Origin of the sequence: Alistipes sp. An116 (assembly GCF_002161005.1) — a bacterium.
Classification (GTDB): Bacteria; Bacteroidota; Bacteroidia; order Bacteroidales; family Rikenellaceae; genus Alistipes; species Alistipes megaguti.
On the sequence record NZ_NFLR01000003.1, the window covers coordinates 230685 to 278960 of the forward strand.

The following is a 48276-nucleotide window of genomic DNA, read 5'->3' on the forward strand; positions in this document are numbered from 1 at the left end:
GAAAGTGGCCCGCAACATCTCGAAGAATACGACGATCACCATCCCCGAGCACAACATCCCCGCTTTCAAGCCCGCAAAGAGCTTTGCAGCGAAGGTAAAATAAACGATAAACAAAGAACCTCTTAAAATTTAACCACTATGCCAAACGGAAAGAAGCATAAGCGTCACAAGATGGCTACCCACAAGCGCAAAAAACGTCTGCGCAAGAACCGTCACAAGAAAAAGTAGGGTAGCACCTTCGTGCTAACGAATAGATAAAGCTAAAGGGGCCCCCGGGTTCCTTTAGCTTTACCTATTTTTCGGAAATCCATCTTTTCGGGGCTTTGGCCCCTCCGGTTTGCGGTCATCCGACGCTGCGGCGTCACCGCCCCGTCCCCCGGTTCCTGCGGGAAAAAGCGGACTTTTCCATTGGAGTTCGCCGCCACTTCATCCCAAAATGCGGCTCTTGTACTAATTTCAGCCCAAACCGCCCCGGACGCCCGGACGCGGAATCAGATATAAATGAACAGAGAGTTAATCGTAAACGTCAACCCTACCGAGATCACCATCGCCCTGTGCGAGGACAAGGTGCTCGTCGAGCTCAACAAGGAGCAGTGTCAGACGGGCTTTGCCGTGGGAGACATTTACCTCGGGAAGGTGCGCAAGATCATGCCGGGTCTGAACGCGGCATTCGTCAACATAGGGCACGAAAAGGATGCTTTCATCCACTACCTTGATCTGGGAACGCAGTTCCCGTCGCTGCAGAAGCTGGTCAACTCGCAACAGCCCGGAAAGCGGGGCATGCGCGTCGAGACCATGAAGCTCGAACCGCCCATCGAGAAGACGGGCAAGATCGGCGACTACCTCCAGGTCGGACAGCAGATCATGGTCCAGGTGGCCAAGGAGGCCATTTCGACCAAGGGGCCGCGTCTGACGTCGGACATCTCGCTGGCGGGCCGCAACGTGGTGCTGGTTCCCTTCTCGTCGAAGGTCTACCTCTCGCAGAAGATCCGCTCGGCCGAGGAGAAGCGCCGTCTGAAGCGCATCGCCACGGAGGTGCTGCCGAAAAACTTCGGCGTCATCATCCGCACGGCGGCCATGGAGGCCAAGGACGAGGATGTTGCCCACGACATCCAGACCCAGATCGACCGCTGGCGCAAGACCTGCGGGGCGATCAAGCGCTGCGCGGCACAGGCTCCGGCCCAGCTGATGAACGAGATGAACCGCGCCAACACGATCATCCGCGACTCGCTGAACGGCTCCTTTTCGCAGATCGCCGTCAACGACGAGGCGATGTACAAGGAGATCCGCAACTACATCCATGAGATTGATCCCGAGAAGGAGAAGATCGTCAAACTCTACAAGGGGACGGTTCCGATCTTCGACAACTTCGACATCTCGAAACAGATCAAGTCGCTGTTTGCCAAGTACGTGTCGCTGAAGCGCGGCGCCTACCTCATCATCGAGCACACGGAGGCGATGAACGTCATCGACGTCAACTCGGGCAACCGCACCAAGGCCGAGGACAACCAGGAGCAGACGGCCATGGACGTGAACCTGGCCGCCGCCAAGGAGATTGCGCGCCAGCTGCGTCTGCGCGACCTGGGCGGTATCGTCATCATCGACTTCATCGACCTGCACAAGGCGCAGAACAAGCAGGCGTTGTTCGACGAGATGGTCAAGCTCATGGCGACGGACAAGGCCAAGCATACGGTGTTGCCGCTGACGAAGTTCGGACTGATGCAGATCACGCGCCAGCGGGTGCGTCCGGTGGCCGTGGAGAATGTCTCGGATGTCTGCCCGACGTGCAACGGTACGGGGCGGATCGAGCCGACGGTGCTGCTGGACAAGAAGATCGAGAACCAGATCTCGTTCCTCACGGAGGATCGCGGCCACAAGTTCATCAAGCTGGTTGTCAGCCCCTACGTGGCTTCGTACCTGCGCAAGGGCTTCTGGTCGCTGCGCCGCCGCTGGGAGTGGAAATACAAGGTGCGGCTGAAGATCGTCGAGGATCAGAGCACCGGCATCGTCGATGTCCATTACCATGACCGCAAGGACAACGATCTGATCGAGAAATAAGGCATGGCAACCCCTCGCGAGCAGTTGGCACAGTTCGCCGCCGGATCAAAAAAACTCGACGCCCTGTGCCGCGAATACCGGAAACGGAGCACCACCGTCCATCTCCAGGAGTTGGTCGGCGGGGCTCTGTCGTTTTATGCGGCAGCGGCCATAGCCCGCTGCGGCGGCGTGCATCTCTTCGTGGCCGAGGACCGCGATGTGGCCGCCTATCTGCTCAATGACTTCTACAACCTGCTCGACGAAGAGCGGGTCTGCTTCTTCCCGTCGTCGTACAAGCACTCGGCGGCCAACGGCGCCGAGGATGCCCAGGGGGTGGTGCAGCGCACGGCCACGATGAATGCCCTGCGGGCCTTCGGCGGCGCAAAGGGGGAGTATCTGGTGGTTTGCACCTATCCCGAGGCGCTGGCCGAACGGGTGGCCGATGCCGAGGTGCTGCAGCGCAAGACGATTGCGGTGCGGGTCGGAGCCCGGATTTCGATCGAGGTGCTCGAACAGGAGCTCGTCGACGGGGGCTTCACCCGCGTCGACTTTGTCTACGAACCGGGCCAGTATTCGCTGCGCGGCGGCATCGTCGACGTCTTCTCCTACTCGGAGAGCAAACCCTACCGTCTGGATTTCTTCGGCGACGAGGTCGACTCGATCCGGCGGTTCAACATCTCGAGCCAGCTGTCGGCCGACAAGCTCGACCGCGTGGAGATCATCCCTGACCTGAACAGCGGCGAGACGGCTGCGGCACGGGTTTCGCTGGCGCGTTTTGCGGGGGCCGATGCGGCGTGGTGGTTCTACGACGCGGATTTCGTGCTGCGCCGGGTGAACGACGTGCGGCGCAAGACGCTGGGCGATCTGGAAGAGCCCGGGCTGATCGACCAGCTGCTGACGAGCCGCAACGGCCTGCTGGAGGATCTGCAGCAGAACCGGCTGTTCGTCCTGCGCGACAATCTGCCCGAACGGCCCGTGACGTCGGGCGTGAAGTTCTCGACCTCGCCGCAGCCGAAGTTCAACAAGAACTTCGAGTTGCTGGCCGACGACATGATCCGCAACGCGCTGCGGGGTTACGAGACGTGGATTCTTTCGGAAAACCGGGCGCAGGTCGAACGCCTCGAGAACATCTTCCACCAGATCGGCCGCGGACAGGCCGTCGTGCGGTCGCTGGCCGTGACGCTGCACGAGGGTTTCGTGGACAACGATCTGAAACTCTGCCTCTATACCGACCACCAGATCTTCGACCGCTATCAGCGCTACCGGATCAACGGCGAGATCCGCCGTGACGAGCAGATGACCGTGGCGGAGCTGAACCAGCTGCGTCCGGGCGACTACGTGGTCCACATCGACCACGGCGTGGGTCGTTTCGACGGACTGGTGAAGATCAACGAGGGGGGCAAGACCCACGAGGCGATCAAGCTGGTCTACAAGGATGGCGACGTGCTGTTCGTCAACGTCCACTCGCTGCACCGCATCTCGCGCTACAAGTCGGGCGACGGCGAGCCGCCGAAGATCTACAAGCTGGGCACCGGCGCCTGGCAGAAGCTGAAGAATGCCACGAAGAAGGCTGTCAAGGACATTTCGCGCCAGCTGATCGCCCTCTACGCCAAGCGCAAGGCCTCGAAGGGCTTTGCCTTCTCGCCGGACAGCTACCTGCAGCATGAGCTGGAGGCTTCGTTCCGCTGGGAGGATACGCCCGACCAGCAGGCGGCCACCGAGGCCGTCAAGCGTGACATGGAGTCCGACCAGCCGATGGACCGGCTGGTGTGCGGTGACGTGGGCTTCGGCAAGACCGAGGTGGCCATCCGTGCGGCCTTCAAGGCGGCGTGCGACGGCAAGCAGGTGGCCGTGCTGGTGCCGACGACGATCCTGGCGCTGCAGCACTACCGCTCGTTCAGCGAGCGGCTGCGCGACTTCCCGGTGCGGGTCGAGTATCTCAACCGCACGAAATCCGCCAAGGAGGTCAGGCAGATCTGCGCCGATCTGGCCTCGGGGAAGATCGACATCCTGATCGGCACGCACAAGATGCTGGGCAAACAGGTCGTTTTCCACGATCTGGGGCTGCTGATCATCGACGAGGAGCAGAAGTTCGGCGTGGCGGCCAAGGAGAAACTCACGGAGATGAGCGTCTCGGTCGATACGCTGACGCTGACGGCGACGCCCATCCCGCGCACGCTGCAGTTCTCGCTCATGGGTTCGCGCGACCTGTCGGTCATCTCGACGCCGCCGCCCAACCGACAGCCGATCATCACCGAATCGCACGTCTTCTCGGAGGAGATCATCCGCGACGCCATCGAGACGGAGCTGGCGCGCGGCGGCCAGGTCTACTTCGTCCACAACCGCGTGGAGGATCTGCCGACGCTGCAGGGGATGATCACGCGCCTCTGCCCGAAGGCCCGCGTCGGGGTGGGACACGGCAAGATGCCGGCCGAACAGCTCGAGAAGCTCATCATGGACTTCATCTACGGGGAGTTCGACGTGCTGCTGTCGACGACCATCGTCGAGAACGGCATCGACATCCCGAACGCCAATACGATCATCGTCAACAACGCCCAGCACTTCGGACTGAGCGACCTGCACCAGCTGCGCGGCCGCGTGGGACGTTCGAACCAGAAGGCCTACTGCTACCTGCTCACCCCGCCGGACGAGCTGCTGACGCCTGATGCACGGCGCCGTCTGCGGGCCATCGAGGAGTTCTCGGACCTGGGTTCGGGCTTCAACATCGCCATGCAGGACCTTGACATCCGCGGTGCGGGCAACCTGCTGGGGGCCGAACAGAGCGGCTTCATCGCCGATATCGGCTTCGAAACCTACCAGAAGATCATGAACGAGGCGATTGCCGAACTGCGTGCCGAGGGACTCCAGATGCCCGATCTGGGCCAGGAGGAGCAGCAGGTCGTCGGCCGCATGAACTTCATCGACGACGCCCACATCGACATCGAGGTCGAGGCGTCGCTGCCGGACGACTACGTTTCGCAGCAGGCCGAGCGTCTGAAGCTCTATCGCGAGCTGGACTCGACGAAGGACGAAGCGGCGCTCGAGGCCTTCGAGAGCCGGCTGGTGGACCGCTTCGGACCGCTGCCGCGTGCCGCGCGTGAGCTGCTGAATGTCGTGCGGCTGCGCTGGGAGGCCATCCGCCTGGGCATGGAGCGTGTCAAGGTCAAGAACGGCCTGATGATCGTGCAGTTCGTGGGCGAAGAGAATTCACCTTATTATAAAAGCGAAACCTTCATGACGCTGCTGCAGCGGGTGACGCAGCATCCCGACCGTTTTGTGCTCAAGCAGCACAATAATCGGCTGGCGATGACCGTTAGGAATATCAAAGACGTGGAGGACGCATACAAAACCTTGCAAGAGCTTTGAATCTGCTTGTGGACATAGGCAATTCGCTGGTCAAGCTCGCCGCGTTCGACGGGGGACGGCTCATTGCCCAGACCAGTACGCGATACCTCCAGCCGTCGGTTTTCGAGGAGATCCTGCCGGGACACCGGGCCGAACGCGCCATCGTGGAGTCGACACGGGGCGATGCCGACGAAATCCTCTCACAGGTGCACGAACACGCGGATTACGTGCTGGAATTCACGCCTCAGACGCCGGTTCCGATCGCCAACGCCTACCGTACGCCCGAGACTCTGGGCCGCGACCGGCTGGCGGCCGCCGTGGGCGCCACGGTGCTCTATCCGGGTCGCAACGTGCTGATCGTCGACTTCGGGACGGCCGTAACGATCGACCTGGTGACGGCTGACGCCACCTTCCGCGGCGGGTGTATTTCGCCGGGCATGCGGACCCGTTTCAGGGCGCTGCACGACTATACGGCCAAGCTGCCCCTCTGTTCGGCGACCGGGAGCGAGGAGCTGCAGGGCCTCTCCACCGAGGAGGCCATCCGGCTGGGGGTGATGAACTCGCTGACCTTCGAAATCGAGGGCTATATGAGCCGGATGCGGGAAAAAATCGACGATTTGTGCGTAATTTTTACCGGAGGAGACGCGAAATACTTTGCGAAAAGAATTAAAAACACGATATTTGCAAATTGTAATCTGGTCTTTTGCGGATTGGATCGAATTTTAGAGTACAATGCCAGTGAAGAACACCTTGAGTAAGCTACTTGTCGCAGCAGCGGCGCTGTTCCCTGTTGCCGTCGCGGCCCAGACAAGCAGTATCAATGCCTTCTCGCCCTATACGATGTACGGAATCGGTGAGGTGAATACCCCCGGAACGCTCCCGATGCGGTCGATGGGCGGCGTGGGCGTGGCCATGCGTTCGACGGGTGTGGTGAATCTGCTCAATCCCGCGGGATTCAGCGCCGCCCCGCAGAAGACCTTCCTCTTCAACTTCGGTCTCGAGGGCCAGAACTACTACAATTCGCAGAAGGTCGCCGGCGAGGCCAAGAGTACGGTTTACAATACGTTCAATTTCCACGATATCGCCTTTCAGCTGCCGGTGGCCAAGCGGCTGGGCCTGGGCTTCAGCCTGACGCCCTACAGCTCGGTGGGCTACCGCACGAAATACTACCACGAGTACGACCCGACGGATCCCGTCTACGGCAACGTGGGCAACATCCAGTACAACTACCAGGGCGACGGCGACATCACGGAGGTGAAGGTCGGTCTGGGCTGGGAGGTCTTCAAGAACTTCTCGATCGGCGTGGCCGCCCAGTACTACTGGGGCTCGATCAACCGCTCGTTCGTGATGACCCCGACGGCCATCACCGGTGACGGGACCTACGTTTCGTCGGTGGGCAGCGACGTCTACAGCGTCTCGAGCATCAAGGGACAGGTGGGCGTACAGTGGAGCCCGATTCTGAACCAGAAGCGGATCCTGACCGTGGGTGCGGCGTTCGACTTCGGCGGCGACCTGAACCCGGAGGTGACCAAGAAGATCTACGTCGGCGACCTCTACAACACGACGGTCAAGGGCGATACGACGCATCTGAAGCTGGTGCTGCCGCATCAGTTGGCCGTGGGCCTCTATTACCAGACGGCCAAATGGGCCATGGGCGTGGATTACGTCTACCAGAACTGGGGCGGACGCAACACGGCTTCCGAAATGACGGGTATGAGCGGTACGGGCGAAAACCGTACGTCGTATCTGGTCGAGTATGTCAATACGAGTACGGTCAAACTGGGCGTGGAGTTTACGCCCAACCGGTATGATATTCGAAATTTCCTGCGGCGGTGGTCCTACCGTGCGGGCTTCCGCTACGGGACCTACAACCAGTCCTTCAACGGCGAACGCCTCGGACAGTGGGCCGTGACGGCGGGCTTCGGTATTCCGGTGAAGCTGTGGGCCGTATCGTCGGTCGATGTGGGGGTTGAGTACGGACGCCGCGCCTACAACGTCGCCGAACGGCTGGGGCTGGTCCGTCAGCAGTATTTCAAGATTGCGGTGGGCTTCACGCTCTTCGCCGGCCAGGAGAACGGCGAGTACTGGTTCATGCGGCCCAAGTACGATTAATCCCCGGACGAAGACTCCAAAAACGATAAAGGCAAACGACAATACAACAAAAAATTAATCTGACCAATGAAAAACGTAAAATTCCTGCTCACCGCTGCATGCTCGCTCTTCGCGTTCGCGGCGCTGGCTCAAGATTTCAGTGATCCGAAGTACGCGATCTGGGGTGATACGCCCGAGGAGCGTCAGCAGAACATTCTGAACAGCAACTTCCTCAAGGAGTCGTGCGACAACAAGGACTACAATGCCGCCGCCCACTATCTGAAAGAGCTGCTGGACAAGTGCCCGAAGGCCTCGGAGAATACCTTCGTGCGTGGAATTACGCTTTACAAGAACAAGATCAACCGCGCCAAATCGCTTGACGAGAAGAACATGTATGTCGACTCGCTGATGCTGATCTACGATCTGCGCAACAAGTATTTCGGCGACCATCCGAAGCGCGGTACGGCCTATATCCTCGACCGCAAGGCCCGTGAATATCTGACCTACAAGCCGAGCGACCGTGCCGGTATCCGCGAGGCCTTCCGCGAGGCCATTGCCGCCGGTGGCGACAACACCGATCCGGAGACTGTCGTGGCCTATTTCTCGAACCTCTGCGACGACTACAAGAATACGGACGAGGTGATGCCGGACGAGGTGCTTGCGGAGTACGAGCGTCTGGAGCCCTTCTTCGCAAAGCATCCCGAGGCTGCCGAGTACAAGGCGCAGTTCGATGCCGCGTTCGGACTGAGCGGTGCGGCCAGCTGCGAGAACCTCGAGAAGCTTTACCGGGCGAAGATCGAGGCTGCACCCGACGATGAGGCGCTGCTGGCCCAGGCCGTGGGGATGATGTCGCGGGCCAAGTGCGACGGCGACTTCTACTTCACGATCGCCGAGAAGTACTATCAGATGAAGCCCTCGTCGGAGACGGCCATGTTCCTGGCCCAGGCCTTCCAGAACAAGGGTGACTATGCCAAGGCCATGACCTACCTGAACGAGGCGCTGGCCGTCGAGCAGGATCCGGCCGAGCGTCAGAAGCTCCTCGTGCGCATCGCCCTGGTGGGTCTGGTTGCCAACGACATTTCGGAGGCCGCATCGGCCGCCCGTCAGGCCCGTGATCTGAATCCGGAGGACGGCGTGCCCTATTTCGTGCTGGCACAGTGCTATGCTTCGTCGGCAGCCGCCTGCGGCGGATTCGCCGGTCAGGCTACCTTCTGGGCCGCCTACGACACGATGGCCAAGGCCGTCGAGCTGCTGCCGAGCGACTCGGAGTACCTCGAGCATGCCAAGACCTCGCTTTCGGCATTCCGCAGCCGCTTCCCCAACTCGGAGGAGTGCTTCTTCAACGAGCTGCAGGAGGGTGCCCGCTATACGGTGACCTGCGGTACGGCAGCCGGCGTCACGACGACGGTCCGCACCCGCTAATTCCGCTCCGGGAGCACGAAACGCATTTCCATGAGGAAACGCATCATTCGATACGCACAGGTAGCACTCTCCGTGGTGGGGAGTGCTATCTTGCTATTCTCGTGTTCGGGAGAGACGCAGGATGCGAAGTCGTCGGCCGAAGAGGCGATGATGACCGAATACAGCGAGGATCTGTCGATCATCAATTCGCAGAACGGACGGCGTTCGTACCATTTCGTCACGCCGCTGCTGGAGGGTTATACGCTGGCGCGGGAGCCCTACCGGGAGTTCCGCAAGGGAATCAAGATCACGACCTACCAGGATGATTCGCTCTCGTCGGTCGATGCGGTGCTGACGGCCAACTATGCCATTTACTACCAGAATCGCGAACTGTGGGAGGCCAAGGGCAATGTCGTGGTGGAGAAGTCCGACGGCAAGACGCTCTATACGCAGCAGCTCTTCTGGAATGCGCGTACGGGGAAGATCTATTCGAACGTCGATTCGAAAATCGTGCAGAACAACGGTCGCGACGTCTTCATCGGCGAGGGATTCGAATCGGACGAGGAGTTTAAGGACTGGCGTTTCCGCAGGATGAAGGGACGCATGGAGGTGGAGATGAAGCAGCGTGCCGATTCGACATCGGCGGACTCTTCGGCGGTACGGCCTGCGGCGGAGCGGCCTGCGGCCGGGCGTCCGGCTCCGACTCCGGTGAAGCCCGTTCCGGAGTCGAACCCCGTCCCGTCGGCCAAACCGGCTCCGGCCGGCTCCGCAGTGGAGGCTCCGCGCCCCGTGCGAAACATCAAGGCCGAATGACTACACAGAAAAGTGGAAAGCTATGGTGCAATCGCTCATACTGATCGTGGTCATGCTGCTGCTGTCGGCCTTCTTCTCGGGGATGGAGATCGCCTTTACGAGCAAGAACCGGCTCAAGCTGGAGATCGACCGCAAGCAGAACCGGATGTTTGACCGCATAGCAGAGGTCTTCGCCCGCCATCCGGGGCAGTACATCACGACGATTCTGGTCGGCAACAACATTGCGCTGGTGGTCTATTCACTGGCCATGTCAATGCTCCTGCGGGAACTCTATGCGGCCTTCGGGTGGGAGGAGCTGGCCCGCGAGGGGTCGGTGGCCATTGATACGGCCGTTTCGACGCTGATCATCATCTTTTTTGCGGAGTTCCTGCCCAAGTCGGTTTTCCGCAACGACCCGAATTTCTACTATCGGGCACTGGCTCCGGTGATCTACTTCTTCTACATCGTGCTCTATCCCATAGCCCGTTTCACGACGCTTTTGTCGCATGGAATTCTGTGGCTTATGGGGCGACGGGTCGAGGAGAAGAACATAGCTCCGGGGTTTGACCGCGAGGATCTGGCCTCGCTGCTCGAGGCCGGGGGGCAGGAGACCCACACCGAACCCGATGCCGAACTGAAACTCTTCCAGAATGCGCTGGATTTTGCCGACCTGCGGGTACGGGACTGCATGGTGCCGCGCGTGGATGTCGAGGCTGTGGATATCGACGAGACGACGATCGACCAGCTGGCCGACCGTTTCATCGAGACGAAGTATTCGCGTATCTTCGTCTGGCGGAAGTCGATCGACAACATCATCGGATATGTCAATTCGAAGAGTCTTTTCACGCGTCCGGAACAGATCTCGGATGTGATGATGGAGGTCAATTTCGTGCCGGAGACCATGCCGTTGCAACTCGTGCTGGAGAATTTCATCAAGCACCGGACGAACATTGCCGTGGTGATTGACGAGTTCGGCGGTACGGCGGGCATCATCTCGCTGGAGGACGTGCTGGAGCAGATCTTCGGCGAGATCGAGGACGAACACGATGTGCCGGATCTGGTCGAGAAACAGGTCGGACCGGACGAATATGTCCTCTCGTGCCGTCTGGAGGTGAAGTATCTCAACGAACGCTACGGTCTGGGCATCGAGGAGAGCCGCGAATACGATACGCTGGCGGGTTTCATCATCTACAATTACGAGGGGATTCCGGCCGCCGGCGAGACGATCGTCGTCGACGGTCTCCAGGTTCGGATTCTCCGCACGACGCGTTCCCGTCTCGAACTGGCGCGGGTGAAAAAATTGTAACGCATACAGGCCTCTATTTGCGAATATTTTACTACCTTTGGCTGATCTAACGAAACAATACGAATAATTAACATTTATATGGCAAGTTTAAACACCTTACGTACCAAGTTCGGCGTCGTGCTTTCGATCATCATCGCATTCGCCCTCTTGGCCTTTATCCTCTCCCTGAAGACCGAAATGGGCTTCTCGGGCAATGATCCCCGTGTCGGCGTGATCGACGGCGAGAAGATCAACTATTCGGAGTATTACGACCAGTACGAGCAGATCAAGGCTCAGAACAACGTGCAGGAGAGCGACGAGCAGCAGTCGGCCATGCTGGCCAACGCCGTCTGGCAGTCGCTGATCGCCAAGTATGTCTACACGCCGGGTTTCGAGCGTCTGGGACTGCGTGTGACCGAGTCCGAGCGTATGGCCATGGCCAGCGGTCAGCAGCCTTCGCAGACCTTCTACAACGCCTTCACCGATCCGCGTACGGGACAGTACAGCGTAGATGCCATCAACCAGTTCCTGGCCCAGGCCGAGACCAATCCGCAGGCTGCCCAGATGTGGTCGCAGCTCAACGAACAGGCCTGCATGGAGCGTGAGATGCAAAAGTTCTTCGGGCTGATCAAGGGAGGTGTTTACGTCAATTCGCTGGAGGTGGCTCAGGGTGTCAAGGGCGCCAACGAGACCTTCTCGGGCAAGTGGATCGGCAAGAAGTTCGCTTCGGTGCCCGATTCGCTGGTGTCGGTTTCGTCGAGCGACCTGAAGGCCTACTACAACAGCCACAAGGATCAGTTCAAACAGACGCCGTCGCGGACGCTGTCGTATGTCGTGTTCGAGGTTTCGCCTACGGATGACGACCTGCTGGCTCTGGAGAAGAACGCTGCGGAGGTGGGCAGGAATTTTGCCGTCGCCGAGGATGTGAAGGCCTTCGTGCGGGGCAATCGCAACGGACATGTTGCCGAGAATTACGTAACCGCCGCCCAGCTTTCCGATGAGGAGGCCAAGGCTCTGATGGCCGGTGAGATGTACGGACCGGTGCTGAAGAACAACGAGTGGACGATGGCCCGTGTGCTGGATTCGAAAGTGGCTCCCGACTCGATCGGTATCCGCCACATCGTGCTGCCCTATACGCAGGAGGCGCTGGCCGACAGCTTGCTGACGGTGGCCCGTCAGGGCGGTGATTTTGCTGCGTTGGCTTCGCAGTACTCGGTCTATGACGCTACGGCCGCCAATGGCGGAGACGTAGGGGTGCTTCCCTTCTCGTCCTTTACGGGTGAATTCGTCGAGAAACTGGCCGGCGTGAAGACGGGTGATATCGTCAAGATCGCCTCGGGCGACGCCATCCAGCTGATGCAGATCTACCGTACCGGCAAACCCACGAAGCATCTCCAGGTGGCATCGATCACCTATCCGGTGGAGGCTTCGGCAGCAACGCGCCGTGACATCCACAACCAGGCCGGATCGTTCATGGTCAATGCCAAGGGGTCATCGGAGGCCTTTGCCGATGCCGCTTCGGAGGCTGCCGTGACGCCGCGTGTGGCTACGCTGACTCAGGGCGATCGGACGATCCGCGGTCTGGACGACTCGCGTGACGTGGCCCGCTGGGCATACGGTGCCAAGAAGGGCGATGTTTCGGAGATCTTCTCCGTAGGCAAGGATTACGTGATTGCCATGCTGACCGATATTGACGACGATGATTATGCTTCGCTGCAGAAGGTTGCGGCTCAGGTTCGGGCCCAGGTGCTGCGCGACAAGAAGTACGACTATATCCTCAACGAGCTTTCGGGATCGACGCTCGACGAGCAGGCCAAGAGCCTCGGCTCGGAGGTCGGCGACTTCTCGGGTGTGGCTTACGGAGCATTCTATATCGACGGCATCGGTGTTGAGCCGCGTCTGGTTGGCGCGATTGCCTCTTCGGAGAAGGGTGCCTTGTCGGCACCTGTGAAGGGTCTGTCTGGGCTCTATATCTTCCAGGTGGATGATATCCAGACCTCGGAGAAGCAGACCGCCGAGGGTGAGAAGGTTCGCGCACAGGCAATGGCCGAAGGAATGGCCCAGCAGTTTGCTCTGCCGGCCGTTCAGCAGATGGCCGATATTCAGGATCTGCGCGGCAAGTACTTCTAACCGCCTGGACCGCAGAAGCCCGGGGTGCTGTAAAGGGGCTGCGGTAAATGGTACGGTAACCGGGGGTGCAGTAACCGGGGCTGTAGTTATTGGGTCGCTGAAACCGGGGTGCATAAATAGTACGGTAGCGGAGGCAGTAACTGGGTCGCTGGAAACGGGCAGTAACCGGAGCCATAGTAGCTAAGGCTGCCGTAAACAATACGGTAATCGGGACGCGCGGTAACCGTGCAGTACCCCGAGAACTCAAATAACCGGAGAAAGGCGGGTGCGAAATCCTGTCGCTCGGTGATCCCTGAGTGGTTTGCGGGAAGAGGCATTGCCTCTTCCCGCTCTTTTATTGCCTGTATTCCAGGTATCTTTCCCGTTTCAACTATGCATCCTCGGTCCGTACCTTGGCTCCTGCCACCGACGCCCTTTGTTCCTGCCACCAATGCGTTTACTCCTGTCTCGGATGTGCTCTGCTCCCGTTGCCTCACCCCTATGGCCTTCTCGTCCTGCCTACAGGCGGCAGATCTCTTTTCCGGCCGCCTTTACGGACCGTTCCCGTTTGGACAGACTCTTTCCCGACCGGTTCTCTGCCCGGTTGTCTGCGCGTCGCATCGTTCGGCTGCGTGGCGCCTTTCTTACGTAATCTTGCGAAAATTTGTTATCTTTGTAACAACAAACCCTCTTTTGTTATGAACAATTTCATCTATCAGAATCCGACCAAACTGGTCTTCGGCAAGGGGCAGATTGCCCGTCTTCCGGAACTCATCCCGGCCGACCGTCGTATCATGATCACCTTCGGCGGCGGAAGCGTTAAACGCAACGGCGTCTATGACCAGGTTGTCAAGGCCCTTGAAGGGCGTGATTTCATCGAATTCTGGGGAATCGAGGCCAATCCTTCGGTGGAGACGCTGCGCAAGGCCATCGCCCTTGGAAAGGAGAAGAAGGTTGACTTCCTGCTGGCTGTAGGCGGAGGATCGGTCATCGACGGTACGAAACTTGTCTCGGCGGGACTGCTCTACGATGGCGATGCTTGGGATCTCGTCCTCAAGGGCAGTTATTCGAAGACCGTGCCGCTGGCTACTGTTCTGACGATGGCCGCCACAGGCTCCGAGATGAACAGCGGTGCCGTCATTTCGCGCTACGAGACCAAGGAGAAATACGCCTTCTACAGCCACTATCCGGTCTTTTCGATCCTCGACCCCGAGACACTCTTCTCGCTTCCGAAGCGACAGATTGCCTGCGGACTGGCCGATACGTTCGTGCATGTGCTCGAGCAGTATATGACCACGCCGGGTCAGTCGCTGTTGATGGACCGCTGGGCTGAGGGAATCCTCCATACGGTCGTAGAGACGGCTCCGAAGGCCCTCTCCGACGAGCGTGATTACGACACGATGTCCGAGTACATGCTCTCGGCGACGTTGGCTCTGAATGACATGATCCGCATGGGTGTGACGCAGGACTGGGCAACGCACATGATCGGCCACGAACTGACGGCCCTGCACGGGCTGACCCACGGTGCTACGCTGGCCATCGTCATCAACGGAACGCTGCGTGTGCTGCGCGACCAGAAGCACGGCAAGTTGTTGCAGTTTGGTGAGCGGATCTGGGGCATTACGGGCGGCAGCGATGAGGAGCGTATTGACCGGACACTGGTCCGTACCGAGGAGTTTTTCCGTTCGCTGGGACTCTCGACGCACCTCTCGGAGGAGGGGATCGGCCAGGAGACAATTGCCGAGATCGAGCGTCGGTTCAATGCTTCGGGCGTCCACTACGGTGAGGCCGGGAACGTCGACGGAGCGATGGCCCGCCGCATCCTCGAGGCCTGCCTCTGACACCTCTTGTTCCTGATCCGATACCATCCCGTACGACCGCGGAGTCGTGCGGGATTTTTTATCGGTGTTTCCCAAAAACACTTTCCGATTCGCCGGGCCGTCGTTCTCCTCACCGCCACAGTGGCGTCTTTCTCTGCACCAACCTTTCACGGGCCATTCTTTCTGATTGCTCCTCCCTGGCGGTGTCTCTCCGTGTTGTCTTTTTCCGCACCGCTCCAGAGGTGTCTCTTTCTCGGCGCCATTCTTCCCGGCGGCGTCCTTTCCCGCGTTAATCTTCCCGGGAGTTTCTCTCCACAAATCCTCCCCACCTCACGAAAAATCCCCTCCGGCCGAGGGGCCGAAGGGGATCGGAAAGTCAATTCAGGGAGGAGTTACTCGCCCAGCAGGATCTCGAGGATCTTGATGGCAGCCGTGGCGATCGGCGTACCGGGGCCGAAGATGGCGGCGGCACCGTCGCGGTAGAGCTCATCGTAATCCTGGTGAGGAATCACACCGCCGACGATGACGACGATATCCTCACGTCCGAGTTTCTTCAGCTCGGCGATGATCTGCGGCACGAGGGTGAGGTGACCGGCGGCCAGCGACGATACGCCCACTACGTGGACGTCGTTCTCGACGGCCTGCTTGGCAGCCTCCTCCGGAGTCTGGAACAGCGGACCCATGTCGACGTCGAAGCCGATGTCGGCATAACCCGTAGCAACGACCTTGGCACCGCGGTCGTGTCCGTCCTGGCCGAGCTTGGCGATCATGATACGCGGCTGACGGCCCTCTTTCTTGGCAAATTCGGCGCACAGCTCCTTGGCGTGCTCGAAGTTCTTGTCGTTTTTCACTTCCGAAGAGTAAACACCTGAGATGGAACGGATAACAGCTTTGTAGCGGCCTACGACAACCTCGCAGGCATCGGAGATCTCACCCAGCGTAGCGCGGACCTTGGCGGCCTCGACGGCCAGCTCGAGCAGGTTGCCCTGCTTGGTCTTCACGCACTCGGTGATGGCGGCCAGGGCCTTCTTCACGGCCTCGTTGTCACGCGTGGCGCGCAGCTCCTTCAGACGCTTGATCTGGCTTTCGCGCACGGCGGTGTTGTCCACGGCCAGAATGTCGATCGGGGCCTCCTTCTCCAGACGGTACTCGTTCAGACCGATAATCTTCTCCTCGCCGGAGTCGATACGGGCCTGCTTGCGGGCCGAAGCCTCCTCGATACGCATCTTCGGAATACCGGTCTCGATGGCCTTGGCCATACCGCCCAGCTTCTCGATCTCCTGGATGTGCTCCCAGGCCTTGTGCGCGATCTCGTTGGTGAGGGTCTCGACATAGTAGGAACCTGCCCACGGATCGACCTCGCGGCAGATCGAGGTCTCCTCCTGGATGTAGATCTGCGTGTTGCGGGCGATACGTGCCGAGAAGTCGGTCGGCAGGGCGATGGCCTCGTCCAGGGCGTTGGTGTGCAGCGACTGGGTGTGTCCCAGAGCGGCGCCCATGGCCTCGATGGCCGTACGGGCCACGTTGTTGAACGGATCCTGCTCCGTGAGCGACCAGCCCGAGGTCTGCGAGTGGGTACGCAGGGCCAGCGACTTGGGGTTCTTCGGGTTGAACTGCTTGACGATCTTGGCCCACAGCATACGTGCGGCGCGCATCTTGGCGATCTCCATGAAGTGGTTCATGCCGATGGCCCAGAAGAACGACAGACGCGGTGCGAAGGCATCGATCGACATGCCGGCATTGATACCGGCGCGCAGATACTCCAGACCGTCGGCCAGCGTGTAGGCCAGCTCGATGTCAGCCGTGGCACCGGCCTCCTGCATGTGGTAGCCCGAGATCGAGATCGAGTTGAACTTCGGCATGTTCTTCGACGTATACTCGAAGATGTCGGCGATGATCCGCATCGAGAACTCGGGGGGATAGATATAGGTGTTGCGCACCATGAACTCCTTGAGGATATCGTTCTGGATCGTACCCGAGAGCTGATCCAGCGTGCAACCCTGTTCGAGACCCGTGACGATGTAGAAGGCCAGAATGGGCAGCACGGCGCCATTCATGGTCATCGACACGGACATCTTGTCCAGCGGAATGCCGTTGAAGAGGACCTTCATGTCCTCGACGGAGCAGATCGAGACACCGGCCTTGCCGACGTCGCCTACGACACGCGGGTGATCGGCGTCATAGCCGCGGTGCGTAGCCAGGTCGAAGGCCACCGACAGACCCTTCTGACCGGCGGCGAGGTTGCGGCGGTAGAAGGCGTTGGACTCCTCGGCGGTCGAGAATCCGGCGTACTGACGGATCGTCCACGGACGCATCACGTACATCGTCGAATAGGGACCGCGCAGGAACGGTGCGATACCGGCGGCATAGTTCAGGTGCTCCATGCCTTCGAGGTCTTCGGCCGTATAGGTTCCCTTGACGGGAATGCGCTCGGCCGTAAGCCACGGTTCCACCTGACCGCAGCCTTTCGAGGCGCAGCAGCTCTTCTGCTGGGCGCCTTCGTATTTGAGTTCTGAAAATTTAGCTCTCATCGTTAGATTCCCATCTCTTTAAGGTAAAACTTCAGCGTTTCGAGGACATTGGACTTCACGTTGATGAAGTTCTTGATGCCCTTCTCCTCGAGTTCGGGCATGCAGGCCGGGGCACCGGCAACCACCAGGATGGCCTTGCCGCCGAGCAGTTCCTTGACTTTCGGGGCAACCTCGGCGTAGTCGTCGTCCGAAGCGCAGACCACGACGATTTCGGCTTTCGACTCGAGAGCGGCCTTGACGCCCTCCTCCACCGATTTGAAGAAGGTGTTGTCAATTACGCGGATACCGGCGCAGCCGAAGAAGTTGCACGAGAACTGGGCGCGGGCGCGGGCCATGGCCAGGCTGCCGCAGGTGAGCATGAAGGCCTTGGGCTGCTTGCCCGAGCGGTCGACGTGCAGACGCATGGCCTCGAAAGCCATGGCGCCGCGGTAGGGAGCCAGCGTGTTGCCTTCGGCCATGTGGCGCGTAACGGCCTCCTGGGTGATCTCCTTTCCGGCGACCTCCGTGAAGTTGGGGTACTGGTTGGCGCCCAGCAGGATCTGGCGGCGCGTAGCGATGGCCTTGTCCTTGGCTGCGGCCGAGGCCTCGATGCGCTCCTTGATGTAGCCGGCCTTGTAGGCTTCGGTATAACCGCCCTTCTCCTCGAGTTCGAGGAAGAGCTTCCAGGCCTCGTTGGCGATCGACTGGGTGAGGTTCTCGACGTAGTACGAACCGCCGGCCGGGTCAACGACCTGGTCGAAGTGGGCCTCGTGCTTGAGCAGCAGTTCGACGTTGCGGGCGATGCGCTTCGAGAATTCGGTAGGATCCTCGAACGAGGCGTCGAACGGCGTAACCTCGAGCGAGTGAACGCCGGCGATAGCGGCGGACATGGCCTCGGTCGTACCGCGGAGCATGTTGACATAGGGGTCGTAAACCGTCTGGTTCCAGTCGGCCGTGCGGGCGTGGATCATCATCTTGCCGGCGCACTCCTTGGCGGGGTTGTATCCCTTGACGATGTTGGCCCAGAGCATGCGGGCGGCGCGGAACTTGGCGATCTCCATGAAGTAGTTCGACGTGACGGCGAACGAGAAGCGGAGCTTGCGGGCTGCGGTGTCGGCATCCAGACCGGCGTCGGTCAGACGGGCCATGTAGTCGTTGCCGGCCGAGAGGGCGAAGGCGAGCTCCTCGACGATCGTCGAACCGGAGTTGGCGAAGATGCCGGCCGAGACGGTGACGATGCGGATATGCTTGTATTCACGGGTGCGCTCGATGAGCGACTTGATCTTGGCGAAGCACTTTTCGCCGTTGGGCGAGCAGAAGTCGCCCTTCTGGGAGAGACCCTTGACGATGGGGTCGATGCAGAAGGCGACGTTGGCCTCGGCGGCGATGCCCTCCTTTTCGAGTTTGTCGATCACCAGGCCGGCGATGCGACCGGTGTGCATGCCGCAGAAGGTGATCTCGATGGCCGGGATGTGGATTTCGGCGAGCAGCTGATCGAGGTCAGCGGCCGAGAAGTCCTCCCTGGCGATGGAGAAGCCCAGCGAGTCGACGCCCGAGTTGAGGAGCTTGAGCGCCTCGGCGTTGGCCTCCTTGGGGCACTTGACCTCGATGGTCTGATGCACGTGCCAGTGGTTGTTGGCGCGCGTACCTCTCACGTAGGGGAACTCGCCTGCCTGCGAGCCCAGGAACCGGATGCCCTCGAGGTTTTCGGCACGGTAGTAGGGGCGGACGTTGAATCCCTCGCCCGTACGCCATACCAGTTTACGCTCGTAATCGGCACCTTTCAGGTCGGCTGCGATCGCCGCTTCCCATACTTCGGTCGGGACCGGGGGGAACTCGGTGAACAGCTTTTCACGTTTGGTATTTGCCATAACTGTTTAGAGATTAGTATGAGTGTTCTTGCTCTTAGTTTCAAATTTGCACGTAAAGGTACGAAATAATTGGGGATTTGTAACAAGAAATTGTTAACAAAATAACATCACAATTGTCTCCTTATTAAATAGAGTTATGTTGCCGAAGGGGGAGGATCGGTCTTGCATCGGTGGGGGAGGAGCTTGATTGAGGAGCTTAATGGTTGAATAATGTTCTTTATATCCTCGAATTCGAGAAAAAATCAAAAAGTGCTGATTTTGGCTGTTTGTCGATTTTTTGAGGCTGTTTTTCGGAAAACTGCCCTCAAAAAACGAGTATTGCTCTGAAAAATGGGGTTATTTTCCGGAAAAATGCCTTAAAAAATGCAATTTTCTCGAAAAAATACATTTTTTGAAAAATAACGTAACGGAAATATTTTTACATTTGCATCCAGAACAACCGATATACCGGAGCGGGAGAATGCCCGGGTTAGTTAGGTCGGTGATTTCTGCCGGGAGGCAGTGGTCCGGAAAATTTCAGGTTAGGTTTTAGTTTGCAATTATCGCGTCTTTCTCCCGCTCCGTTTTTTTTGAGAAAACTCATTTCAAACAGATAGGTATATGTCATCATTGCTCAGATTCAAAATGGTCGATGCGGCGATCAACCATACCGCCGTTGAGGTGAAGGCCCCGGAGGGTCGTCCCTCGGACTACTTCGGAGAGAAGGTCTTCGGACGTGCCGCCATGCGCAAGTACCTCGACAAGCGGACCTACGCCGCTCTGCTCGACACGATGGAGAACCGCACGCCGCTGACGCGTGAGGTCGCCGACAGCATTGCCGCCGGTATGCGGCAGTGGGCCCTGGAGCACGGCGCCGACCACTATACGCACTGGTTCCAGCCGCTGACGGGCGGTACGGCCGAGAAACACGATGCCTTCGCCGAGCCCGACGGCAACGGAGGCGTACTGGAGGAGTTCTCCGGCAAACTGCTCGTGCAGCAGGAGCCCGATGCCTCGTCGTTCCCCAACGGAGGTATCCGCAATACGTTCGAGGCCCGCGGCTATTCGGCCTGGGATCCCACCTCGCCGGCCTTCATCGTCGACACGACGCTCTGCATCCCGACCGTCTTCATCGCCTATACGGGCGAGGCGCTCGATTACAAGGTGCCCCTGTTGCGTTCGCTGACGGCCGTCGGAACGGCTGCCACGGAGGTCTGCCACTACTTTGACAAGAATGTCGAGAAGGTCTTCTCGTATCTGGGTTGGGAGCAGGAGTATTTCCTCGTCGACGAGAGCCTGTGGGCCGTTCGTCCCGATCTGGTGCTGACGGGCCGCACGCTGATGGGCCACGAGTCGGCCAAGAACCAGCAGCTCGAAGACCACTATTTCGGCGCCATTCCGGCCCGTGTGATGGCCTTCATGAAGGATCTCGAGTATGAGTGCCTGAAGCTGGGTATTCCGGTCAAGACGCGTCATAACGAGGTGGCTCCCAATCAGTTCGAGCTGGCTCCGGTCTATGAGGAGGTCAACCTGGCCAACGACCACAACCAGCTGCTGATGACCATCATGGACAAGATTGCCCGCCGTCACCAGTTCCGCGTGCTGCTGCACGAGAAGCCCTTCAAGGGAATCAACGGTTCAGGCAAGCACAACAACTGGTCGCTCGGCACCGATACGGGTGTCAACCTGCTGGGGCCGGGCAAGACGGCTGGTGAGAATCTGCAGTTCATCACTTTTCTGGTGAATGCCATTTCGGCCGTCTACAAGCACAACGGACTGTTGAAGGCTTCGATCATGAGCGCCACGAATGCCCATCGTCTGGGCGCCAACGAGGCACCCCCGGCCATCATCTCGACCTTCCTCGGAACGCAGGTTTCGGCCGTGCTGGACAAGCTGGAGGCCTCGAAGAGCGACGACGCCATCCGTTTCGATGCGAAGAACGTCTTCAAGATGAGCGGCATTTCGCACATCCCGACGCTGCTGATCGACAATACCGACCGTAACCGCACCTCGCCGTTCGCCTTCACGGGTAACCGCTTCGAGTTCCGTGCCGTAGGTTCGTCGGACAACTGCGCCGAGGCGATGATTGTCCTCAATACGGCCATGGCCAACGAACTGACGGAGTTCAAGAAGAAGGTTGACGCCAAGATCGAAGGCGGCATGAAGAAGGAGAAGGCCATCTACGAGGTGCTCAAGGAGATGATCAAGGCCTGCAAGGCGATCCGCTTCGACGGCAACGGCTACTCGGACGAATGGAAGGAGGAGGCCGCCCGCCGCGGTCTGGACTGCGAGACTTCGACGCCGCTGATCTTCGACCGCTACCTGGATGCCGAGAGTCTGAAGATGTTCGCCGACATGGGTGTCTTCTCGAAGGTTGAACTCGAGGCCCGCACCGAGGTGAAGTGGGAGACCTATACGAAGAAGATCCAGATCGAGGGACGTGTGCTGGGCGACCTGGCGATGAACCACATCGTGCCGATCGCTTCGAAATACGAGGCCGAACTGCTGGACAAGGTCTACAAGATGTCGCAGATCCCGGGTCTGAATGCGGAACCGGACATCCGTCTGATCAAGAAGATTCAGGACCATACGGCCGAGATTCAGCGCCTGACGGGCGAGATGATCGACGCCCGCAAGGTGGCCAACAAGATCGAGGATCAGCGCGAAAAGGCGATTGCCTACCACGACACGGTATCGGTCTATTTCGATCAGATTCGTCGCCACATCGACAAACTCGAGGAGATCGTCGACGATCAGATCTGGCCGCTTCCGAAATATCGCGAACTGCTGTTCATCCGGTAATTTGCCGCAGATGGATTTTGGATCGGGTCCGGTGCTTGCACCGGGCCCTTTTTTGTGGCCGCGCGGGGACCGTGCGAAAAAAAGGCCGGCGGTGTGATGCGATGGGGACGGTGTGAAACGGAGACCGGCGGTACAAGGTGGCGGCGGGCCGTGCACAAAAAAGGAGGGTGCAATGCCCTCCCCGGATAAAAAGAGGGGGGGGAGATGATTTTTTCTCCCCCCCCCTGTCTCGTTGCCGAGTGCTTAATCCTGGTCGCGGTACATGTGCTCGACGTAAATGGCGTGCTGCATCGCCTCGCGCTTGGCCACCGAAGGTTTGGTGAAGTACTGGCGACGACGGAGCTCCTTGAGGACACCCGTACGCTCGTATTTACGTTTGAACTTCTTCAGGGCGCGCTCGATGTTTTCGCCCTCTTTTACCGGCATGATGATCATAGTATTCTGTGTTTTTTTGTTGTTGTAATCGTTTTTGGTCCGGCCGTTGCCGTTCCGTGTCTGTTGGTTCTGCGGGGGACGTATCCTCGATGCGTTTTTTTTTTTTTTTTTCCCCCCCCCTCCCCGATGGGTTGTCTACTTGTCGGCTGATCCGCTGTGCGACCCGAATTGCAGATAGGGAGCCAGCCGTGCTGCCTCCTCGCGGGTCAATATGTTCTGTTCGATCAATTCTTCAGCGGTACTCCAACCTCCTTTCAACTGTCTTTGCTTGAGTAGTCTCCTCAACGTCTGCGGCGCGATGTAGGGATGGCGTCCCAACGTTTTCGGACTTGCAAAGTTAATATCAATTTTCCGAATTTTGCAACTGTCGCAGTAAATTTGTTTCAAAATTTTTTCGTAATTGCTCTCCGTGACTCCCGGAACCTCTGCGAGTTGCTCGACACGGACGAATCCGCCGAGGCGTTCGCGGTAGCGCATGATGGTTTCGACGGTGCGCGAGCCGATCCCCACGACGGAGCGCAGCGTGGCCGAATCGGCCGAATTGATCTCGATGGGTTCTTCGATGGGCGGGGCCTTCCGTTCGGGGAAGATGACGTAGGGCTCCAGCGCCTCGGCGACCGAATCGCTGACGACGAAGCATTCGCGCAGCTCCTCCATGTCGTAGATGCCGTGCAGATCGCGCCAGCGGATGAACGTCTCGGCCTGCCGTTTCGACAGGGCGCCGATGGCCCTCAGGTAGCGGGCCGAGACGGTGTCAATGCGGAAGGGGACGGGAGCCAGCGGTTCGGGGAGAATGCGCCCGCTGCGGAACTCCTGCGGGGCGATGGCGTATTTGCGGCCGATGCGGATCCAGGGGCGGAGCCGGCGGTAGAGCGAGTCGTTGATCCCGTAGCAGAGGGTCAGATCCTCGGGGATGCGGAAGACCTTGCCGGCGGCGCGGTACTTGAGCAGGCTTACGGCCTCGTATTTCGAGAGTCCGAGAGCGAGCAGCTCGTCGAACGAGGCCGTGTTGGGATCGAAGTGGCGCATGACGATGCTGTCGGTCGTCTGCTGCCGTTTCTCGTATTCGCGTTCGATGCGCCGGGCGGCCTCCGGATCGGCCTTCGGGCGGATCAGCACCACGGCCGCAATGACGAGGACGGCCAGCGGCAGAAAGACGGCTACGGCGCGGATCTCACGTTCGGAAAAGAATCTGGGCATGTTTGTCTCTTTTTATCGGGATTTCAGCTCTTCGATCGCGCGTTTGACCGATCCCCATCGGAGCAGTGCCCCGCGTGCCTCCTCTTCCGGAAGGCTGGTGGTTTGGGCGACCATGCGGGTTCCGCGGTCGACGAGTTTGTTGTTCGTGAGCTGCATGTTGACCATGCGGTTCCCCTCGACCCGCCCCAGGCGGATCATCACCGTGGTCGACAGCATGTTGAGCATCATTTTCTGTGCCGTTCCGGCCTTCATGCGGGTCGAGCCGGTGACGAATTCGGGTCCGACGACCGCTTCCAGCGCGTAGTCGGCCTCGGCGGCGACGGGCGAGCGAGGGTTGCAGACGACGGCTCCGGTCAGCAGGCCGTGGCGCCGCGCCTCGCGAAGTCCGCCGATGACGTAGGGGGTGGTTCCCGAGGCGGCGATGCCGACGAGCGCATCGTCGGCCGTGGGGTGGTAGGGGGTCATGTCGCGCCAGGCGCCCTGCAGGTCGTCTTCGGCGTGCTCGACGGCGCGGCGCAGGGCTCCGTCGCCTCCGGCGATCAGCCCGATCACCCGATCGAACGGTATGCCGAACGTCGGCGGCAGCTCCGAGGCATCGGTTACGCCGAGACGCCCGCTCGTCCCGGCGCCGATGTAGAAGAGCCTCCCGCCGCGGCGCATCCGTTCGACGATGCGCTCGACGAGCTGCTCCATCGTGGGGATGGCCTTCCGTACGGCCTCATGCACGTGGGCATCCTCGCGGTTGATGGCGACCAGCAGGTCGTGGGTCGACATCTCCGGCAGGTTATCGTATTCCGAACTCTGTTCCGTAATTCGCTTCTCCATGGTGATAGCGGATGAGCCCTTCGGCGGGCGATTCGACAATGGTTCCGACGCGAAGACCCTCGTCGGCGAGCGCCTCGCGCAGCGGTTGCTCGAAATGGGCGGCGATGCCGCCGAGACACGCGACGGTGAGCCCTGCGGGGTAGCGTTTGAGGTTTCGGCGGGCAAACTCGCGGAATGTCTGGCTGACCATTTCTCGTATCTCGGGACACTCCATCCGGCTGTGGACAAAGGGGGCCAGCGAGGCGAGGAAACGGTTGGCCGAGGGTTCGCGGTAGACGCGGCTGATGATCTCCTCGTAGGTGAGGCGGCTCTCGGCCAGGAACTCTTCGCGCAGCGGAATGTGCCCCTTGAAGAGTCCGTTGAGCAGGGCTCGCCCGAGGGCCGAGCCGCTTCCTTCGTCGCCGAGGATGTATCCGAGCGGGGGCACCTGGCTCAGGATCACCCCGTTGCGACAATGGCAGGAGTTCGATCCGGTCCCGAGGATGCAGGCGATTCCCTCGCCGTCTCCCCACAGGGCGCGGGCCGCGGCGGTCAGATCCGATTCGATCGTGATGTCGGAGATACCGAAGCGTCGCTCCAGCTCGCGGCGGAGGCGTTGCGAGGCCTCCGGAAACGAGGCACCGCAACCGGCGCCGTAGAAGCGGATGCCGTGCAGCGCCTCGAAGTCGGGCAGCTCGTCGAGGATGCTGCGGATCTGCACGTCGGAGTACTGTACGGCATTGATTCCGTGTGTGCGTATCTCGTGCGTGCGGAGGCCGTCATCGGCAATCCACGTGCATTTGGTCGAACCGCTGTCTGCAAGAAGTATCATCGTTCGTTGGAATTCGGGCCGTAAATATCCCCGCCCGGTCCTGCAAGCGACCTTTCGGGGGCTTTTCCGCTCCTCCGTCCATTGAACAAAGATACATATATTCCATGGATTCTGGAAGAAAACGCGAAATAACTAAATTTTTTAGTTGGATAACTATAAAATATAGTTGCATGTGAATGTTTTTTAGTTACCTTTGTGACGAGGGCGGAACGGAATCGCCCGCCAACGAAACGAAGGATTGAAAAAACAACGACCATGGAACGCTTGACACGACGTGAAGAGGAGCTGATGCACTGCTTCTGGGCCCACGGGCCGCTTTTCGTCCGGGAGCTGGTCGAACTGGCCCCCGAACCCAAACCGCACTTCAATACCTTGTCGACGATGGTCCGCGCCCTGGAGGCGAAGGGCTACGTCGGCCACCGGACATTCGGCAACACCTATCAGTATTACCCGCAGGTGAGCGAAGCGGAGTTTTCGCGTCGCACGTTGGGTGGCGTGATCGACCGCTATTTCGGCCGTTCGTACCTGGGGGCCGTTTCGGCGCTGGTCGAGGAGGAGAAGATCTCGGTCGAGGAGCTGCGCGAACTGATCGACCGCATCGAACGACAAAATCCGAAACAGCCATGAGCTACGCACTTCTGATCTACAGCCTCAAGGCCGGGGCGTGTCTGGCGGTATTCTACCTCTTTTTCCGGCTGCTGCTGAGCCGCGAGACTTTCCACGCTTTCAACCGTCTCGTTCTGTTGGGCGGAGTGGCCGTATCGTTTCTGCTGCCGTTGTGCGTGATCACCGTATGGCGGGAGTTGCCGCCGCTGCCGGCCGATTGGCTCACCGGGACGCTCCCCGCAGCGGAGACTCCGCAGACGCCTGGGGCGTTTGACTGGCGGAAGCTGTCGGGTGGGATTTATGCCGCCGGAGTTGTCGTAACCCTGTTGCGGATTTTGTGGTCGCTGGCTGCCGTGCGTCGGCTGATCCGTCGGGGACGCTGCGAACGACTCGATGACGGTACGATTCTCGTCCATGTGACGGAGGGCATGACACCCTTCAGCTGGGGGCATTGGGTGGTTGTTTCGGAGGAGGATCTGACCGGAGACGGCGCTGCGATCCTGGCCCACGAACGGGCCCATGTGCGTCTGCACCACACGGCAGACCTGCTTCTGATCGACCTGGCCGGCTGTCTGCAGTGGTTCAATCCGGCCGTCTGGCTGCTGCGGCGCGAACTGCGCACGATCCACGAATACGAAGCCGACGAAGCCGTGCTCCGCAGCGGAGTTGATCTGCGGAGCTACCAGCTGCTGCTGGTCCGCAGGGCTGCCGGCGGAAGAGAACTCCCGATTGCCAACCATTTCAACCCCAGTAAACTTAAAAAACGTATTGCCATGATGTTGCAAAAGAGATCGTCGCGGCGGGCTCGGGCACGCATACTGCTGCTCCTGCCGCTTGTGGGTCTGGCATTGGGAGCCTTTGCCCGGACCCGTTATGTCATTCCGGATGAAAAAGAGACGAAAGAAGTCCGGACAGTCCGCATCGAAGGGTCGCGGATCTCAACCTCGGGGATCGAGGGACATCCGCTGATTCTGGTCGATGGCGAGCGCGTCGGTTCACTCGACTCGATCCGTCCCGGGCAGATTGCTTCGGTGACCGTCCGCAAGGACTCGCTGGCCCGGGCGACCTATGGTGAGGAGGCCCGTGACGGCGTGATCCTCGTCACGCTCCGCAAGTCCGGCAAAGAGGCTACGGGAGCTGCGGTCGACAGTCTTGCCGGCGCCCATACGTGGATAGAGAGCTCGTCCGACGGCACGACACGCCGGATCACGCTTTCGGGATCGCCGTCGACCCTCTCCGGCTCGACCTCCGCATCCGAAGGCCAACCGACGGTTCTCGTCGACGGCAAACCCTTCCACGGGGATCTCAACACCCTCTCGCCGGATCGGATTGCTCGCATAACGGTCTACAAGGGGGCGAACGTTCCGGAGGAGTATCGCCAGTACGTCGGCACCGGGACTCAGGACCTGATCGTCATCGAGATCAAATCCTCGGAGCCGTACAGCTTCGACGACAGCTACTTCCGGAGTGATGTCTGGAAACGGGCGCAGAAGCGGTTGTCCGACCTGGAGAACTACTTCGAGAGCGATGCCTGGCAGGAGGCGCAGAAGCGTCTCTCCGAACTGGACGCGGATGACGCGGAGTGGAAGGAGGTGCAGAAGCGTCTCTCCGAACTGGACGCGGATGACGCGGAGTGGAAGGAGGTCCAGAAACGCCTCTCCGAGCTCGGAACCTATTTCCAGAGTGACGAGTGGCAGGAGGCGCAGCGCAGATTGCGTCAACTTCCCGATCGGATGCTGCCTCCTTCGGAGAGCGCTGCTCCCGGGACGGAGCCCGATCCCCGGGTTTCGTACAATACGATTGTCGGCGGTCGTGGCGGCATGGTGGTTACGGGGCCGGAGGTGATGTCGAAGAGCCGTACCGAAGAGGGCCGTTCGGTCTCGATTGCCCGCGGTCGTGTGACGGCCGACTTCTCGGAGATCGACGAGGCGGATTACCGCATCGAGATCGACGGCCGTCCTGCTACGATGGCCGATCTCGAAAGAATCGAACCCGGCAAGATCCGGCGTGTGGAGTCGACCTCGCCGGATGCGGCTTCCAACCGGAAGGGCCTTTTGCGGGTGCGGACCCGCAAGTGACGGTTGCCCGGAGAAACAAGGAGGGGGCGGAGAGATCCGTTCCCCTCGTTTTTTTGCGGACGGATGCGATGCGAAGACTCCTGCCGCCTCTACTCGAATTCCACGATTTCGGGGCGTGTCGGACGGTAGCGGTAGGGTTCGACGCGGGTATAGTTCGAGAGACGGACATATTCGCTGTCGACGGGACCGTTTTTGCCGAAGGCGATTCCCAACCGGATCTGGATCGTGTTGAAGACGAGCCGCTCGTTTCGCAGACGCACTCCGAGACCGAACGACGTGTAGAACTCGTTCTTGAAGATGTTGGGCGAATAGCCGAGCAGGCCGAAATCGGCAAATCCGAAGAAGGCGATGCGGAATCCGAGGGGCTGATAGGGGGAGAAGAGGACGGTTTCGGTGTTGAGGATCATGCGGTTGGTGCCGATGGCGTATTCATTGAGCGCCTGCAGCCCGTTCATGCGGGTGAACCGGATGCTTTCGTCGCTACCCTCCCAGCGGTTCCATCCCTGGGTGTAGTTGAACGCGAGGAACTGCCGGATCCGGCTGCGGCGCAGAAGAAAGAGGTTCGAGAACCAGCGCAGGTCGATATCGACGGCGCTGCGCTGCCACATGCCGTTGCCCGGTTCGATGTAACTGCCGAGCGTGGCGCCGCCCATGACGTAACCCAGGGAACAGAAGCCTCCAGCTTCGAAACTCAGTCCCAGATAGGCGTCGTCGCTGAACTCTCCCCAGGAGTATCCCGCCACGGCCTCGGCCTTGAATCCGGCGGCAAGGTACTCGCGGCTTCCGAATCCGTAGATCATGTTGGCGGTATAGAAGTTCTCGCGGTAGAGTCCCAGTCCGACCAGCAGCGCATCCTGATCGTGAAGGGCCGGATTGTAGCGGGGACCGACCTCGGGACGTCGGCTGACGCGGTTGTAGTTGTAGCGTCCGGTGATGTAGATGCTCGCGTTGATTCGTCGCAGGAAGTGCGAATATCCGCCCCAGGCATCGAGGTTTCGCTCCTTGACGAGCAGCGAGGTGTCCTGCTCGATCATGTAGCGTTTGTCCTTGATGTCGTTGTATGTCAGACCGATTTCGTAGTCCGTGGGACGGATGAACTCCTTGCGGATCCCCAGGTCGAGGGTCGAACTGTAGAAACTGCGCCCGGCATTGAATGCGGCCGTGTAGAAGCTCCCCAGCACGTTGGGGATCTCGTACTCGACCATGTTGCCGCCGTAGGAGAAGTCCTGGCGGTTGAAGTTGGTGATGAACTTGAGTTTGTTTCCCGTTCCGAGGATGTTGGCGTCGGACAGGGCAACCATCGTGCGGCCTTCGGAGTGAAGGGCGCCGTCGGCCGTGATGGTCCAGGCGTCGCGGGTGCGGATGACGAGGTTTACGCAGGTGGTGTCGAGAGAATCGGGCCGTACGTCGATATCGATATCCGAGACGTAGTCGCGCGAACGGATCAACTGTTTGGTGCGGACAATGGTCTGCGGGTCGAATTCATCCCCGGGTTCGAAGAGCAGGTCGCGGCGGATGACCTGTTCGCGGGTGATCATGTGCAGTTTGTTGCCGGTGCGCTCCAGCCAGTTTCCGTTTTCGTCGAAGGGTTCCTGACGGCTGATCTCGATTCCGGAGATGGTCTTGCCGGCGAAGGGCATCAGTGCGCGGGTTTCATCGAGGAACTGTCCGTTTTCGGTCGTGTCGAGTACGGGCTTGACGAAGAGCAGGTAGTAGAGCATGCGCGGAACGGCGCGGCGGCTGGTTTTCGATTCGATGCTGTCGTACAAGCGTTTATTTCGGGCCCGGGCTTTGGAATTTCGGATTCGGGCGCTGTCGGGGGTGAATCGTTCCGGGGTGTGTCTGTCCGGCCCGGCAACAGGGGTTGCCGGGTGTGCGGAGGCCAGCAGCCCCGCCAAGGCCAGAATCAGGACCAGGATGGATATGCGCAACCCGAGGAACATGTTTCAAAGATAACGTAAAAATCCCGGAAAACGTATTCGAAAAGCCTTGGAGAGGGCTTGTCGGATAGAAAAAAGGTCCACCCCGATATGGGTGAACCTTTTTTCCGGTATTGCCGGTGCGGTTGTCGGGCGGGTAGCGGATTTTTACCCTCTTGCCGTTTAGAGCGGATTGGTTTTCGGAACCTTGCTTCTCGGCCCTTGCTTCTCGGCCCTTGCTTCTCGGATCCTTGCTTCTCGGCCCTTGCTTCTCGGATCCTTGCTTCTCGGCCCTTGCTCCTTGGCCCCTTGCTCCTTGGCCCCCCCCCCTCTGCGGCCCCGGGTTATTTGCGGCGCTCCTTGGCTTCGATGCATTCGGTGGCGTGGGGCACCTTCATCAGCCGCTCCTTGGGAATCAGCTTGCCGGTGGTTTTGCAGATTCCGTAGGTTTTGTTCTCGATGCGCACGAGGGCCATTTCGAGATTGCGGATGAATTTCATCTGGTGAGCCGCCAGTCGGCCACTCTCCTCCTTGGAGAGGGTTGTAGCGCCTTCTTCCAGCACCTTGAAGGTCGGCGACGTATCTTCGGTGTCGTTGTCGGCCGTGTGGGTAATCGTGGCGCGCAGCAGTTCGTAATCCGCACGCGCGTTCTCAAGCTTTTTCAGAATAAGCTGCTTGAACTCTTCGAGTTCGGCATCGCTGTATCGGGTTTTTTCGTCTGCCATAAGTCAGTCCTCCCTATTTGGTTTTATGTAAAATTAAACAAAAAATCCGATATCACCAAATTTTCCCGATTACAGATGGACTTTTATATCCTCGAAACGGCAATCTGCAGCGGCTCGTCGTCAATGTCGGAATTGACCACTGCGGCACCCTGGGGATGCGGAGCGGTGCGGACCTCGACGGCAAGGGTCTGCGAGGCGATGTAGTCGGCATAGTGGGCGATGGCATCGGCCACGAGGGGCTTCTGCTCGATCTCGACGCGGATCTTGTCGGTGACCTCGAATCCGGAATCCTTGCGGATGTTCTGGATGCGGTTGATCAATTCGCGTGCCACACCCTCGGCGCGGAGTTCGTCCGTGAGGGTGATGTCGAGGGCCACGGTGAGCTTGCCTTCCGAGGCGACGAGCCATCCGGGCATATCCTCCGAGGTGATCTCGAAGTCGGCGGGCGTGACGGTGATCTTCTCGCCGCCGACCTCCAGCGTCGATTCGGGTGCAGCCTCGATGGCGGCGATCTGCTCCTGCGAGAATCCGGCCACCAGCGCGGCGATCTGCTTCATCTGCTTGCCGTAGCGCGGGCCGAGGGTCTTGAAGTTGGGCTTGATGCGCTTGGTGATGATGCCGGTGGTCTTCTCGATGAGTTCGATCTCCTTGACGTTGACCTCGCTCATGATGAGGTTCTTCACGGCGGCGATGTGCTCGGCCATCGAGGGGTCGAGTACCGGGATGAGGATCTTCATCAGCGGCTGGCGCACCTTGATCGAGACCTTGCGGCGCAGGGCCAGCACCATCGACGAGACGCGCTGAGCGAGATCCATCATCTGCTCGAGCCGGCGGTCGATGAGCTTCTCGTCGGCCTTGGGGAAGGTCGACAGGTGGACCGACTCATCGGTGTGGCGGCCGCTGACGGCATTCAGGTCGCAGAAGATGCGGTCCATGATGAACGGTGCGAAGGGTGCCGAGAGCATCGCGACGGTCTCCAGACAGGTGTAGAGCGTCTGGTAGGCGGCGAGTTTGTCCTCGGTCATACCGCCGCCCCAGAAGCGCTTGCGGTTCAGACGCACGTACCAGTTGGAGAGGTTCTCGCCGACGAACTCCTGAATGGCGCGGGCCGCAGGCGTCGGGTCGTAGTTTTCCAGCGAGTCGGTTACGTTCTTGACCAGCGTATTGAGCAGCGAGATGATCCAGCGGTCGATCTCGGGGCGCTTCTCCATCGGCACCTCGGGCTCCTTGCCCGTGAAGCCGTCGATGTTGGCGTAGAGGGCGAAGAACGAGTAGGTGTTGTAGAGCGTGCCGAAGAACTTGCGGCGCACCTCGTCGACGCCGTCGCGGTCGAACTTCAGGTTGTCCCACGGCTGCGAGTTGGAGATCATGTACCAGCGGGTGGCGTCGGCTCCGTAGGTGTCCAGCACGTCGAACGGATCGACGGCATTGCCCAGCCGTTTCGACATCTTGTTGCCGTTCTTGTCGAGCACCAGACCGTTCGAGATGATGTTCCTGAAGGCCACCGAGTCGAAGAGCATCGAGGCGATGGCGTGCAGCGTGAAGAACCAGCCGCGGGTCTGGTCGACACCCTCGGCGATGAAGTCGGCGGGGTAGACCTTGTTGAAGTCCTCCTTGTGCTCGAACGGGTAGTGGACCTGGGCGTAGGGCATGGCTCCCGAATCGAACCAGACATCGATCAGGTCGGGCTCGCGGCGCATCGGTTCGCCCTTCGACGAGACCAGAATGATCGAATCGACATAGGGACGGTGCAGGTCGATGTTCCTGGTCGAGTAGTTCTCCTTCGACATGTCGCCGACCTTGAAATTCTTGTAGGGGTTTTCCTTCATCACGCCGGCGGCGATCGCTTTGTCGATCTCCTGCATCAGCTCCTCGACCGAACCGATGCACTTCAGCTCCGAACGGTCTTCGGTGGCCCAGATCGGGAGCGGCGTACCCCAGAAGCGCGAACGCGAGAGGTTCCAGTCGTTGAGGTTCTCGAGCCACTTGCCGAAGCGTCCCGTACCGGTCGACTCGGGCTTCCAGCGGATCGTACGGTTCAGCTCGATCATGCGCTCCTTGCAGGCCGTCGTGCGGATGAACCACGAGTCGAGCGGGTAGTAGAGCACGGGTTTGTCCGTCCGCCAGCAGTGGGGGTAGTTGTGGACGTGCTTCTCGATCTTGAAGGCCTGGCCGGCGGTCTTCATCTTCATGCAGATGTAGATGTCCAGCGACTCGGCAGCCTGGGCGGCCTTCTCGTCGTACTTGCCGTCGACGGTGAACTGCGGGTCGTAGGCATTCTTGACCCAGCGGCCCTCGTACTCCTTGTAGACCTCGACGTTGACGCACTCACGGACGAAACGCTCGTCCAGCTCGTCGAGCAGGTAGAATTTTCCGGTGAGGTCGACCATCGGGCGTGTTTCGCCCTTTTTGTTGATCATGAAGAGCGAGGGGATTCCGGCTGCGCGGGCCACGAAGGCGTCGTCGGCACCGAACGTCGGGGCGATGTGGACGATACCCGTACCGTCCTCCGTGGTGACGTAGTCGCCCGAGATGACGCGGAAGGCCTTCTGTGAGGCATCGCGCCAGTTGCCCTCCTCATCCAGCTCGACGGGTTTGACCCAGGGCAGCAGCTGCTCGTAGTGCATGCCGACCAGTTCGGGGCCCTTCCACTCGCCGACCACCTCGTAGGGAACGAGCTTGTCGCCGGGTTTGTAGGCGTCGAGGGCCAGCCCTTCGGCCTTCTTGTTGAAGTGGGCGTTCAGCAGCGCCTTGGCCACCACGGCCGTCATCTTCTCGCCGGTGTAGGGGTTGTAGCTGCGCACGGCGACGTAGTCGATCTTCGGGCCGACACAGAGGGCCGTGTTCGAGGGCAGGGTCCACGGCGTGGTGGTCCAGGCCAGGAAGACGGGCGTACCCCAGCCCTCCATTTCGGGCTTCGGGTCGCGGATGCGGAACTGGGCCACGACGGTCGTATCCTTGACGTCGCGGTAGCAGCCGGGTTGGTTCAGCTCGTGGGTCGAAAGACCGGTCCCGGCGGCGGGCGAGTAGGGCTGAATGGTGTATCCCTTGTAGAGGAGCCCCTTGTTGTAGAGCTGCTTCAGCAGCCACCACAGCGACTCGATGTACTTGTTGTCGTAGGTGATGTAGGGGTCGTCCATGTTGACCCAGTAGCCCATCTTGCGGGTGAGGTTCTCCCACACGCCGGTGAACTCCATGACGGCCTCGCGGCACGTGCGGTTGTACTCCTCGATGGAGATCTTCTTGCCGATATCCTCCTTGGTGATTCCGAGTTTCTTCTCGACGCCCAGTTCGACGGGCAGACCGTGGGTGTCCCAACCGGCCTTGCGGTGAACGAGATATCCCTGCTGGGTTTTGTAGCGGCAGAATACGTCCTTGATGGTGCGGGCCATGACGTGGTGGATGCCGGGCATTCCGTTGGCCGAGGGGGGACCTTCGTAGAAGACGAATGTCGGGTGACCCTCGCGGGTTTCGATGCTTTTGTGGAACGTGTCGTGGGCATCCCACTCGCCGAGCACGTCGGCGGCTGTGGCGGCCAGGTCGAGGCCTTTATACTCCTTGAATTTCATATCGGCAGGTAAAAAATATCGTTTCGGTTTTGACAACTGGCAAAGATAGTAAAAAGATTGGAAAACACCGCAATTCCGGTCCGATTCCTCGCATCGGATCGCCCGTGGACGAAAAATCCGGACCGCTCCGCACGAGGGAGCCGGTCCGGATGGGGTTTTGCGGTCGGGGGGGGGTCAGTCGAACGACTGCATCTCGATGAGTTTGGCGTAGATGCCGTTTCGGGCCATCAGTTCGGCATGGGTTCCCTGTTCGGCGATGCGGCCGTGGTCGATGACGATGATCTTGTCGGCGTTGTGGATCGTCGAGAGGCGGTGGGCGATGACCACCGACGTACGTCCCACGAGCAGGTTGTTCAGGGCATCCTGGACGAGTTTTTCGCTCTCGGTGTCGAGGGCCGAGGTGGCCTCGTCGAGGATCAGGATGTCGGGGTTCTTCAGCACGGCGCGGGCGATCGAGAGACGCTGACGCTGACCGCCGGAGAGTTTCACGCCGCGGTCGCCGATGTTGGTGTCGTAGCCCTGGGGGCATTCACGGATGAAGTCGTCGGCATTGGCCACGCGGGCGGCTTCGGCCACCTCTTCGGGCGTGGCTCCGGGGCGTCCCATGGCGATGTTGTGCTCGATGGTGTCGTTGAAGAGGACCGTATCCTGGGCCACGACGCTCATGTGGGCGCGGATGCTCTCCTGCGAGTAGTCGCGCAGCGAGATGCCGTCGATCAGGATGTCGCCCGAGGTGGGGTCGTAGAAGCGGGGCAGCAGTTCGCTGAGGGTTGATTTCCCGCCGCCTGAAGGGCCCACGAGGGCGACGGTCTCTCCGTGGCGGATCTCGAACGAGATGCCGTCGATCACCTCGCGCGAACCGTCGTAGGAGAAGTGTACGTTGCGGAACTCGATCCGGTCCTTCAGACCGGTGAACTCCCTGGCGTCGGGTTTGTCCTGGATTTCGGGGCGGGTGTCGATGATCGAGAAGATGCGTTCACCGGCGGCAATACCCTGGTTGATGTTGGCGAACTGGTCGATGAAGGTTCTTACCGGGCGGGTGATCTGCGAGAAGATGGCCACGAAGGCGATGAATCCTCCGGGGTCGAGCGATCCGGCCGAGACCAACGCGCCTCCGAAGACGAGAATCACGCCGACGGCCGTGATGCCGAGAAATTCGCTCATCGGCGAGGCCAGTTGCTGACGGCGGGCCATCGAGAGGGTCAGCCGGGCGAGGTCTTCGCTGATGGCGTAGTATTTCTGCTTGATGTATTCGGTGGCGTTGTAGCTCTTGATGACCTTGATGCCGGAGAGCGACTCGTCGAGCGTGGCGACCATTTCGCCCATGCGCTGCTGGTTGGTGCGGGCCGGGTGGCGGAGTTTCTTGACGATGTTTCCGATGAGCAGGGCGACCACCGGCAGGAAGAGCACCGAGAAGACGGCCAGCTTCCACGAGATGGCGATCATCATGACGATGTACCCGATGATCAGGAAGGGTTCGCGGAAGGAGACCTGCAGGGTGTTGGTGATGCAGAACTGGACGACGCTGACATCGGAGGTGATCTTCGAGATGATGTCGCCCTTGCGCTGGTCGGAGAAGTAGCCGACGTTCATGTCCATGACGCGGGAGAACATCTCGTTTCGCATCTTCTGGAGCGTGCGGGTGCGCATGTTCTCCATGGTCCAGGCCCCGAGGTAGCGGAAGAGGTTGCTCAGGAAGCTGATGATGATGGCGACGATGGCCAGCAGCAGCAGGACATTCTGGCGGTCATACTCCTGGAAGAGGTGCGAGTAGGTGAAGTTGAAGAGCGTGGTGAGGTACTCCTGGTTGAACTCCACGGGGGGAAGCTTTTCCACATACTCGAACGAGTAGTTCACATCGAACATGGTGTTCAGGATCGGGATGATCAGCATGAACGTCAGCGAGTTGAACAGTGCGTAGAAGACCGAGTAGAAGAAGTATGGAAACGCGTATTTCTTGATCGGGCGGGCGAAGCCCATCAGCCGCAGGTAAGTTTTGAACATTCCGACGTGTTTGGAGGTTACGCAATTTCACGCCGCAGGGATGGAGCCGGTGACCGCAGGGGTCTCCGGCCGCACGAAGCGGAACGGGCCATACCGGGCGGGAAACAATTTCCTGCAAATATAAGCATAATTGCCCGAAAAGCGAAAAAAGCCTGCAAAATCTGGCAATTGTCCCGAAGAATCGGCGAATACTGTCTTTTCGGAGGGAAGTCCGGGGCCTTCGGCGCGGAGGGACAGAGGCCTCGGAGGGCGGAGTTTTCTCACTCGGGGATGTATCCCGTATCCTCGGCCCAGCGGGTGCGGTCGTTGGCGGCGGACACGGCCAGTTGGTCGCAGCGGTTGTTCTCGACCGTTTCGGCGTGGCCCTTGACCCAGACGAAACGGACCCTGTGCCGGTTGTAGATGCGCAGGAAGCGCATCCAGAGGTCGGGATTCTTCTTGCCGGCAAAGCCCTTGCGGGCCCAGCCGAAGACCCAGCCCTTGGTGACGGCGTCGACGACATACTTCGAGTCGGAGTAGATCACCACCTCCGAGCCCTCGAACTTGAGCGTCTCGAGGGCGACGCAGACCCCCATGAGCTCCATGCGGTTGTTGGTCGTGAGGCGGAAACCCTGCGAGAGTTCCTTGCGGTGGGGGCCCGAGAGGAGGACGACGCCGTAGCCTCCGGGGCCGGGGTTTCCGAGGGACGAACCGTCGGTGTAGATGGTGATGGATGGCATCTTGCGGATGGTGGTTTTGCGGTTTGTATGATCCGTTTGCGGAACCCGTTTGCGACAAGCCCCCGCCACATGACGGGCGGGGGGTTGTACGGGATATGCATTTTTGTAAAGCGGGGCGGGTTTTTCAGGCTCGGGTGCGACCGGATATTGTCGGTTCCCGGCCGGCAGCCCTTGGAAACACACCTGCCGGCCCCCCCCCTCCTCTCTTCAGACGGCTATTTCAGGGCGGCCAGCTGCTCCTTGAGAGCGGCGATCTTGGCCTCGGCATCGGCCTGCTTGGCGCGCTCGTTGGCCACGACCTTCTCGGGGGCCGACTGCACGAAGCGTTCGTTCGAGAGTTTCTTCATCACTGAGGCGAGGAAGCCTTCGTAGTAGGTCAGATCGTCCGAGAGCTTCTTGATTGCGGCGGCGGTGTCGATCTTGCCGGCCAGCGGCACGAAGTACTGCGTCGTCTTGACCAGGAAGGCGGCCGCTGCGGGATCCTTCTCCGTGACGGCCTCGATCGACGAGAGGTTGGCCATCTTCCGGATGACGGGGGCGAACTCGGCGGGGTAGTTCTCGTCGACGATGACGTGCAGGGCCAAGGTCTCCTTCTGCGGGAGGTTCTTCTGGTTGCGGATGTTGCGCACCGAGGAGACGATCTCCTTCACCAGTTCGAAGCGGGCGAGCATCGCCTCGTCGACCTGGCCGGCCTGGGGCATCGGGGCCACACAGATCGACTCGCCGTCGCGGCGCGGGGCGAGGGCCTGCCAGATCTCCTCCGTGACGAAGGGCATGAAGGGGTGCAGCACGCGCATCAGGGCATCGAAGTATCCCTTCGTGGCCTGGAGCGTGGCGTCGTCGATCGGCTGTCCGAAGGCGGGCTTGACCATCTCGAGGTAGAGGCTCGAGAAGTCGTCCCAGAAGAGGCGGTAGACCTCCTTGAAGGCCTCCGAGATGCGGTACGAGCGGAAATCCTCGTCGATCTGGCGGAGCGAGCGCGAGAGGGCCTCGCCGAACCAGGCGACGGCCAGGCGGTTGTTTTCGCTCTGCGGGGCGGCGGTGTCGACCGACCAGCCGTTGACCAGCCGGTAGGCGTTCCAGATCTTGTTGCCGAAGTTGCGGCCCTGCTCGCAGAGCGCCTCGTCGAACATGACGTCGTTGCCGGCCGACGAGCTGATGAGCATGGCCATGCGGACGCCGTCGGCGCCGTACCGGGCGATCAGGTCGAGCGGATCGGGCGAGTTGCCGAGCTGCTTGGACATTTTGCGGCCGATCTTGTCGCGGACGATACCCGTGAAGTAGACGTTGGCGAAGGGCTTTTCGTGGCGGTACTCATATCCGGCCATGATCATGCGGGCGACCCAGAAGAAGATGATGTCGGGACCTGTGACCAGATCGTTGGTGGGGTAGTAGTATTCGATTTCGGGGTTGTGGGGGTTGCGGATTCCGTCGAAGACCGAGATGGGCCAGAGCCACGACGAGAACCAGGTGTCCAGCACATCCTCGTCCTGGCGCAGGTCCGCGAGCTGCAGCGAGGCGTCGCCGCTCTTGGTGCGGGCCTTTTCGAGGGCCTCTTCGGGGGTCGGGGCGACGACGAAGCCGCCCTTGGGCAGATACCACGCCGGGATGCGCTGACCCCACCACAACTGACGCGAGATGCACCAGTCCTTGATGTTCTCCATCCAGTAGCGGTAGGTGTTCTTGTACTTTTCGGGGACGAAGCGGATCTCGTCCTCCATGACGGCCTTCGTGGCGGGCTCGGCCAGCTCCTTCATCGAGAGGAACCACTGCATCGAGAGTTTCGGTTCGATGGCCACGCCCGTACGCTCCGAGTAGCCGACGTTGTTCGTGTAGGCCTCGACCTTCTCGAGCAGGCCGGCCTCGTCGAGGTCCTTCTCGATCTGGCGGCGGACGTCGAAACGGTCCATGCCGACATACATGCCGACCTTGTCGTTGATCGTGCCGTCGTCGTTGAAGATGTCGATGGTCTCCAGGCCGTATTTCTCGCCCAGCATGTAGTCGTTCACGTCGTGGGCCGGGGTGACCTTCAGGGCGCCCGTACCGAACTCGATGTCGACGTACGTGTCGCGGATGACGGGGATCGAGCGGCCGACGAGCGGCACGATGACGCGGGCGTCGGCGGGCAGATCCTGATAACGCGGGTCATCGGGGTTGACGCAGAGGGCCGTATCGCCGAGGATGGTTTCGGGACGGGTCGTGGCGACGACGATGACGCGGTCGGAACCTTCAACACGGTAGCGCAGGTAGTAGAGCTTTCCGTGCGACTCCTTGAAGACGACCTCCTCGTCCGAGAGGGCGGTCTGTGCGGCGGGGTCCCAGTTGACCATGCGCACGCCGCGGTAGATCTTGCCCTTGTCGTAGAGGTCGCAGAAGACGCGCAGGACGCCTTCGGTGCGGATGTCGTCCATCGTGAAGCAGGTGCGGTCCCAGTCGCACGAGGCGCCGAGCTTGCGCAGCTGTTGAAGGATCACGCCGCCGTACTTCTCCTTCCACTCCCAGGCGTATTTGAGGAACTCCTCACGCGTGAGCGAGGACTTCTCGATGCCCTTTTCGCGGAGCATGGCGACGACCTTTGCCTCGGTGGCGATCGAGGCGTGGTCCATGCCGGGGACCCAGCATGCGTTCTTGCCCGACATGCGGGCGCGGCGCACCAGCACGTCCTGCAGCGTGTTGTTGAGCATGTGGCCCATGTGGAGCATGCCGGTGACGTTGGGGGGCGGGATGACGATCGTATAGGGTTGGCGCTGGTCGGGTTCCGAATGGAAGAGCTTGTGGTTGATCCAGTAGTCGTACCATTTGGCCTCGATCTGCTGGGGTGCGTATTTGTCAGCGATTTGCATGGCTGGTAGATAATTAAACGTTGTTTCCGAGGGGGCAAAGTTATCAACAATCTGTCAAAGATGAAATAAATTCTGCGAAAAAACGTTACCTTTGCGCATTGTATATAGGAAAAATATGAGCAAAAAAGATAAGATCGAAACTGTAGAAGTGGACGACGTGAACCTCGTCCCCGAGCTTCTCGACGGCAAACACCGCGTGATCCCCATCGTGACGGGCGGTGACGAACCGGTCGAGGAGGTCGAAGTCCCGGAGATTCTTCCGATTCTTACGCTGCGTTCGTCGGTGCTCTTTCCGGGCGCCATCACCCCCATTACGGTCGGGCGAGACAAGAGCATCTCGCTGGTCCGCGCGGTGAATGCCGAGGGCGGGCTGCTGGGAGCCGTGCTGCAGCGCGAGAGCGAGGTGGAGGACCCCTCGCCGGACGACATGTACAAGGTCGGCACGGCAGCCCGGATCATCAAGATCCTGGAGATGCCCAACGGCAACCTGACGGTGATCCTGAATGGTCTGGAGAAGATCGAAATCACGGAATATGTCGCCACGGAGCCCTATTTCAAGGCCCGCGTGGTGGCGCTGCGCGATTCGACGCCCGATCTGAAGAGCATCGAGTTCGAAGCCCTCGTGGACTCGATCCGCGACGTGGCGCTGGGAATCATCAACATCTCGCCGTCGATGCCCAAGGAGGCGGCCTTCGCCATCAAGAACATCGACTCGAAACGCGGCTTCATCAACTTCATCTGCTCGAACATGGAGCTCACGGACGAGGACCGGCAGTCGCTGCTCGAAGCCCCCGGCCTGCTGGCCCGTGCGCGCAAGCTGCTCGAGATCCTGATCCGCGAACAGCAGCTTGCCGAGTTGAAGAACCAGATCCAGGAGCGCGTCAAGCAGGAGATCGACAAGCAGCAGCGCGACTACTACCTGCAGCAGCAGATGCGCACGATCCAGGACGAACTGGGCGACGGCCCCGATGCCGACATCGAAAAGATGCGCGAGGAGGCCAGGAAGAAGAACTGGCCGAAGGAGGTCGGCGAGACCTTCGAGAAGGAGTTGCAGAAGGTCGAGCGGCTGAACCCCGCCGTGGCGGAGTATTCGGTGCAGATGACCTACCTGCAGCTGTTGCTGGAGCTGCCTTGGAACGACGTGACGAAGGACAACCTCGACCTGAAGCAGGCCCGCGAACAGCTGGACCACGACCACTTTGGACTGGACGAGGTCAAGGAGCGTATTTTGGAACACCTGGCCGTCATCAAGCTGAAGGGCGACCTGAAGTCCCCGATCCTCTGCCTGTACGGACCTCCGGGCGTGGGCAAAACCTCGCTGGGCAAGTCGGTGGCCACGGCCCTGGGCCGCAAGTTCGGCCGTATCTCGCTGGGCGGACTGCACGACGAGTCGGAGATCCGCGGACACCGCCGTACCTACATCGGCGCCATGCCGGGCCGGATCATCCAGACGATCAAGCGGTGCGGTTCGTCCAATCCGGTGATCATCCTCGACGAGGTGGACAAGGTGACGGTCTCGAACCACGGCGACCCCTCGAGCGCGCTGCTCGAGGTGCTCGACCCGGAGCAGAACACCACCTTCCACGACAACTACATCGACATGGAGTACGACCTCTCGAAGGTGCTCTTCGTCGCCACGGCCAACAACGTGGGCAGCATCGCCCCGGCGCTGCGTGACCGTATGGAGATGATCAACATTCCGGGCTACCTGATCGAGGAGAAGGTGCGCATCGCCCAGGATCACCTGCTGCCGAAGCTGCGCGAGGCCCACGGCATCAAGCCCGACGAGCTGACGATGAGCGACGCGGTGATCGAACAGGTCATCTCGGACTATACGCGTGAGGCGGGCGTCCGCTCGCTGGACAAGCATCTGGCCAAGATCGCCCGGGCACGTGCCAAGCAGATCGCCTTCGACGAGGAGCCCCGGCCGGAGATCACGGCCGAGGATGTCGAGAAGATCCTCGGCATGCCGAAGTTCCTGCGCGAGGAGTACGAGGTGGGCGGCATGACGGGTGTCGTGACGGGTCTGGCATGGACCGAAGTGGGCGGTGACATCCTTTACATCGAGTCGTGCCTGACGCCCGGCAAGGGGCGCATCAGCCTGACGGGCAACCTGGGCGACGTGATGAAGGAGTCGGCGACGATTGCCCACGAGTGGGTGATGGCCCACTACAAGGAGTTGGGCATCGACCCGAAGATGTTCGAGACGAACGACATCAACATCCACGTTCCGGAGGGTGCGATCCCGAAGGACGGCCCCTCGGCGGGCATCACGATGGTCACCTCGATCGTCTCGACCTACACGGGCCGCAAGGTGAAGGAGCGGATCGCCATGACGGGCGAGACGACCCTCCGCGGACGGGTGATGCCCGTGGGCGGCGTCAGGGAGAAGATTCTGGCGGCCAAGCGGGCCGGCATCACGGAGCTGATCCTTTCGGACGAAAACCGCAAGGACATCGCCGAGATCAAGCCCGAATACGTCGAGGGTCTGACGTTCCACTACGTGCGCACGAACGACGAGGTGCTGGCGCTGGCACTGGAGCCGAAGCCGGCCTCCGACGCAACGACCGTTAAGGAGTAAATATCCGGGGAAATGAATATCGAGGATTTCCGTCGCTATTGTCTGTCGCTGCCGGGCGTGCATGACGACTTCGCCTTCGGGAAGGCCACCTCCGAATACGACCGCAATCTGCTGGTCTTTTACGTGGTGGACAAGTGGTTCTGCTTTGTGAATGCCGAAGCGTTCGACTTCTGTACGATCCGCTGTGCTCCGGAGGAGATTCCCGTGCTGATCGATCGCTACGAGGGGATCACCCCGGGTTGGCACATGGACAAGCACCACTGGATCAGCGTTCGTTTCGACGGGGATATTCCGGCGGAGGAGATTCTCGACCTGGTAAAAAAATCGTACGGGCTTGCGAAGGCGAAACTGACGGCGCGTCAGCGCCGCGGGCTCGAGGCGGATGCAACCGAATAGCAGTGAAGGTATGAAATTCATCGCAATCATTCCGGCGCGCTACGCGTCGACGCGCTTCCCGGCCAAGCCGCTGGCCCGGCTGGGGGGCAAACCCGTCATCCAGCGGGTCTACGAACAGGTGGCCGGCGTGCTGGACGACGCCGTGGTGGCTACGGACGACGAGCGGATCTGCGAGGCCGTGCGGTCGTTCGGCGGACGGGTCGAGATGACCTCGACGGCGCACCGCAGCGGCACGGACCGCTGCTGGGAGGCCTACTGCAAACAGGGCCGGACGTACGACGTGGTGGTCAACGTGCAGGGCGACGAACCCTTCATTCGCCGCGAACAGCTCGAGGCGGTGAAGCGCTGCTTCGACGACCCCTCGACCGACATCGCCACGCTGGTGAAGCCCTTTGCGGAGTCCGACGGCCTGGAGGCGCTGGAGAATCCCAACTCGCCGAAGGTGGTGCTCGACGCGCAGTCGCGGGCGCTGTACTTTTCGCGGTCGGTGATCCCCTACCTGCGCAACGTTCCGCGCGAGGAGTGGCTCTCGCGGCATACCTTCTACAAGCACATCGGCCTCTATGCCTTCCGCACGGAGGTGCTGCGTGCGGTGACCGCGCTGCCGCAGTCGCCGCTCGAGCTGGCCGAATCGCTCGAACAGCTGCGCTGGCTGGAGAACGGCTATAAAATAGGTGTGGGCATCACGCCGGTCGAGACCGTGGGAATCGACACGCCGGAGGATCTGGTGCGCGCCGAGGAGTTTTTGAAACAACACCCCGAATTCAACCGATAACGTTATGATACTGATTGCCGGACCCTGCGTCATCGAATCCGCCGAACTGCTGGACACGGTGGCCGAACGCCTCGTGGCCATCAACCGCCGCCTGGGCACGCAGATCCTCTTCAAGGCCTCGTTCGACAAGGCCAACCGCACGTCGATAGCCTCGTTCCGGGGCCCGGGTCTCGAGAAGGGGCTTCGGATGCTTGCCGACGTGCGCGCGAAGTGGGGGTTGAAGCTCCTTACGGATATCCACGAGTCGTGGCAGGCCGCGCCGGTGGGCGAGGTGGTGGACGTGATCCAGATCCCGGCCTTCCTGTGCCGGCAGACCGACCTGGTGGTGGCCGCCGCGAAGACCGGACGCACCGTGAACATCAAGAAGGCGCAGTTCCTTTCGGGGGCCGACATGCGCTATCCCTACGAGAAGGCGCTCGATGCAGGGGCCCGCGAAGTGTGGCTCACCGAACGCGGCAATTCGTTCGGCTACAACAACCTGGTGGTCGATTTCCGCAATATCCCGGACATGCTGCAGATCGCGCCGACGGTGATCATGGACTGTACCCACTCGGTGCAGCGTCCCGGTGCGGCGGGGGGCAAGACGGGCGGCAACCGCGAATTCGTTCCGGCGATGGCCCGGGCCGCGAAGGCCTTCGGCGCTACGGGTTACTTCTTCGAGGTGCACCCCGATCCGGACCGGGGTCTGAGCGATGCGGCCAACATGCTGCGGCTCGATGATCTGGAACCTTTGATCGAAACTCTGCTTTGAGCAACAATATGACCGATACAGCAAAAGAGCAAATTCTGGAGGTGGCCCGCAAGGCGGTGCATACCGAGATGTTGACGCTCCGGCATCTGGAGGAGTCGCTGGACGACTCGTTTGTCGAGGCCGTGGAGATGATTCTTTCGAGTCACGGCAAGTGCATCGTGACGGGTATGGGCAAATCGGGCCTTGTGGGGCGCAAGATCGCCGCGACGCTCGCCTCGACCGGCACGCCGAGCTTCTTCCTCCACCCGGGCGAGGCCTTCCACGGTGACTTGGGCATGATCTCGAAGGAGGATATCATCCTGGCACTCTCCTATTCGGGCGAGACGGACGAGATTCTGAAGATCGTCCCCTTCATCCACTCGAACGGCAACCGCCTGATCTCGATGACGGGTAACCCCGACTCGGCGCTGGCCAAGAATTCGGACGTGCACCTGAACGTGCGGGTCCAGAAAGAGGCCTGCATCCTGCACCTGGCCCCCACGTCGTCTACGACGGCACAGATCGCCATGGGCGATGCGCTGGCCGTCTCGCTGATGCAGCTGCGGGGCTTCACGAGCGTCGATTTCGCACGCCTGCATCCGGGCGGCAGCCTGGGACGGCGCCTGCTGATGACCGTGGGCAACGTCATGCGCGACCACGACCTGCCGGTGGTGGCTCCCGACTGCCCGGCCACGGAGATGATCCACGCCATCTCGAAGGGCGGGCTGGGGCTGATCGTCATCTGCGAGGGCGACCGCATCGAGGGCATCGTCACGGATGGTGACGTGCGCCGGGCCATGGAACGGCTGCGGGGTGAGTTCTTCAATATCAAGGCAAAAGATATCGCCACGCCGCACCCGAAGACGATTGCTCCGACCGAGAAGCTGATCGAAGCCGAGAAGATGATGACGCGCAACAAGGTGACCTCGCTGCTCGTTACGGACGAATCGGGCAAGCTGGTGGGCGTGATCCAGATCTACGACATCAAGCTCTGACCGGGGGCGGTTTTCGCCGTCAGAGGCGGGAGAGACAAAGAGGGTGGCTCGGAGATCCGGGCCTCCCTCTTTTTGGTACGGGTTCGGCGGGTCATTCACCCTCCTCCAACTGGAAGAGCTTCTCGACGGGCTTGCCGAATGTCCGTGCGATTTTCAGCGCCAGCACGGTCGACGGAACGAATCTCCCGGCCTCGATGGCGTTGATCGTCTGACGGCTCACGCCCACGGCCTCGGCCAGTTGTTGCTGGGTCATGCGCACCTCGGCGCGTTCGACCCGGATCCTATTCTTCATGCGCCGCCTCCTTTCCGAGTCGCCAGAGCATCACCCGTTCGATCACGAGGAAGAGCACGGGCAGCAAGAACAGGTTGAAGATCATGAAGTTGATGTAGGCGAAGTCGTAGAGCGCCAGCGCGGAGAGTACGGAGACACCCACGGTGACATAGAGCGCCGCGAGCAGGGCGTTGAGACGGATGCGGGCGATAAGTTCGTCCTCGATGCGTTCGCGCGAGCAGCCGATGAAGAGGACACCGAGCAGGATGCCGATGATGACGATGTTGTTCCAAAGGCGGGTGAAGTCCCGGGCCGGAGCGAATGAGTCGGGCAGCAGGAACGAGGGGAATCCGTTGAATCCGTCGAAAAACATCAGTGCGCCCAGCAGGGCCGTCGGGATGAATAGCACCCATCCGATCCGTTTGAACGCATGGGGCAGCAGCAGGATTTTGTTCATGACTGGTTGTTTTTTGTCGGTTTATGCAGACTGCCGGAGGTGCGCACTTCTCCCGTCTGCTGCTATAAATGTAAAATAAACTTTACAAAATAGCAAGTAAAAGCGACAAAAAAATAAGTGTATCCCGAAAAAATGGGCCGAACCATGCCGCTCCGAACCGGGCCCGCGCTGCTCCGGGTGGGGATGAACCCCTCCCTTCCCGCTGTTCAGAGCCGGGCGATCAGCGCGTCGATCTGCTCGTCGGTGGTGGCCCAGCTGGTGACGAACCTCACGACGGACTCCTCCTTGCCGCGCGGCCCCCATAACTCGAAGGTGGCGTACTGACTGAGCCGGTCGATCTCGCGGTTCGGCAGGACGAAAAACTGCTGGTTGGTCGGCGAGTCGATGTGGAGCCGGTATCCTTTTGCGAGCAGGGCCTCCTTCAGCCGCCGGGCTGTCGAGATGGCCTGCCGGGCAATCCGCAGGTAGAGCTCTTCGGTGAAGAGCGTCTCGAACTGCACTCCCAGCAGTCGACCCTTGGCCAGCAGGGCGCCGTGCTGCTTGACGAGGGTGAAGAAGTGCGGCAGCAGCTCGGGCCGCGTGATGACGACCGCCTCGCCGAAGAGCAGGCCGGTCTTGGTGCCGCCGATGTAGAAGACCTCGCACAGCCGGGCGATGTCGCGGAGCGTGAGGGTATTCTCCTCCGAGGCCAGGGCGTAGCCGAGCCGTGCACCGTCGAGGTAGAGCGGGATCGAGTAGCGTTGGCAGACGGCATGGATCGCCTCCATCTCACTGAGCGTGTAGAGTGTCCCGAATTCGGTCGGGTGCGAGAGGTAGAGCATCCCGGGGGCGACCATATGGGGCCACGTTTCGTCGCGGTAGAATTCCTCGATCCAGCGGTCGACCTCCTCGGCGCGGACCTTGCCTTCGTGCGAGGGGAGCGTCAGGACCTTGTGGCCGGCAGCTTCGATGGCTCCGGCCTCGTGAACGTTGATGTGACCCGATTCGGCGGCCAGCACCCCTTCGTGCCGGCGCAGCAGACCGTCGATGACGGTGGCGTTGGTCTGCGTGCCGCCGACCAGAAAATGAACCTCGGCCTGCGGGGCGCCGCATGCCTGTCGGATGAGTTCGCGGGCCCGCTCCGTATGGGGGTCGCAGCCATATCCGGGAGTCTGTTCGAGGTTGGTCTCCAGCAGGCGGCGCATCACCTCGGGGTGGGTCCCCTCCATGTAGTCGCAATCGAAATGCAGCATCTTCTTCTTACTTTAAGTGTTTTTGTCATGACCGGACGTAGTGGGGCATCTCGTCGGGGAGCTCCATCGAGAACTCCACGAGTCCGCCGATCCGTTCCTCGTCGTACCAGACGGTCTGGTAGATCAGCTTGCGGATGCCCTTTTTCTGAATGGTGTAGACGTTTCGGCCGCCGTCGTCGAGCAGCCGTCGGATGATCTCCCGCGAACGGTCGTTGTGGCAGGGGAGGAGCGAGCGGCCCCTCACGTCGCCGTTGACCTCCACGGAGCGGCGGTTCTGGTAGCAGACCATCCCTTGCGTGTCGCAGAGCGTGACGGCGCAGTCGAGCGCATCGGCCCACGAGGGGCTGTCAAAAGAGATCATGGTATATGGTGTTGGTTTTGGGTTTTCGAGTGTATCGGAGGCGGTGAATGCCACCGGCCGCGGGGCTTCGGCTTTCCGCGTCTCCCCATCCGCCCGACGGGCCTCTTCTCCGTCGGCTCCTTCCGAGCTCCGGCCTTCCGTGTCTACCCATCCGTCCGACGGGCCTCTTCTCCGTCGGCTCCTTCCGAGCTCCGGCCTTCCGTGTCTACCCATCCGCCCGACGGGCTTCTTCTCCGTCGGCTCCTTCCTACTGCTGGATCTTGACCAGCTGTTCGCGGTAGGCGTTCAGGATCCGCGACTTGGAGATGAATCCCAGATAGTGGTTCTGCTTGTCGACGACGGGCAGCATCCAGGTGTGCTTGTCCTCGAACTTCTCCATGACACTCTGAATGGCCTCGTGTTCGAGAATCTTGTCCGGGGGCGGGATCATGTAGTCGGAGATCGGACGGCCGTATTTCTGGGGCTTGAACATGTCCTCACGCAGGTCGTCGAGCTGTACGACGCCCAGCAGGCGTCCGAAGTTGTCGATCACGGGGAAGATGTTGCGCCGGGCCGTGGAGATGATGTGGACGATGTCGCCCAGTGTCATGTTCTCCTTGATGCGCAGGAAATCGGTCTCCATCAGATCCTCCAGCTTCAGGAAGACGAAGACCGACTGGTCCTTGTCGTGGGTCAGCAGTTCGCCCTTCTTGCGCAGCTGCT

Annotated in this window: 35 protein-coding genes (1 of these 35 cut by a window edge); 18 read left to right on the plus strand and 17 right to left on the minus strand. The window is 60.5% G+C overall.

Annotation, left to right across the window (positions count from 1 at the left end):
• The 10 genes from B5E60_RS03400 to B5E60_RS03445 form a co-directional block, all read left to right on the plus strand.
• Window positions 1-103, plus strand: partial view of an HU family DNA-binding protein gene (locus tag B5E60_RS03400; RefSeq protein WP_015547910.1) — the 3' end only. 170 nt of this gene lie to the left of the window's left edge; the window shows 103 of its 273 coding nt (coding positions 171-273); its start codon lies beyond the left edge, outside the window; its stop codon occupies window positions 101-103.
• 398 nt (window positions 104-501) lie between these two features.
• Window positions 502-2058, plus strand: coding sequence for an Rne/Rng family ribonuclease (locus B5E60_RS03405; RefSeq protein ID WP_087309474.1), 1557 nt, complete (start codon window positions 502-504; stop codon window positions 2056-2058).
• Window positions 2059-2061: 3 nt separating this feature from the next.
• The gene (gene mfd / locus B5E60_RS03410; RefSeq protein WP_087309475.1) at window positions 2062-5403 is read left to right on the plus strand and encodes a transcription-repair coupling factor; all 3342 of its coding nucleotides are present in this window, start codon (window positions 2062-2064) and stop codon (window positions 5401-5403) included.
• Window positions 5400-6140, plus strand: a complete 741-nt coding sequence (locus B5E60_RS03415) for a type III pantothenate kinase (protein WP_087309476.1) — start codon at window positions 5400-5402, stop codon at window positions 6138-6140. Before mfd ends, B5E60_RS03415 begins: the two co-directional genes overlap by 4 nt.
• A complete protein-coding gene (locus tag B5E60_RS03420) occupies window positions 6115-7494 on the plus strand; it encodes an OmpP1/FadL family transporter (protein WP_204246437.1) in 1380 nt (459 codons plus the stop codon). Before B5E60_RS03415 ends, B5E60_RS03420 begins: the two co-directional genes overlap by 26 nt.
• Window positions 7495-7560: 66 nt before the next feature.
• Window positions 7561-8895 carry a tetratricopeptide repeat protein gene (locus tag B5E60_RS03425; protein ID WP_087309478.1) on the plus strand — a complete coding sequence of 445 codons (1335 nt, stop codon included), beginning with the start codon at window positions 7561-7563 and terminating at the stop codon, window positions 8893-8895.
• A gap of 30 nt (window positions 8896-8925) precedes the next feature.
• Entirely contained in the window at window positions 8926-9687 is a 762-nt protein-coding gene (lptC, locus tag B5E60_RS03430; protein ID WP_087309479.1) for an LPS export ABC transporter periplasmic protein LptC, read from the plus strand.
• Between the two features lie 22 nt (window positions 9688-9709).
• Window positions 9710-10972, plus strand: coding sequence for a hemolysin family protein (locus tag B5E60_RS03435; RefSeq protein WP_087309480.1), 1263 nt, complete (start codon window positions 9710-9712; stop codon window positions 10970-10972).
• Between the two features lie 78 nt (window positions 10973-11050).
• A complete protein-coding gene (locus tag B5E60_RS03440) occupies window positions 11051-13081 on the plus strand; it encodes a peptidylprolyl isomerase (protein ID WP_087309481.1) in 2031 nt (676 codons plus the stop codon).
• Window positions 13082-13758: 677 nt separating this feature from the next.
• Window positions 13759-14901, plus strand: a complete 1143-nt coding sequence (locus tag B5E60_RS03445) for an iron-containing alcohol dehydrogenase (protein ID WP_087309482.1) — start codon at window positions 13759-13761, stop codon at window positions 14899-14901.
• A 371-nt stretch (window positions 14902-15272) separates the two neighbouring features.
• Here B5E60_RS03445 and scpA read toward each other — a convergent pair whose 3' ends face one another.
• Together scpA and B5E60_RS03455 are read right to left on the minus strand one after the other, a co-directional pair.
• Entirely contained in the window at window positions 15273-17411 is a 2139-nt protein-coding gene (gene scpA / locus B5E60_RS03450; protein WP_087309483.1) for a methylmalonyl-CoA mutase, read from the minus strand.
• A 2-nt stretch (window positions 17412-17413) separates the two neighbouring features.
• Entirely contained in the window at window positions 17414-19261 is a 1848-nt protein-coding gene (locus B5E60_RS03455) for a methylmalonyl-CoA mutase family protein (RefSeq protein ID WP_087309484.1), read from the minus strand.
• 624 nt (window positions 19262-19885) lie between these two features.
• Between B5E60_RS03455 and B5E60_RS03460 the strand changes: the two genes are divergently transcribed.
• Window positions 19886-22042, plus strand: coding sequence for a glutamine synthetase III family protein (locus B5E60_RS03460; protein WP_087309485.1), 2157 nt, complete (start codon window positions 19886-19888; stop codon window positions 22040-22042).
• A gap of 243 nt (window positions 22043-22285) precedes the next feature.
• Here B5E60_RS03460 and rpsU read toward each other — a convergent pair whose 3' ends face one another.
• The 4 genes from rpsU to B5E60_RS03480 all read right to left on the minus strand — a co-directional run bounded on the left by rpsU (window position 22286) and on the right by B5E60_RS03480 (window position 25313).
• Window positions 22286-22477, minus strand: coding sequence for a 30S ribosomal protein S21 (gene rpsU, locus B5E60_RS03465; RefSeq protein WP_087309486.1), 192 nt, complete (start codon window positions 22475-22477; stop codon window positions 22286-22288).
• A gap of 135 nt (window positions 22478-22612) precedes the next feature.
• Entirely contained in the window at window positions 22613-23677 is a 1065-nt protein-coding gene (locus tag B5E60_RS03470; RefSeq protein ID WP_087309487.1) for a helix-hairpin-helix domain-containing protein, read from the minus strand.
• Between the two features lie 12 nt (window positions 23678-23689).
• Window positions 23690-24502, minus strand: coding sequence for an N-acetylmuramic acid 6-phosphate etherase (locus tag B5E60_RS03475; RefSeq protein ID WP_087309488.1), 813 nt, complete (start codon window positions 24500-24502; stop codon window positions 23690-23692).
• A complete protein-coding gene (locus B5E60_RS03480) occupies window positions 24462-25313 on the minus strand; it encodes an ATPase (RefSeq protein WP_087309489.1) in 852 nt (283 codons plus the stop codon). The genes B5E60_RS03475 and B5E60_RS03480 overlap by 41 nt, the downstream gene beginning before the upstream one ends.
• Before the next feature lie 255 nt (window positions 25314-25568).
• Here B5E60_RS03480 and B5E60_RS03485 point away from each other — a divergent pair, with 255 nt between their 5' ends.
• Window positions 25569-25940 carry a BlaI/MecI/CopY family transcriptional regulator gene (locus B5E60_RS03485; RefSeq protein ID WP_087309490.1) on the plus strand — a complete coding sequence of 124 codons (372 nt, stop codon included), beginning with the start codon at window positions 25569-25571 and terminating at the stop codon, window positions 25938-25940.
• Window positions 25937-27997, plus strand: a complete 2061-nt coding sequence (locus tag B5E60_RS03490) for a M56 family metallopeptidase (RefSeq protein WP_087309491.1) — start codon at window positions 25937-25939, stop codon at window positions 27995-27997. The genes B5E60_RS03485 and B5E60_RS03490 overlap by 4 nt, the downstream gene beginning before the upstream one ends.
• An 89-nt stretch (window positions 27998-28086) precedes the next feature.
• Here the strand turns inward: B5E60_RS03490 and B5E60_RS03495 are convergent, their stop codons facing one another.
• The 6 genes from B5E60_RS03495 to B5E60_RS03520 all read right to left on the minus strand — a co-directional run bounded on the left by B5E60_RS03495 (window position 28087) and on the right by B5E60_RS03520 (window position 39776).
• Complete coding sequence (locus tag B5E60_RS03495) at window positions 28087-29940, minus strand: POTRA domain-containing protein (RefSeq protein WP_239403203.1); 1854 nt, start codon at window positions 29938-29940, stop codon at window positions 28087-28089.
• A 320-nt stretch (window positions 29941-30260) separates the two neighbouring features.
• On the minus strand, window positions 30261-30641 hold the full coding sequence (locus tag B5E60_RS03500) for a TraR/DksA family transcriptional regulator (protein WP_087309492.1): 381 nt from the start codon (window positions 30639-30641) through the stop codon (window positions 30261-30263).
• An 83-nt stretch (window positions 30642-30724) separates the two neighbouring features.
• Complete coding sequence (gene ileS, locus B5E60_RS03505; protein WP_087309493.1) at window positions 30725-34210, minus strand: isoleucine--tRNA ligase; 3486 nt, start codon at window positions 34208-34210, stop codon at window positions 30725-30727.
• A 174-nt stretch (window positions 34211-34384) separates the two neighbouring features.
• The gene (locus B5E60_RS03510; RefSeq protein ID WP_087309494.1) at window positions 34385-36214 is read right to left on the minus strand and encodes an ABC transporter ATP-binding protein; all 1830 of its coding nucleotides are present in this window, start codon (window positions 36212-36214) and stop codon (window positions 34385-34387) included.
• A 260-nt stretch (window positions 36215-36474) separates the two neighbouring features.
• Window positions 36475-36933, minus strand: a complete 459-nt coding sequence (gene rnhA, locus B5E60_RS03515) for a ribonuclease HI (RefSeq protein ID WP_087309495.1) — start codon at window positions 36931-36933, stop codon at window positions 36475-36477.
• 215 nt (window positions 36934-37148) lie between these two features.
• Entirely contained in the window at window positions 37149-39776 is a 2628-nt protein-coding gene (locus B5E60_RS03520) for a valine--tRNA ligase (protein ID WP_087309496.1), read from the minus strand.
• 115 nt (window positions 39777-39891) lie between these two features.
• Between B5E60_RS03520 and lon the strand changes: the two genes are divergently transcribed.
• The 5 genes from lon to B5E60_RS03545 are packed head-to-tail and all read left to right on the plus strand — an operon-like array spanning window position 39892 to window position 45253.
• Window positions 39892-42357 (plus strand): endopeptidase La, encoded by a 2466-nt coding sequence (gene lon, locus B5E60_RS03525; RefSeq protein ID WP_087309497.1) that lies wholly within the window; start codon window positions 39892-39894, stop codon window positions 42355-42357.
• Window positions 42358-42369: 12 nt separating this feature from the next.
• Window positions 42370-42753, plus strand: a complete 384-nt coding sequence (locus tag B5E60_RS03530; protein ID WP_087309498.1) for an MmcQ/YjbR family DNA-binding protein — start codon at window positions 42370-42372, stop codon at window positions 42751-42753.
• Window positions 42754-42763: 10 nt separating this feature from the next.
• A complete protein-coding gene (gene kdsB / locus B5E60_RS03535) occupies window positions 42764-43528 on the plus strand; it encodes a 3-deoxy-manno-octulosonate cytidylyltransferase (RefSeq protein WP_087309499.1) in 765 nt (254 codons plus the stop codon).
• A gap of 4 nt (window positions 43529-43532) precedes the next feature.
• Window positions 43533-44279, plus strand: a complete 747-nt coding sequence (kdsA, locus tag B5E60_RS03540) for a 3-deoxy-8-phosphooctulonate synthase (protein ID WP_087309500.1) — start codon at window positions 43533-43535, stop codon at window positions 44277-44279.
• Window positions 44280-44287: 8 nt separating this feature from the next.
• The gene (locus B5E60_RS03545; RefSeq protein ID WP_087309524.1) at window positions 44288-45253 is read left to right on the plus strand and encodes a KpsF/GutQ family sugar-phosphate isomerase; all 966 of its coding nucleotides are present in this window, start codon (window positions 44288-44290) and stop codon (window positions 45251-45253) included.
• A gap of 91 nt (window positions 45254-45344) precedes the next feature.
• On the opposite strand, the gene B5E60_RS03550 is transcribed toward B5E60_RS03545, so the two are convergent.
• From B5E60_RS03550 to B5E60_RS03570, 5 genes are all read right to left on the minus strand, one after another.
• Window positions 45345-45545, minus strand: a complete 201-nt coding sequence (locus B5E60_RS03550) for a helix-turn-helix transcriptional regulator (RefSeq protein WP_087309501.1) — start codon at window positions 45543-45545, stop codon at window positions 45345-45347.
• The gene (locus B5E60_RS03555; RefSeq protein WP_087309502.1) at window positions 45535-45981 is read right to left on the minus strand and encodes a hypothetical protein; all 447 of its coding nucleotides are present in this window, start codon (window positions 45979-45981) and stop codon (window positions 45535-45537) included. Before B5E60_RS03555 ends, B5E60_RS03550 begins: the two co-directional genes overlap by 11 nt.
• A 206-nt stretch (window positions 45982-46187) precedes the next feature.
• Complete coding sequence (locus B5E60_RS03560) at window positions 46188-47213, minus strand: threonine aldolase family protein (protein ID WP_087309503.1); 1026 nt, start codon at window positions 47211-47213, stop codon at window positions 46188-46190.
• A 25-nt stretch (window positions 47214-47238) separates the two neighbouring features.
• Window positions 47239-47574, minus strand: coding sequence for a PAS sensor protein (locus tag B5E60_RS03565; RefSeq protein WP_087309504.1), 336 nt, complete (start codon window positions 47572-47574; stop codon window positions 47239-47241).
• A 247-nt stretch (window positions 47575-47821) separates the two neighbouring features.
• On the minus strand, window positions 47822-48276 hold a 455-nt coding region (locus B5E60_RS03570; RefSeq protein ID WP_143260644.1), incomplete at its 5' end, for a CBS domain-containing protein.

What these genes read in the sequence shown, in the direction of transcription:
- B5E60_RS03565 (WP_087309504.1), bottom strand. Translation starts at nt 47,574, where the DNA reads ATGATCTCTTTTGACAGCCCCTCGTGGGCCGATGCGCTCGACTGCGCC.
- lon (WP_087309497.1), top strand. Translation starts at nt 39,892, where the DNA reads ATGAGCAAAAAAGATAAGATCGAAACTGTAGAAGTGGACGACGTGAAC.
- B5E60_RS03460 (WP_087309485.1), top strand. Translation starts at nt 19,886, where the DNA reads ATGGTCGATGCGGCGATCAACCATACCGCCGTTGAGGTGAAGGCCCCG.
- B5E60_RS03520 (WP_087309496.1), bottom strand. Translation starts at nt 39,776, where the DNA reads ATGCAAATCGCTGACAAATACGCACCCCAGCAGATCGAGGCCAAATGG.
- B5E60_RS03545 (WP_087309524.1), top strand. Translation starts at nt 44,288, where the DNA reads ATGACCGATACAGCAAAAGAGCAAATTCTGGAGGTGGCCCGCAAGGCG.
- B5E60_RS03425 (WP_087309478.1), top strand. Translation starts at nt 7,561, where the DNA reads ATGAAAAACGTAAAATTCCTGCTCACCGCTGCATGCTCGCTCTTCGCG.
- B5E60_RS03475 (WP_087309488.1), bottom strand. Translation starts at nt 24,502, where the DNA reads ATGGAGAAGCGAATTACGGAACAGAGTTCGGAATACGATAACCTGCCG.
- scpA (WP_087309483.1), bottom strand. Translation starts at nt 17,411, where the DNA reads ATGAGAGCTAAATTTTCAGAACTCAAATACGAAGGCGCCCAGCAGAAG.
- B5E60_RS03445 (WP_087309482.1), top strand. Translation starts at nt 13,759, where the DNA reads ATGAACAATTTCATCTATCAGAATCCGACCAAACTGGTCTTCGGCAAG.
- B5E60_RS03470 (WP_087309487.1), bottom strand. Translation starts at nt 23,677, where the DNA reads ATGCCCAGATTCTTTTCCGAACGTGAGATCCGCGCCGTAGCCGTCTTT.
- B5E60_RS03550 (WP_087309501.1), bottom strand. Translation starts at nt 45,545, where the DNA reads ATGAAGAATAGGATCCGGGTCGAACGCGCCGAGGTGCGCATGACCCAG.
- rpsU (WP_087309486.1), bottom strand. Translation starts at nt 22,477, where the DNA reads ATGATCATCATGCCGGTAAAAGAGGGCGAAAACATCGAGCGCGCCCTG.
- mfd (WP_087309475.1), top strand. Translation starts at nt 2,062, where the DNA reads ATGGCAACCCCTCGCGAGCAGTTGGCACAGTTCGCCGCCGGATCAAAA.
- rnhA (WP_087309495.1), bottom strand. Translation starts at nt 36,933, where the DNA reads ATGCCATCCATCACCATCTACACCGACGGTTCGTCCCTCGGAAACCCC.
- B5E60_RS03560 (WP_087309503.1), bottom strand. Translation starts at nt 47,213, where the DNA reads ATGCTGCATTTCGATTGCGACTACATGGAGGGGACCCACCCCGAGGTG.
- B5E60_RS03485 (WP_087309490.1), top strand. Translation starts at nt 25,569, where the DNA reads ATGGAACGCTTGACACGACGTGAAGAGGAGCTGATGCACTGCTTCTGG.
- B5E60_RS03440 (WP_087309481.1), top strand. Translation starts at nt 11,051, where the DNA reads ATGGCAAGTTTAAACACCTTACGTACCAAGTTCGGCGTCGTGCTTTCG.
- kdsA (WP_087309500.1), top strand. Translation starts at nt 43,533, where the DNA reads ATGATACTGATTGCCGGACCCTGCGTCATCGAATCCGCCGAACTGCTG.
- B5E60_RS03480 (WP_087309489.1), bottom strand. Translation starts at nt 25,313, where the DNA reads ATGATACTTCTTGCAGACAGCGGTTCGACCAAATGCACGTGGATTGCC.
- B5E60_RS03405 (WP_087309474.1), top strand. Translation starts at nt 502, where the DNA reads ATGAACAGAGAGTTAATCGTAAACGTCAACCCTACCGAGATCACCATC.
- lptC (WP_087309479.1), top strand. Translation starts at nt 8,926, where the DNA reads ATGAGGAAACGCATCATTCGATACGCACAGGTAGCACTCTCCGTGGTG.
- B5E60_RS03420 (WP_204246437.1), top strand. Translation starts at nt 6,115, where the DNA reads ATGCCAGTGAAGAACACCTTGAGTAAGCTACTTGTCGCAGCAGCGGCG.
- B5E60_RS03435 (WP_087309480.1), top strand. Translation starts at nt 9,710, where the DNA reads ATGGTGCAATCGCTCATACTGATCGTGGTCATGCTGCTGCTGTCGGCC.
- B5E60_RS03500 (WP_087309492.1), bottom strand. Translation starts at nt 30,641, where the DNA reads ATGGCAGACGAAAAAACCCGATACAGCGATGCCGAACTCGAAGAGTTC.
- B5E60_RS03490 (WP_087309491.1), top strand. Translation starts at nt 25,937, where the DNA reads ATGAGCTACGCACTTCTGATCTACAGCCTCAAGGCCGGGGCGTGTCTG.
- B5E60_RS03555 (WP_087309502.1), bottom strand. Translation starts at nt 45,981, where the DNA reads ATGAACAAAATCCTGCTGCTGCCCCATGCGTTCAAACGGATCGGATGG.
- kdsB (WP_087309499.1), top strand. Translation starts at nt 42,764, where the DNA reads ATGAAATTCATCGCAATCATTCCGGCGCGCTACGCGTCGACGCGCTTC.
- B5E60_RS03495 (WP_239403203.1), bottom strand. Translation starts at nt 29,940, where the DNA reads ATGTTCCTCGGGTTGCGCATATCCATCCTGGTCCTGATTCTGGCCTTG.
- B5E60_RS03510 (WP_087309494.1), bottom strand. Translation starts at nt 36,214, where the DNA reads ATGTTCAAAACTTACCTGCGGCTGATGGGCTTCGCCCGCCCGATCAAG.
- B5E60_RS03455 (WP_087309484.1), bottom strand. Translation starts at nt 19,261, where the DNA reads ATGGCAAATACCAAACGTGAAAAGCTGTTCACCGAGTTCCCCCCGGTC.
- B5E60_RS03530 (WP_087309498.1), top strand. Translation starts at nt 42,370, where the DNA reads ATGAATATCGAGGATTTCCGTCGCTATTGTCTGTCGCTGCCGGGCGTG.
- ileS (WP_087309493.1), bottom strand. Translation starts at nt 34,210, where the DNA reads ATGAAATTCAAGGAGTATAAAGGCCTCGACCTGGCCGCCACAGCCGCC.